Below are 57,671 nucleotides of genomic sequence, written 5' to 3'. Positions count from 1 at the left end.
AGAGATCTATCGTGACTAAAATATGGGTCGAGGTAACTTATGCGTTACCAGATAAACAGTATCTTATCCCTGTTGAATTAACAGAAGGGGATACTGTTGAAGATGCCATCATCGCATCAAATATCTTAATGATTTGTAATGATATTGATTTAAAAAAGAATAAAGTAGGCATTTATAGTCGCCCTGCTAAATTGACGGATAATGTGAAAGAGGGAGATCGAGTTGAAATCTATCGCCCATTAATAGCAGATCCTAAAGAAATGCGCCGTAAACGCGCAGAAAAAGCACGCCAAAAAGCAGAGTAATAGATTATTGTAATAATGCTTTTGTTAGTGGTGTTCTGTGTTTGAGTTTTATTGATTAAATAATTAATTATCTGCAATAAAACACACCCCATCGTTAATTAACGTATGGGGTGTAATTCATTTTGCCGATTACTATCGTTTAAATATTACTCTTTGCCTGCCTGATTTGAAAAACTTGGCATATTTCCTTGTTTTTCTATCTTCGTCAGAATGCCATTGCTATCAAAAGTCAAAGTGAGCGTTTCTTGGCGTACTTTTTCATGGCCAGGTTCTTCACGGAAAACATAATACCAAATTTGGCTTCCGAAAGGATCTTTAAGCATTGGTGTGCCAAGGGCAAATTGAACTTGCTGTTGTGTCATTCCTTGCTGAACTTTTGCAACTTCAGCTGGCGTTAAATAATTTCCCTGATTGATATCTGGGTGATAAACCAGTCTCTCAAACATAGAGCAACCTGAAGTCATTACGACTAAAGATAAAGCGGCAACTTTTAACAGTTTAAAACGCATGGTTATTACATTCCTTTTAGGGTCATAGTGACGATGATAATCGACAACGCAGCAATTGAAAACCTTTCACGCTCTGCCTATGACCTTAAATATCAATAAAAGTTTGTTAATCGTTACGCTGCCAACAAATCTTTTGCATTTGCTAAGGTGTTTTTTGTTACTTCGCTGCCTGCTAACAAACGAGCCAACTCTTGAAGACGCTCTTTTTTAGATAACAGTTTCATAGAGGTTTCTGTTTCTTCACCGTTTGTTTCTTTATTTACAAAATAGTGCTGATGACCACAGCCTGCAACTTGAGGTAAGTGGGTTACACACATAACTTGCGTTGATTCACCAAGTTCACGTAGTAATTTACCAACAATCGCTGCTGTAGGGCCGCTAATACCGACATCAACTTCATCAAAAATAAGTGCTGGTGTATCCATTTTTTTGGCAGTAATCACTTGGATTGCTAATGCGATACGCGAAAGTTCACCACCAGATGCTACTTTTGAAAGCGCTTGATGTGGTTGTCCCGGGTTGGTTGTGACATTAAATTCAACTTTGGTTGCACCATCAATTTGTAGTGATGTGTCATCAAAAAAAGTATCAACAGTCAAATAACCATGAGGCATTGATAGTTGGTGCATACTATTTGTGATTAGTTTGCTTAGTTCATTTGCGTATTGCTGGCGTACTTGATGTAGTTCTTTGGCAACTTCTAATGCAGCAATATGGTCGTGCTTTACTTGTTCAATTAATATCTCGCAATCATCGTTCTGGCGTAATAGTGCATTTTTTTCTTCAATAAGTTGCTGGTGGAGCTCATACAGCTCTTCTGGCGTGACTCTGTGTTTGCGCGACAAATTAATATATTTTGCGATACGCTTTTCAAGCTCAAAGAGACGATTAGGATCCATTTCTAATTTATCACTGTAATGGCGGAGTTCATCACTTACTTCGCTAATTTGGATAGTGGCATCTTCTAGCATATCAAGTAACGAATTAAATTGGCTCTCCATTGAGGTCAGCTCTGTTATTTCGTGTTTAACGAGGTTAAGCATACTAAGAATATTTTGTTCTTCATTTTCGCTTAAAATTTGTAAGCTATTTTGGCTTAAACTCAAAAACTGCCCACAGTTTGATAGTCGTTTATATTCTTGATCTAATTCTGGATATTCGCCTTGAATAGGTTGAAACTCATTAAGTTCTTTTAAATGGTAATCAATAAGCTGTTGCCTCGCTTCTCGTTCTAATGATTGTTGCTGAAACGCAGCTAAAGTTTGGCAGCTTTGGTGCCATGTTTGGTAAGACAACTTCATTTTTTTCAGTAATGCGGGTTCATTAGCATAAATATCAAGAAGGTGTTTTTGATAACGAGGCTCTAACAATTGCTGGTGAGCATGTTGGCCATGAATTTGAATGAGCAGCGAACCGAGTTCTCGTAATTGAGAGAGTGGTACTGAGGTACCGTTAATAAAACCACGAGAACGGCCATCGGTAGAGATAGTTCGTCTGAGTAGACATTCGTTATGATCATCAAGGTGATGTTCTTCTAACCATTTCTTCGCTGATGGTGTATCGGAGAGTGAAAAGCGCGCACATAAATCGGCTCTGGTAGCTCCAGAGCGCACCATATTAGCATCACCACGGTTTCCTAGACATAAACCTAAAGCATCTATTGCGATAGATTTACCCGCGCCTGTTTCACCTGTAATTGTGGTCATTCCACCAGAGAAATCGATTTCAAGTTCACGGACTATGGCAAAATGACTAATAGTTAATTGAGTCAGCATAGTGCCTCTCCTGTGTATAAAAACATAACTGTAATTGCATACAGTATAAACTGGTTTTTTATACAGTAAAGTAGTGAGGCTCAAAAATCAGAACATTTTTTTTGACCAGCCTAATTTTGAACTAAGAGTATTAAAATAATTATAGTCATTAGGGTGTACTAAATTTAGTTTTTGTCGGCTACGCTTAATAATGACTTCGTCACCTTCTTTAATGGGTAAAACTAATTGGCTATCGCAACTGACTTCATAATCGATATTTGTTTGAGAAAATTTCAACCGAATTTGGCTATCGCTGCTAATAACTAAAGGGCGAGCTGATAGGGTGTGTGGAAACATAGGCACTAAAGCAATTGCATCAAGGTTTGGTGTAAGAATAGGGCCACCAGCTGAAAGTGAATAGGCGGTAGAGCCTGTCGGTGTCGCAATAATTAAGCCATCAGAACGTTGTGAAAAGGCAAAACGGTCGTCAATATAGACCTCAAATTCAATCATATGAGCGACTTTTCCGGGATGAAGAACGACTTCGTTAATAGCTGTGCCTATGCGTGTTCTTTCTCCAGCAGCACAAACGCGAGCTTCAAGTAAAAAACGTTTTTCTTCACGGTAATGGCCTGCTAATACATCGGTAAGTTGTTGTAAGGCATTATCAGGATCAAGGTCAGTCAAAAAGCCTAAATTACCCCGATTAACACCAATAACTTTGATATTATAACGTGACAATACACGAGCAGCGCCTAACATATTACCATCACCACCAACAACAATAACAAGGTCTGCGGCTTTACCAACTTGGGTTAAATCGCCTATCCATGCATTTTTAAGCTTTAGCTCTTGAGCCACTTGAGTGTCAATGATGACCTCATAGCCTTTATCTTTAAGCCAATGATAAAGCATTTCATGAGTTGAAAGTGCTTCAGGATGGCGGGGATGTCCGACAATGCCAATGCATTTAAAGTGTTTTTTTTCCGTTACGGTATTATCTGGCATTTTTTTACCCTCGTTTTGCGCCAATTCCTTGAAACCCGTTTATTGATCCCCATAATAAACTAAATATGAAGATGAATACTAAAACTACGCGGAGATGTTCATGAGTAGTAAAGAACAAAATGTACATGAAGAGCAAGTCTCAAAAGAAAATGAAGGAATGGAATCTGCAATGAATGAGCCTAAAGAACAAGCAACAACAGAAGAAACTCAGGCTGACTTTGATGCTCAAGCCGAGTTAGTTGTCGCGTTAGCGCGTGTTGCTGATTTAGAAGAGCAACTGCAATTATCGCAAAAAACAGAACGTGAAGCGATGATCCGCGCTCAAGCTGAAGTAGAAAATATTCGTCGTCGTACACAACAAGACGTCGAAAAGGCGCATAAATTTGCACTTGAAAAGTTTTCTAATGAGTTATTGCCTGTGCTAGATAACTTAGAGCGTGCATTATCTGCCGCTGATCACGACAATGAACAGCTAAAACCAATGATTGAAGGTTTAGAGTTAACCTTAAAATCATTCTTAGATGCTGTTCATAAGTTTGGTATTGAAGTGGTTGACGAAAAGAATGTGGTCTTTAACCCTGAAGTACATCAAGCGATGACATTAATTGATAGCCCAGCTCATGATGCTAATCATGTTGTTGATGTCATGCAGAAAGGATATACCTTAAATGGTCGTTTATTACGCCCAGCTATGGTTATTGTTTCTAAATAATATCAATGAATAAAGCCGCACAATATCTATGATCTTAATATTGTGCGGCTGTAGCTATTAAGCGATAGGATCTAAAAACCAATTAATTGGGGTACGGCCTTGTTGCTGTAGTATGTCGTTTGTTTGTTTGAAATGGCCACAGCCTAAAAAACCTCTATGAGCCGATAATGGTGATGGGTGCGGTGCTTTTAAGACAAAATGTTTGTCTGTATCAATAAAACGACCTTTTTTCTGTGCATGAGCACCCCAAAGTAAGAAAACAACACCTTCTCTGCGTTGATTGATTTGTTCAATAACAGCATCAGTAAAAATTTCCCAGCCAAAATTAGCATGAGAATGTGCTTGGCCTTTTTCAACAGTTAATACGGTATTGAGTAGTAGAACACCTTGTTGTGCCCAACTTTCCAAATAACCATGATTGGGGCGTTTGAAATCAGGATATTCCTTTTCTAATTCTTTATACATATTTACTAATGAAGGGGGTGCTGGCACGCCTGGACGTACAGAAAAAGAGAGTCCATGAGCTTGATTAGGACCGTGGTAAGGGTCTTGTCCTAAAATAACTACATTAACGTTATTAAAAGGTGTGAAGCGAAAAGCATTAAAAATATCTTCCTGTGGTGGATAAATTATCTTCCCTGCTTCTCGTTGCTGTGAGACCTGTGCCAATATTTGCAGAAAATACGGTTTTTCTTTTTCGGTTCCTATAACATCGTGCCAGGTTAGTGGTGTAGTCATAATATAAAATCCTTATTGATATCTTATTACTAAGCTTACCGACTTCAGAAGTGGAAAGAAAACAATCCCGCATAAAAATTAAAACTTATTGCTTCTTCAACTTTTTTTTGGAAATTTACAAAAAAATTTCAAATACACAGAAAGTGATTATTGATTTAAAACAAGACTTTGCGCTTGTATTCATAAAACACTTATGAATTTTATTGATATTAATCAAAGAATGACGCTATTTATACTGGTATATAAGTATGAAGAAACATTGGTTAGACCAAATACCCAAGTTCTGATACGAGTTCGGAATTTGATTTTGTGCCCATGATGGAGGTCGAAATGATTACTGGTATCCAAATTACTAAAGCAGATAACGACGATTTATTACATTCTTTCTGGTTATTAGATGATGAGAACGGCGAAGCTCGTTGCATCTGTGCTAAAAAAGGCTTTGAAGAAGGCCAAGTGATTAACCGTAAAGAGTTAGGTGATATCGAGTACCGTGAAGTACCGGTTGAATCTAAACCTGTTGTACGTGTTGAAGGTGGTCAGCATCTTAACGTTAACGTATTAAGCCGTGAAACATTAGAAGACGCTGTAAATAATCCTGAGAAATATCCTCAGTTGACTATTCGTGTTTCTGGTTATGCAGTACGTTTTAACTCACTGACTCCAGAACAACAACGTGATGTAATTACTCGTACTTTCACAGAAAGTCTGTAATTTACTGCACAATAATAGCAAATAGCTATCAGTCTAAATAAAACCCGATATGAATAATATCGGGTTTTTTACGTTTTAATATGTCGATTAATTTTTATTGACGTAATAGTAAGTAATAAAAAAGCCGTAGCTATTGAATAGTTACGGCTTTTAATAAGAGGTAATTGAGTTACTTAGTTGTAAACTTACTCTGTTTCAGTATTTTGTTTGGTTACGACAGTAGCCTCTTTTGCTGAAACTTCGTTAGATGCTTTGCGGCGTTTACCAACATTTTTGCGATCACGAGTACGCACTTTAACTTTAGGGGCTTTTTTCTCTTCGTCTTTTTTGGCTTTGCGTTTAGCTAGCACTTTTTTAGACGGTTTAAACGAGGTCTTTTCAGCAGGCGCTTTTGTTTCAGGGCGTAGCTCTGCAACAACACGGTATTTAATGGGTTCTTGCACATAACGACCAATTTTACCCAGTAATGGATAGTCGTGAGCTTCTACCAATGAAATCGCAATACCTTTACGTCCTGCACGTGCAGTTCGACCTATGCGGTGCAAATAAACATCTGCTGTACGTGGTAAGTCAAAGTTAAATACGTGGGTGATATCGTCTAGGTCAAGTCCACGAGAAGCAACATCCGTTGCAACAAGTACATTCATCTGACCTGATTCTAAGCGTTTAATGGCATCAGTACGCTGTGTTTGTGCCATTTCACCTTCAAGGTAGCTTGATTTTATACCTTGCTTTTCTAATGCGGTGACCAGCTCTCTTACTCGCTCTCTTTTACGAACAAAAACGACGGATTTTTTGACATCTTCTTGTTTGAGTAAGTGTGCGAGTAATGCTGTTTTATGCTCAACATTATCGGCATGATAATAAAACTGTTGGATTTTTTTACGTTCACGACGAGATGGATCGGCGTTTAATTCAACAGGTTCATTCAGGATACGTTGTGCAAAATCAACAATAGCATTGCCTTCGAGGGTTGCTGAAAACAGTAGAGTCTGTTTACGCCAGCGTGTTTCTCCCGCGATAGTTTCGATATCGTTAGCAAAGCCCATATCTAACATACGGTCTGCTTCATCTAAAATGAGTATTTCAACAGCGCGGCAATCAAAGTTTTCTTCTTTGATGTATTGTAATAAGCGTCCTGTTGTTGCAACAACGATATCTTGGTTTTCGCTAAATACTTCAGCGTGATTCATATAAGCAACACCGCCAGTAATGGTTGCGATGTCTAAATGTGTGTGCGCACTTAATTCTTTTGCTTGATCAGCAACTTGCATTGCTAGTTCACGAGTTGGTGTCAAAATAAGAATGCGTGGCGGGCCTGATTTCTTACGAGGATAATCAAGCAAGTGTTGAATTGCTGGTAATAAGAATGCCGCAGTTTTACCTGTACCTGTTGGTGCAGAACCTAAAATATCACGGCCATCCATTGCTGCTGGAATGGCACTTGCCTGGATTACGGTAGGACGGTGATATCCTTTTTCTTCTAGTGCGGTCAATAAACTTTCATCAAGTTCAAGACTGGAAAATGTAGTGGCTGTCATTGTATACCTCTGTTTAGGGCGCGGATTTTGACATTATCCCCCGCTAAAAGCCAGAGGATTTACCGCTATCACATTATATAATAGAGATTGCTAATGGTATTCGATGTTTTTGGGCTTAATGTAAATAACCAGACACGTATACAAAAATATTAATGTTAAGATAGCGACAAGATAAAGCACTATCTTACCATATATCTCTTTTCCAATGACATGGAATGATAAGGATGGATAAAGAGAAAGCTATAAGAATAAACAGAGTAAATAAATGAATCATAAAAAAGTAAAAAAAGAAGGGTTACGTAAAGGTGGCTTTACCTTTAAACAATTTTTTGTTGCTCATGATAAATGTGCAATGAAAGTGGGTACTGATGGCGTTTTACTTGGAGCATGGGCACCTATCGAAGGAGTAAAAACAATACTGGATATTGGAACTGGTAGCGGGCTTATTACTTTGATGCTTGCTCAACGAGCGGTTCAAGTAGAGTTTATTGACGGTATTGAACTTGATGAACAAGCAGCTTTACAGGCAATGGAGAATGCGCAAGGATCATTGTGGGATCCTCTTATTCATATTCATCATTGTGATATTTATCATTATGCTCAGCAAACAGATAAAAGTTATGATTTAATAGTAAGTAATCCTCCTTATTTTGAGCCTGCTGTTGCGTGTCGTGATGATGTGCGAGAACAAGCACGTTATACCAAAACATTGACTCATGATGGATTGCTTGACAGCGCTCAAGCACTGATTACTGAAAATGGTGTTTTTTGTGTGGTCTTGCCTTATTTTATTGGCGAGCAATTTATTGAAATAGCACAAAAAAAAGAGTGGGTTTTAGTTAATCGAGTAAATGTTAAAGATAGTGCGGATAAACCTTATCATCGTATATTATTAGCATTTCAGCGACAAAACCGAGAAACAATAAACTGTAATATTGATGAGCTTATTATTCGTAATAGCGACGGTCATTACACAGATAAGTTTCGAACATGGGTAACAGATTTTTATTTATATTACTAAAGTATATTTATTATTACCTTGTTTAAGATTTTATATATTGTTGTAAATAAAAGTATATTTTTTAATTATATCATTGTGTTGTCGTGTTTTTATTGGCAAATTGCATTTTGGTTGGTGATTACAACAACGATTTTTTTGTGATTCATCTCTTATAATAATGATTGAATTGAACTTCATACTATTTTCATACTCCAAGTCCTGTAGCTCATAAAAACGAGAAGGAATAACGAGAGTAACATGACGGAGTCATCAATAAATAGTGCGAAGCTTGACTTCGGGAGAGTCCATCTCTAATGAGCGAGCAGTTAACGGACCAAATGTTGGTTGAACGGGTACAAAAAGGTGACCAAAATTCATTTAATTTATTGGTTATCCGCTATCAACACAAGGTAGCAAGCCTGATTTCCCGTTATGTACCTCAGGGTGATGTACCAGATGTTTCACAAGAAGCCTTTATTAAAGCTTATCGTGCTATCGGTTCTTTTCGTGGCGACAGTGCTTTTTATACATGGCTTTATCGTATTGCAGTAAATACGGCAAAAAATTATCTGGTTGCGCAAGGGCGACGTCCGCCTTCAAATGATTTAGATGCAAGTGATGTTGAAAACTTTGAAACATCAAATGCATTAAAAGAAATTTCGAACCCTGAGAACTTAATGTTGTCTGAAGAGTTACGGCGAGTAGTTTTTCACACCATAGAGTCATTACCTGAAGATTTAAGGGTTGCTATAACGCTTCGGGAACTTGACGGACTGAGCTATGAAGAGATAGCGGTCATTATGGATTGCCCAGTCGGAACAGTACGTTCACGTATTTTTAGGGCGAGAGAAGCTATTGATAATAAGGTTCAACCATTGATACAAGATTTATAATCATGGGTGAACCATCATTGACTGAAGGGTACTTTTACATGCAAAAAGAGAAACTTTCTGCATTTATGGATGGCGAAGTTCTTGATAAAGAACTTATTGGTTCGATAGCGCATGATGATTCAATGAAAGACACATGGCAACGTTACCATTTAGTTCGAGACACAATGCGAGGTGATGTTAGTGAAGTGATTCACTTTGATATCGCGAGTCGTGTTGCTTTAGCACTTGAAAATGAGCCAGTCCGCATAAGTCCTGAACAACCAAGAGAACAGCAACCTGCGCCATCACAATGGCGGCAGCACTCTTTCTTACAGACATTACGTCCTTGGGCAAGTCAGTTGACTCAAATTGGGGTTGCGGCTTGTGTATCATTGGCTGTTATTGTTGGTGTTCAGCAATATAACGGAAATAGTAGTTCTGACGATTTCCAAGTTGACTCACCTGTATTCAACACGCAACCTATCATGGGCAGTGGTGCGCCAGTAAGTTTAAATCTTCAAAATGATAACCTTGGCCGTGAGCAACAAACACGTTTACAAGAGCGTAATCAGCGTCTTGGTTTGATGTTGCAACAATATGAGTTAGACCGTCGTATTTATAATGCACCACAAAATGAAGCGACAGCAGAAATGCAGGGATCTGCTCAGCAACAGCTGCAAAAGTAACAGTGTGAAAAATCCTAACCTGTAGGAATAAAACAGTCGTAATGAAAATATCATGGTTATCTACCACATTGCTGGTGGGCAGCCTATCGATGTCAATACAAGCCTTGGCACAACCTCAAACAGGTAGTGTCGAGGCTTTGTTGCAAAAGATGGGTAATACAGCTCAGACCTCTACCTATGAATTATCTTTTATCAATATCAATTCTCAAGGTATTGTTCCCATTCGTTATCGTCATACATTGCTTGATGGAGAACCACTTGCACAGTTAATGCAAATGGATAGCACACGACGTGAAATTGTTCAGCGTGGTGATGAAATCAGCTATTTCGAACCGGGTTTAGATGCTTTTAGTTTAAGAAATGATCATATCGTCGATTATATCCCGTCAATAATTTATCAAGATTTCAATGAATTATCTGAATATTATAATTTCATTGACGGCGGTAGAACTCATATTGGAGATATTTCTAGTCGTGTTGTGCGAGTACTATCAAAAAATAATGATCGTTATGATTATGTTTTATTTATTGATGAAGTCAGGTATTTACCACTACGAGTTGATCTTTTAGATAAAAATAGTGACGTAATTGAGCAGTTTAGGGTAATTACTGCAAATCAAAATGATAAAGATATTGTCACTGCATTAAGTTCGTTACGAGCTGTGAATATGCCACCATTGCTTCTTGTACCTAAAGCAAAAGAGAACTCGTATAGCTGGTCTGTAACGGCGTTACCTGAAGGGTTTAAAGAAGTTAAACGTAGTAATCATCAAGTTTCTGAGACTGAATTTAGTGAGTCAATTTTATTTAGCGATGGATTATTTGATTTCTCTATTTATGTGAATAAAAGTGGGCACCAAGCAAATTCCCTCGAACGCGATAAATTATTAAGGTATGGTCGTAATACTATTTATACCTATGACAAAGAAGGGAAAGAGATAACCTTTATTGGTCAATTACCATTTTCTACGGCGCAAAATATAGCAAATAGCGTTGTTTTTACGAAAAAGTAACAGGTGTAAATTATGGTTAAAGAGTGGGCAACCGTCATACACTGGCATGAGGGGCGGGCTTTATTACGTTATGGTTCTTCTGCGGGATGCGGTAGTTGTCAGGCTCGTGCTGCTTGCGGCTCTTATTTACTTAATAAAATCGGTCCTGAAACTGTACATCAATTGGAGCTGCCCGTTGAGCAACCTTTAGTTGAAGGACAAAAAGTAGAAGTCGGTATTCCGGAAAATAATTTATTGCTTTCTGCGATGTTAGTTTACTTAACACCATTGCTTGGGTTATTTATTGTTGCAGGCATTTCGAGTCTTTGGTTTTCTAGCGAGTTTGCCATTTTTTGTAGTGGGCTTGTTGGTGGTGTAATGGGTTTTTTACTGGCCAAAAAAGTGGCAACGTTGTGGAGTAAAGACGAAGGTTTTGAGCCTATTATTCTACAAATAGGGCTTCCACCTAATGAGTTAAAAATCCAATATCAAGAATAATAACTATTTTCTATAAAATGGGGCTAGTGCCCCTTTTTAATTTGTTTTTTTGTTATTTATCTTCTATTTCTTATAAATCAATCATTTTTTATATCTGTAAAACATCAACAAAAAATTACAAATTAATGTAACTCTTAGCGTAAATGTTTGTGTTTGATGAACGTTTCTTTGAGTATAATGTCTCTAGTGTGTAGAATGCGTCATCAATCATAACTCATCTGCAATATAGAGTTTTCGCTTTGTGTTCATGAATGTATCCAAAGCTAGATTTATAGAGCAAGGCAACAGAGAAAAATAATTTCAGAATGAAAAACATACGTAACTTTTCCATTATCGCGCATATTGACCACGGTAAATCGACATTATCAGATCGAATTATTCAAATTTGTGGTGGCTTAACAGATCGTGAAATGGCTGCGCAGGTTCTTGATTCTATGGATCTTGAGCGTGAACGTGGTATCACTATTAAAGCGCAAAGTGTCACACTAAATTTTACAGCTGATGATGGTGAAGTTTATCAGCTTAACTTTATTGATACCCCAGGCCACGTTGACTTCTCTTATGAAGTTTCTCGTTCTCTTGCTGCTTGTGAAGGTGCTTTATTAGTTGTTGATGCGGGGCAAGGGGTTGAAGCTCAAACCTTAGCAAACTGTTATACCGCGATGGATATGGATTTAACAGTCGTACCCGTATTAAACAAAATTGACTTACCTGCTGCAGAGCCAGAACGTGTCGCTGAAGAAATTGAAGACATCGTTGGTATTGATGCAACAGATGCTGTGCGTTGTTCTGCCAAAACAGGTGTTGGTGTTAAAGAAGTTATTGAGCGTTTGGTCAAAGAGATCCCAGCACCAGAAGGTGACCCTGAAGCACCATTACAAGCACTGATTATTGACTCTTGGTTTGATAATTACCTTGGTGTTGTTTCACTTATCCGTGTTAAAAACGGTAAAGTTTCCAAGGGTGATAAAATTAAAGTAATGAGTACGGGACAAGTTTATAACATTGACCGCATTGGTATTTTTACACCAAAACAAGTAGATACTACGTCATTAAATTGTGGCGAAGTAGGCTGGGTTGTCTGTGGTATTAAAGATATTTTAGGGGCTCCGGTTGGTGATACCTTAACTTCGGCACAAAAATCGGCAGATAAACCACTACCGGGCTTTAAAAAGGTAAAACCTCAGGTTTATGCGGGATTGTTCCCAATTAGTTCTGACGACTATGAATCTTTCCGTGATGCATTAGGTAAATTAAGTCTTAACGATGCATCATTATTTTATGAGCCAGAAAGCTCTACCGCATTAGGATTTGGTTTCCGTTGTGGATTCTTAGGTCTTTTACATATGGAGATCATTCAAGAGCGTCTAGAACGCGAATATGATCTCGACCTGATTACAACCGCGCCAACAGTCGTTTATGAAGTTGAATTAACCAGTGGTGAAATTGTATTGGTAGATAGCCCATCTAAGCTGCCACCACTGAATAATATTGAAGAGATTAGAGAACCTATTGCTGAGTGTCATATGTTACTGCCGCAAGAATACTTAGGTAACGTTATTACCTTATGTATTGAAAAACGCGGTGTGCAAACAAATATGGTCTATCATGGTAATCAAGTTTCACTAACTTATGAAATACCGATGGCTGAAGTAGTGCTTGATTTCTTTGACCGCTTAAAGTCGACATCTCGTGGTTATGCTTCTTTAGACTACAACTTTATTCGTTTTCAAGGCTCAAACATGGTTCGTGTTGATGTCTTGATTAATGGTGACCGAGTCGATGCTTTAGCTCTTATCACCCATAGTGATAACGCGCCTTACCGTGGTCGTGACTTAGTGGAAAAAATGAAAGAATTTATTCCACGCCAACAGTTTGATATCGCTATTCAAGCTGCTATTGGTAACCATATTATTGCTCGTTCAACGGTTAAGCAGCTACGTAAAAACGTATTAGCTAAATGCTATGGTGGTGACGTTAGCCGTAAGAAAAAACTATTACAGAAACAGAAAGATGGTAAAAAACGCATGAAACAAATAGGTAACGTAGAGTTACCACAGGAAGCGTTCTTAGCCATTCTTCATGTTGGTAAAGATAAATAATTTAAGGAGAAAACATGGCTAACACGTTTGCCTTGATCCTAACACTGGCAACGCTAATTACGGGCATTCTTTGGGGAATTGAGCGCTTTAAGCTTAGACCTGCTCGTATGGCAAAATTAAAGCGCTTTCAAGAGATGGCGAAAGGCAGTGGGGATCAGCAAGAATTAGCAAAATCAATCAATAAGCCAAGTTGGATTGAGACTCTTGCATCTCTGTTCCCTGTATTGATTATTGTTTTGATTCTGCGTTCATTTGTGTATGAGCCGTTTCAGATACCTTCTCGTTCAATGATGCCAACCTTATTGGTTGGTGATTTCATCTTGGTTGAAAAATTTGCCTATGGGCTAAAAGATCCCATTACACAAACAACCTTAATAAATACAGGGAAGCCAAAACGTGGTGATATTGCTGTTTTCAAATATCCACGAGATCCTTCTACTGATTTTATTAAGCGTGTTATTGGTCTACCAGGTGATAAAATTGTTTATGACATGATGGCTAAAAAAGTACATATTTACCCTAATTGTGATAAAGCAATGTGTAACGATGAGATTTCAGTGACTTATGGAACTGCTTATCCGAGCGAGTGGACTCTGCTTTTACAAAATGTGCCGGGTGGTCAACGTATTAATGGTATGAAATCTATTCCAATTGAAGATCCTATTTCTACTGCGACGCAATTCCGCCAAGAAGAGCGAGTAGAAACAATTGGTAAAGTATCACACCGTATTATGACTATTCCTGGTGATATGACGATGCCTGAATTTATCCAACCGGGCTTGCCTGTAGGCACATGGATAGTACCAGATGGTCATTATTTTATGATGGGTGACAATCGAGATGGTAGTTCTGATAGCCGTTTCTGGGGATTTGTTCCTGAGCAAAATTTAGTTGGTAAGGCAACAACTATCTGGATGAGCTTTGAAAAACAAGAGAATGAATGGCCAACGGGTATTCGTTTTAGCCGTATTGGCGGCATAAAGTAATTATTAACAAAATAGCTACAGCATTCCGATTTATCTCAGTGTAGAATATGTCGCTTCTTTAAACATGATTGGCTCCTGTAATAAACAGGAGCCAGTGCAAACGCAACAGTTCTGTTATCCAACCCGATAATTTTTCCCGTTGATTTAAACAGATTTGTTGCGTGTGCTTCAAATTAAGTAATGGAAATTGATCGCACATGAATACTTTACTAGTAAACCAGTTACAAAAAAAACTGGGTTATACTTTTACGCAAAATGAATTATTACTACAGGCATTAACGCATCGTAGTGCTAGCAGTAAACATAATGAACGCTTAGAGTTTTTAGGTGATTCAATTCTAAGTTATGTTATTGCAAATGCGCTTTATCATCGTTTCCCTCGTGTTGATGAGGGTGATATGAGCCGCATGAGAGCAACCCTTGTTCGTGGAAATACACTTGCTGAGTTAGCTCGTGAATTTGAATTAGGTGAATGTTTACGCTTAGGTCCGGGTGAATTAAAAAGTGGTGGTTACCGCCGTGAATCTATTCTTGCTGATACTGTTGAAGCATTAATTGGTGCAATTTTCCTCGATAGTGATATTCAAAACATCGAAAATATCATTTTAAAATGGTATGAGAATCGCTTGGCTGAAATCAGCCCTGGCGATAAGCAAAAAGATCCTAAAACTCGTTTGCAGGAATATCTGCAAGGGCGTCATTTACCATTACCTGCTTATGTTGTGGTACAGGTTCGTGGTGAAGCCCATGATCAAGAGTTTACGATCCATTGTCAGATAAGCGGTATCGAGCAACCTGTAAAGGGGATGGGTACAAGCCGTCGTAAAGCTGAACAAGCCGCTGCTGAACAGGCATTAATACAACTGGAGCTTGAATGAGCGAAGAACAAACCTATTGCGGATTTATTGCGATAGTTGGTCGCCCAAATGTGGGAAAATCAACACTACTGAACCAATTACTGGGGCAGAAAGTTTCTATTACGTCACGTAAACCTCAAACTACGCGTCACCGTATCATGGGTATTGATACTGATGGTGCATATCAGGCTATTTACGTTGATACACCGGGATTGCACATTGAAGAAAAGCGTGCAATTAACCGTTTAATGAATCGTGCAGCAAGTAGTTCTATCGGTGATGTAGAACTCGTTATCTTTGTGGTTGAAGGAACTAACTGGACTGCAGACGATGAAATGGTCGTAAATAAGCTGAAATCATTACGTTGTCCTGTTTTATTGGCGATCAATAAAGTAGATAACGTGGTTGATAAAACCAAGCTACTGCCTCACATTGGCTTTTTAAGCCAACAAATGGATTTTCTTGATGTTGTTCCAATCAGTGCAGAAAAAGATATGAACGTTGATACTATTGCGAAAATAGTGCGTAAATGTCTTCCTGAAGCAACACATCATTTTCCTGAAGACTATATTACTGACCGTTCTCAACGCTTTATGGCGTCAGAAATTATTCGTGAAAAACTGATGCGTTTTTTAGGTGAAGAATTACCTTATTCTGTCACTGTTGAGATTGAACAATTTGTTACTAATGCTCGTGGTGGCTATGATATTCATGGATTAATTCTGGTTGAACGTGAAGGCCAGAAAAAAATGGTTATCGGTAATCAAGGCGTTAAAATCAAGAAAATCGGTACGGAAGCCCGTATGGATATGGAAAATTTATTTGAAAACAAAGTGCATTTAGAACTTTGGGTGAAAGTAAAAGCGGGTTGGGCTGATGATGAACGTGCGTTACGTAGCCTTGGCTATGTGGACGATTTAAAATAGGTAACTGAAGTGGATGGCTGGCAACGTGCATTTGTTATCCATGCTCGTCCTTACAGTGAAACGAGTCTATTACTGGATTTTTTCACTGAAAATGAAGGACGCGTTCGCATTTTGTCTAAAGGTGCACGCGGTAAACGCTCACCTTTAAAAGGCGCACTTCAACCTTTTACTCCTTTGCTCATTCGTTGGAGTGGGCGAGGAGAAGTAAAAACACTACGTGATGCAGAGCCAATCTCTTTAGCATTACCTCTTTCAGGCACTGTGCTTTACAGTGGCCTGTATCTTAATGAGTTACTCTCTCGCGTATTAGAAAATGGCACTGCTTATAGTGTCCTTTTTTTTGAATACCTTTCTTGTTTACAAATTCTTGCTGCAAGTGAAACCACTCCTGAAGCGGCATTAAGACGCTTTGAGCTGGCATTACTTGCGCAACTTGGTTATGGCTTAGATTTTCTGCATTGCGCAGGAAGTGGCGAGCCAGTTGCTGATACAATGACTTATCGTTATCGTGAAGAAAAAGGTTTTATTGCGAGTTTAGTCGTTGATCATAATAGTTTTACTGGATTTGAATTAAAATCCTTGGCAAGTCGCGAATTTCCCACTTTAGACACATTAAAAGCGGCTAAACGATTTACACGTATGGCATTAAAACCTTATTTAGGTGGAAAACCATTAAAGAGTAGAGAACTTTTTAGGCAATTTGCCATTAAAAGGGCACCGAAAAAAAAGGTGTTAATCGCGGATCAATAATATTGTCTTTTTCTTCTCTATAGAATGTGTAAACTATGGTAATGCAACGTTATTTTTCAGGAGAAGAGCATGTCTGATATTCTACTTGGCGTTAATATAGACCATATCGCCACCCTTCGTAATGCCCGTGGCACAACGTACCCCGATCCTGTTCAAGCCGCTTTTATCGCGGAACAAGCGGGTGCAGATGGTATCACTATTCACTTACGTGAAGACAGACGTCACATCACGGATCGTGACTTAATGTTGATAAGCCAAACTGTCCAAACAAGATTAAATCTGGAAATGGCAGTAACAGAAGAGATGATTGAGATTGCTTGCCAAACTCAACCTGATTTTTGCTGTTTAGTGCCTGAAAAACGCCAAGAAGTAACTACTGAAGGTGGTTTAGATGTTGCTGGCAATGAAGCTAAAATAGCTGATGCGATTAAACGTTTATCACTTGCTGGTATTAAAGTTTCTCTTTTTATCGATCCTGATCATGAGCAAATTAACGCAGCAGATCGTGTCGGCGCTCCTTTTATTGAAATTCATACGGGTGCTTATGCAGATGCTGAAGATGAAATGGAACAAGATAAAGAGTTTATGCGTATTCGTGACGCTGTGACTTATGCTGCATCTAAAGGCCTGAAAGTGAATGCTGGGCATGGTTTGCATTATCATAACGTACAGCGTATTGCTGCATTACCGGAGCTTTATGAATTGAATATTGGCCATGCCATTATTGGTAGGGCGGTATTTAGCGGATTAGCGCCGGCCGTTGAAGAAATGAAACGCTTAATGCGAGAAGCGCGTCGTTAATGGCTATTGTTGGTATTGGTATGGATATCGTTGAGATATCTCGTATCGAAGAAATAATAGGGCGTTCTGGTGAACGCCTTGCTCGGCGTATTCTCACTGAAAGTGAGTGGGAAATCTACCAATCACATAAGCAACCGATTCGCTTTCTTGCTAAACGTTTTGCAGTAAAAGAAGCCGCAGCAAAAGCATTGGGAACTGGAATTCGTTTAGGTTTAGCGTTTAATCATTTCGAAGTACGCAATGATGAACTAGGAAAACCTACATTACATTTTTTAGCGGTGGCTAAAGAGATGGCAGATAAAGCGGGGATAAATTCTATTCATGTCACACTGGCAGATGAACAACGTTATGCCTGTGCAACGGTTATTTTAGAAAAGTAACGCTTAGTAGTAACCATCAACTGTCACCATCAAATAATAACCATCTTAAATTTATCGCCCGTAATTTATCATTTTTATATATGACGGGTTAGATCTTGTCTGAGTGGTAAATTAAAACAAATTTTTCCCATAGCGCATCTTGAGTTTCAGTATGAGTTGGGTCAGTAATGATCGTATTGGTAATAGGACAAACCGACTGGCAAGTTGGCTTATCGTAATGGCCTACGCATTCAGTGCAAAGATCAGGATTAATTTCATATATCTCGTCACCCATTGAAATAGCATCATTAGGGCACTCTGGTTCGCACATATCACAGTTGATACATTTCTTCGTAATTAGTAGAGCCATATCAGTCACTTAGTATATAAATTATTAAATTTCAGTAACTTATATCTTGCACTTATATGTTACATGTAGAATTATTGCTAATACAAATTAGTTATTGTATTTATTTCTTTATCTTAAATTTCTGCATTGTTAGTGATTCTTATTTATCTATTTAATAGATGTATATTTTGCAGAGTAAAAAACCCCGCAAGAGTAACATTTATCCTGCTTGCCGTAAAATAGCAGATCAGCTGTAAAAAAATATTTTTTATTATGGGCATATTTTGTGGTAGTAAACACACATATCACTTTGTTATTGATGTTAAATAATGGCAATAACAATAAGGGGATATCTATGCCAACACTGTTTAATATGTGGACATTTGCGCTTTTGTCATTGGGGTTGGTATTAACACCAGGGCCTAATATGATTTACCTTATCTCTCGCTCAATATCACAAGGTAAAAAAGCGGGGTTTATTTCGCTAATTGGTGTCGCTGTTGGTTATGTATTTTATATGTTATTAGCGGCATTTGGTATTACTGCTATTTTTATGGCAGTGCCTTATGCATACGATACCTTAAAAATTTGTGGTGCTATTTATCTGATTTACATCGCTTGGCAATCAATTAAGCCCGGTGGACATTCTATTTTTCATCCCAAGAGGCTTCTGTCAGGTAATACCACAAAACTCTTTGTTATGGGATTTGTTACCAATTTGCTGAATCCCAAAATCGCACTTATGTATTTATCACTGCTGCCTCAATTTATTACCATTGGTAATGGTAGCGTTTTAAATCAATCATTAGTGTTAGGTAGTATTCAAATTATTATTAGTATTACAGTAAATGCTTTGATTGTTGTGGCTGGAGGATCTATTGCGAGCTTCTTTATTAAAAGGCCTCGCTGGGCACTTATACAACGTTGGTTTATGGCAACTATTTTAGGTGCATTGGCGATTAAATTAGCAACAGAATCTCGGGCGGGCTAAGGTTAAACGGTCATATTGTCATAATAAAGAAATCAATGTGATATCTTTAGTTATCAATAGAAAACAGGGTACAATACGCTGCTATACGATAATAAAGAGATATCCTTGTGAAAGAAATTAAAGATGATATTTATTGGATGAACAAAGCGATTGAGCAAGCCAAAAAAGCCCAAGAGATAGGTGAAATTCCGGTTGGTGCTGTATTAGTCGTTGATAATAAAATCATTGCTAAAGGATGGAATCGCTCGATTATTGATAACGACCCTACTGCACATGCCGAAATAATGGCATTGCGCAAAGGGGGAAAGCATTTGGAAAATTATCGTTTACTCGATGCAACACTCTACATTACGTTGGAACCTTGTGTGATGTGTGCGGGAGCAATTATACACAGTCGAGTAAAAAGAGTCGTTTATGGTGCGTCTGATTTAAAAACTGGAGCCGCGGGTTCATTTATTGATATTTTGCAGCATCCGGGAATGAACCATAAAGTTGAGATAACATCTGGCGTGTTAGCAGAACAATGCTCCCAACAATTAAGTCAATTTTTCAAGATGAGAAGAGCACAACAAAAGCAGTTGAAATCACAAAAAATGGCGTTACCAATTATTAATATAAAAAAAATAGCTCAACAAGGTAAGTAACCTGATTAAGGACTTATTATTGGTAATTTAAAGTATAAGTTGCTTGAGCTTGAAAAGGTCCCGTTAGTACTGTTTGGTTTTTAATCGCGCTAGATGATGCTTCAACATAGGTCATAAAATTAAATTGAATACGTTGATTATTAAGAAGTCGGGTGGCGCTCGGCTTTTTTAATTGAATAATATTACGATTAAAATCAGTAAATACGATACCAATACTTTTAGGATCTTCTGAACCCGTTCCAACAACCGCTAAATGATTTGGCATTGTCGGATGTTCTTTTCCATCGAGTGTAATCGTGACACTTTTATAAATATCTTGGCTGCAATTTTCTAAGCTAATACTAAAAGATATAGGTTCAGTTTTTTGAAAAGTATAAAGATCTTTAGATGATATCTGTTTGAAATCGATTACTTTATTTTCATCACCAGCAACAATAGTGCATCCATGTGCAACGACAACACCTTTAAATTCCATATCACCACCAATTAATTCCGTTCCCGCAAATACGGATGGTGATAACAGTAATAGAAATGATGATATTATTTTATTTACTGATATTTTTATTATTTTTTTCATTACATAAATTCCGCAACGAGTGTGGCATGAGCAGAAAACTCACCTTCAGTAATTTTACTGCCAGTTTTTGCTATTGGTGCCGCAGTAACTTCCCAATTACCTGTAAAGTTGTTTAATTTCCCTACAGAAAAATATTTATTAGGGGCAACAATAGTGCCAGATTTATCTCTTAAAACAATGCCTAAATTTGTTCTATCAACAGGGCCTGTGGTACCTAAATAATCAGAATTAAAACTGGCTACCCCAGAACTGCCAGTCTGAACTTTAAACATAATTCGACTGTTTGGATTGGTAAAACTGCCACCTTCACATTTTATTGGAATATTTCGCGTAATTTTGTAATTTTGACCATTTAAATACTCAGAAGTATTCCCTACGTTGCCAAAATCAAAAGTAATAGGTGAGCCATTATTAAATGTGCATTTATCTTCAGTAGTTAATATTCCTGAGCTAATAACCAATCTTGAAATAGGCTCTGGGCCATATTCTTGATATAAACCATTACCTACACGGGCATACATTTGTGCAACGGCTTGGCCCGTTAAAGAAACACCATTAATAATTGGTTTTTTTAAGCGAAAAACTAATACACCACTACTTCCAGAAGACATATTGGGTTTTGGTGATTCAGGAACTCGACATCCTTGTTGGCCATTTTTATTATTCGGTTTTTCAATAAAAGGAACCGTAGGTAAAGTATCTGGGCCCCAAATTGAAAATTTTATTTGTACATCAACATATTCGTTGAGTTCATAGTAATTACCAGTTGAAGGGCGAAGATCTGAATTCGCCATATAATAGGTTCGGGAATTAGCTACTAATGGATCTTTGGGACAATAAACAGTTGCCAAGTAACGATCAGGTAAAGAGAAATTAACGGTAGCTGTTTCACCTGGTTTATTACGTGGGAATGTGGTGTTATCTAAAGTAACTCTAAATACATTTGGCCCACCAACAGTTCGAACCTCGCCATGGATATAAGCAGATGCAATAAGAGGGGTACACAACAGCGCGCCAGTAAAAAATATTTTTAGCGTATTGAAATAAAAATTACAGTTATTTGATTTCATTTTATTCCTACTGGCGTCGAGTTAATTAATATTTAGGTTGTTGTTCTTTTGGCGCTACTTTGCAGCTGTCTTGTTGGCAGACAAATTTTAATTCAGGGTGCCCACCATAATCGTTCACATACATCATATAAAATTGATTCACGTTAGTGGTTTTAACCGGAATATCTAATGAAGATTTAGGTGCAACCATTAAACCTGGAAAGGTTGTTAATTTATCGCTATCTTCACCATTTAACTTATTCGATAATCCAATAATAGTGATGTAATAAGGTGTTGGATTTTCAGCAATAAATTTATTGCCTTGTTTTTTAAATATTAATTGGTCTTGCCAAACCATACCTGGTTTTTCAGGTGTAATGGCAGCAGGGCGATAAAAGAGCTTTATACGCGATTGCATCGCCATTTGTAATACGTTGGCTTGTTTTGGTGCTGGTGGAATTTCACGAACATTAAGATAAAACAACGATTCTCTATCCTGTGGTAACAGGCCAATTTCTGCCGTTTTGGTGATCCTAACGACACCTTTTTGGTCGCCATCAAGACGTTGTAAAGGAGGGAGTGCAACTAAAGGTGATGAAATTTTTTGTCCATTTTCATTTTCAACCCATGATTGAGCTAAAAAAGGAATATCTGGACTGGTATTTTTCAGGTTCACGCTAGCAGAGTTTTCATTACCAGTTAAAACGATGCGAGTCCTATCCAATGACACACCCGCTTGCGCGGTGCTGACTACACTTAACGCGAGTAATGATCCACAAAATAAAGTTTTCAGTATGTTGAATGAGTTCATACAATTATCTCTGTTATTCATTTTATTCATTAATGCCCCTGACATAAAAGCGATTCACGTTTTAGCGGGTCTGTAATTTGAGTTGGCATAGTAATTGAGCATTGTGCTTTACCATCCCAAACCACATTTAATGATTCATTTAAGCTGACACCTGCAATATAAACGAGGCCATCTTCCATCACCATTCCCATATTTTCACCCTCTTTGTTGGTGACTTCAGCACCAAATGGGGGATATTTATGGTCGCTGGTTTGTAGAATCGCCATTAAACGTTCACCTTTACGAACAGGGAAAACATAGTAACCAATAGCGCCTTCGGTTAAGGTTGCGGATGTGATTGCTTTGCGTGTTTCAATATCTGAATCCATTTTATCAACATCAATTCGGGCATCAACATTGTTATAGCTTGTTAAGTCAGTTAACACACCAATACCAAATAAGTTAGTGGTAGTACTGCGATTATTAAATGGCACACCAGCTACACCATCAGTATCAACCATCATACGAGCGGTACTCGATGTCATACTGCTACTGTGTAATGCTGCACCATAACGCGTTGCTGTAAAGCCACCCTTAATTGTTGCACCAACAGCAGTATAGTTATCTTGTTGATAGCTAGCATTAGCATTTATTTCGGCATATTGAGAACGATGCTGATAATAGCCATCTGTACTGGCTTTGTTATCAGAACTTAATCCAGCACGTACACGCCATAAATTATTATAATTGCTATTATCAGAATAAGACGCCATTTGGCTCACTTTTCCATTACTATCTTGTAAGCTATACCCAACGCTTTTCCCGCTACCTAATGGCAGAGAAATATTAAAGGAAATACTGTCATCAGTGTTGCCTTTATGTTGAGTACGAAAGGCTGATAAACTCGTATTTATTTGGTCAATACCCATAATAGAAAAATTACGGCTAACCGTAGCACCAAATTGCTCTTGTGTATTTTTATCCCAATAGTTTTGATGACGATAAGAGAGATAAAGGGTTGTCGATTTTTCAATATCATCAGCCCAAAAAGTTTTGTTACCCGTTATGGTATACATCTCTTTTTCATAACCATTGTTATTAATATCGTTATAACGTTCATCAATATACTGAGAGAAAGAACGAAATGTCTTTTCGGAGAAGCGATATCCCGCAAAGGTAATGGTACTGTGATACTCATCAAATGTTTTTGCGTAGTTGAGCTTAAAGGACATACCGTTAATGTTTTCATCATTAAGCGTCTTGCTATAAGACTGTGTTATATCACCAGATAAAGTACCGAATCGGCCCATATCATGGCCTAACCCCATAGACCAAGCGTTATAATCTTTTGCTGTCAATAACACACCACCATAAAGTGACCATGTATTATTCATACCCCAGGAAAAATCGCCTTGATAAAAAAGAGGCCCTTCCATTTTATGGTTATGTAACGATGATTGACCAATAGATGTATTGTAACGTATTGCTCCTGGGCGCGTCATATAAGGTAAATTTGCAGTTTGTACTTGGAACTCATTGATTTTTCCATTCTGCTCTTCAACTCTGACATTTAATTGGCCTTGCACGGTATCTTGTAGGTGTTTGATAGTAAAAGGGCCTGCTGGCACTGTCGTTTCATAAATTAAACGGCCATTTTGGGTAACAGTGACTTTGGCGTTAGTATTAGCAATACCATGAATTTCGGGGGCATAACCCTGTAATGAAGGCGGTAACATGCGTTCATCACTTTGTAAGTTAATGCCCGTAAAGCGAAAACTATCAAAAATCTGAGAGTTCAGATAAGTTTCCCCTAAGGTAAGTTTTGCTGCGTAATCAGGCAGTGGTTTATAAGCGTAGATTTGATTCCATTCAAAATTATTATTTGATGAATATTCTGAAGAGTAATTCCCTTGATATTCTGCTCGTAAACGCCAATTACCAAGATTGATACCGGTTTGACCATAACCTGTCAGCGAGTTATTGTTATTGCCCTTATTAGGATGTGTTGAAGTACCCGTGATGGTGTAATCAATCAGTAATCCTGAAATCCCCGCATCCCAAAGCTCTGGGGGTGTCCAGTCAGTATCTTCGTATTTCATTAAAGAACGAGGAAGTGTTATATCTAAAACACCACCATCATTCTTCACAGAGACGCCGGGTAATTGACTTATATCGAAACAATCGGGTGTTATTTCTTTGATATATTTTTGATTTTCTTCTGAAATTGTTAACTTTTTTAATAATGCGGGGTCAATACAGACCATTGAAAGGTTTTTACCGACTTCAATATAATTGATGTTTTGTCTAGGGAAGTCTCTACCATTTAGACGAATATCTAAATAGTACATACCAGGAATAACGTAATTAGAGGTAGCAAAACGAGAGAGATCGACATTATCTCTATCTTCTGCATCTAGCATATGAATGTTAAATTCCACAGAATCATCAAGCTCTGCTTGAGCGGAAAACGCTAAGCAAAATAGCAAAATGGCACAACTGTATTTCCATATTGTGCTGTGTGAAAAAGGAATTAACATGAATAAACGCCTAATCTATTTTATTAAATAAAAAGTAATTAAATAATAAATATTTATTTAATTACTTTTTCATTTTTTATATTTAATTAAGTTAAGAGTTATATTAAATTTAACGCAGAGGGATCCCTCTGCGTTATTGCAGTAATTAATCTTTATTAATTAATTAATTAATTAAATAAAAGAATTACTGATAATCAACTTGGAAGTTAATTACGGCTTGGAATTCACCAGGTGTTACTGCTGAATTAGCCGCTTCTGCTTGTACATAAGCAACGAATGGAATTTTAGAAACGCCATTGACTAATTGTACAGGCGTTGTTGCTGTGTTCCATTTCACTGCTTTGCTTGATGCGTCCATTAAGCCGATACCCGCACCTGAAGCAGAACCCGATACGAAAGAAGCTAAGTCTTTATTAGTAGGGTTTACAACGCTTGGGGTGTAGCTAACAGTAGCTGTTTTTGCCACGGTAGTATCACAGTCTTGTAATTCGATATCTTTTTTGATGTTACCCGCTTTTTGCATATTAGCTAATGCAGAAGTTGGGATTTCACTGAAATCGACAATAACTGGGCTTGATGATGCAGCTAATCCACAAGCTGAATTAACAATTTCGCCTTTTAATTGGATTTCGCCTTTAGTAGCACCAATTTTAGGTGCAGAAGTTTCAGCCGTTGCAACAGAATTAATACCAAAAACTAAAGCCGCAGCTAAAGCAATTTTACTCAGATTCATTATAGATAATCCCTTGAAGGTCGTACGTGTTTATTATTAATAAGCAATAATATTTTTTACTGAATACAAAAATTGATTTGCATTACATTTCGAATTGTTTCGAATAATGACTGGTTTATATGATATCAATAAATCCACCTAACTTGATATAACGTTTTGTTGGTTTCCTCAATTTTCATATTTAATTTTGCCTATTCCATATTAATAGTGTTTTCTACAGGTTTATTCTTTTTATTACTCAATTTACGGGTGAAAAAGTTTATCGGGCAGATAAACTTAATAGATGTAATAATTAACATTATATTAACTTTATAAAGAGTAATGTTATTAACATAACGTTAATTAAATTAATAAAACAAATAATAGAATATCATAAAGTATATATTTCAATAATTTAGATGTTAACACTATCTTGATTAGGTTAATTTTTATGTGAAAATAAGTTTTTCATAAAAATTAATCATAAAAGGAACAATCACGGATGAGATAATTCCTACGTATTTAAGTTAATTTTTTCTTATATATTACTTATTCTGATGCTCCTAAAAGGAATATTTAGGTGATTTTTAGTGCATTTCACTCACTGGGTGAGTGATTGATAGTGATGGTGTTACATTTTTTAACATGTCTTTTTTCGACTAAAAAATAAAATAAAAGAAAAAATGTAACAATTTTTTATCTTAAAATAGTGTAATAAACGATGTTTAACGCGTATTTTTATAATAAAAAAAGAAGGGATGTTTTGATGGGTAAATAGCCTCTATAAAAGAGGCTGCGGTATTAAGGGTGACTCGCTACAGTTTCTTGTATTAACTTAGGCGGCGCTTCACCTTGTTCTTCATCTTTATGGTTATCTTTAGATAAAATTTTATTTTTACTCTCTTTAGCTTGTAAATAACCCACAAGACTAAGTTGATAGCGTCGAATATTTTCTACATAACGGTAAGCTTCATGTCCTCTTGCGTAACCGTAAGGGAGATCAACATAGTATTTCTTTTGACTAAGTAAAGGTAATCGAGATTTAACATCTAACCAGCTATTAGGATCAGCCCCTTGCTGTTCAGTGAGTCTTCTTGCATCCAACATATGGCCAAAACCGATATTATATGCGGCGAGTGCAAACCAAATTTTTTCATCTTCAGGAATGGTTTCAGGTAAGCGTGATAAAAGATGTTTCAGGTATTGCGCACCACCTTTCACACTTTCTTCAGGGTCTAGTCTATCGGTGACTCCCATACTGGATGCGGTTGGGCGTGTGAGCATCATTAAACCTCTAACACCCGTAGGCGAGGTTGCATGGGGATCCCAATGTGATTCTTGCCAAGCAATGGCCGCTAACAATCGCCAATCAAAGGTGTCAGCATACTTTTCAAATAATGGTTGATAATTGGGTAATACCGAATCGATAGCAGTAATAAAAGAAATGGTATCAAAGTAGTCAAATGATCCGACATGACCAAAATACTTTTCTTCAAGTCTTGCTAATACATCTTCTTGAGATAGCTGATTGAAGTAATCTAACATTGCTGCATATAGACTGTTGTCATCGCTATCAGGAAGATACCAAGTTAAAGGTTGGCTTTCGGTTACTTCAAATCCAACCGCCACATTGGGATGGATCCGTTGTTGGACTGCAACACTGATAGAGTCTGCTAATACATAGGTAATTTTACCTTCAGATAGCTCTTCTAATAGTTGAGATGTCGTTTGTGTTTGTGATTCTTCCCATTCAAGATCAGGATATTGTGTCTCTTTTAATATGCGTAATAAGCTGGCATGAGCAGATCCTGCACTGACAACTAATCGACCATTTAACGTATCAAAACTTCGTGGTCTTAGTGTGCCTTTACGGTAAATTAGCTGTTGAGAGACAGAAAAGTAAGCAGGCCCACTTCGCGTCGTCTCTAATCTTTCTTTATTATAAAGTAATCCTGCTGCAATAAAATCGGCTTTGTTATTCTCCAAATCATCAAACATTTGGTTGATATTTGTCCGCATATTAACGACAAGCTTCACGCCTAAGTAGTCAGCAAAGCGTTTCACTAATTCATAATCGAAACCTACGGGGTCCTTTTTATCATTCATCGTTATCAGTGGTGAAGGCATTGTACTTATTCGCAGCTCACCACGAGATAAAATCTTATTTATCTGCGCTTTTTGCCTATCAGGCCATGTTATATTCAGGGCGATAATGGCCGCTGAAAATAGCGCGATGATAACGATAACGAAATAGTTAATCCTTATATTATTCAATAGGTTATTTCTCGTTAACGTTGTTTATTATTGTGTGTAAAGTCGTCATTTTAACATGGATAAATTTCCAGTAATCGAGCATTCTGCTTAACATCTTGCTAAGACGCAACTTGATTAAACCAATTAATGATGAAAACACCCTAAGTCAAATGCCGTTATTTTGTTCGCGCAAACGGTTTCGTCTGAGTCGTTATTCTATTATACTAGCCGCGTTTCCCCTGAATCACCGTTCAGATTAGCTGCTAAAAGAGAGAACTCAATACTATGGAAATTCTGCGTGGCTCCCCAGCTTTATCCGCATTTCGTATTAATAAATTATTAACGCAATGTCAGGAAAATCATCTTCCTGTTCGAGGTATTTATGCGGAGTTTGTTCATTTCGCCAAAGTGGAAGGGCAGTTATCTGAAGACGACCAAATTAAATTAAGTCAATTATTGCATTATGGCCCTTCATTAACAGAACATGAACTTGTCGGGGAAATGCGAGTGGTGACGCCTCGCCCTGGCACTATTTCACCGTGGTCTTCTAAAGCGACTGATATCGCACATAATTGTGGATTAGCCAGTATTGTTAGAATTGAACGAGGCATTGCTTACTTTGTTGATTGTGATGCAATGAGTGATGCACAGTGGCAGTTTTTTTATGGTTTGATTCATGACCGTATGATGGAGACCATCTTCTTAAATTATCAAGATGCACAAGCTCTTTTTTCAGAACAAACACCCGCGCCATTTAAAACAATAGATGTTTTAGCCAAAGGCAAAAACGCGCTGGTGAATGCAAATATCGAAATGGGACTCGCACTTGCTGATGATGAAGTCGATTATTTAGTTGAGGCTTTTAAGCGATTAGAACGTAATCCAACGGATGTTGAGCTTTATATGTTTGCACAAGCCAACTCTGAGCACTGCCGCCATAAAATATTCAATGCAGATTGGATTATCGATGGTAAATCTCAAGAAAAATCATTATTTAAAATGATTAAAAATACCTTCGAGCAAACACCTGATTATGTTATGTCGGCATATAAAGATAATGCTGCGGTAATGGAAGGCTCTGTTGCAGGGCGCTTCTATCCTGATGCAGAAAAGGGGCATTATCATTATCATCAAGAGCCTGTTCATATTTTGATGAAAGTCGAAACCCATAACCATCCAACAGCAATTTCTCCTTGGCCGGGAGCCGCGACAGGTTCTGGTGGTGAAATTCGTGATGAAGGCGCAACAGGGCGGGGCGCAAAACCAAAAGCAGGTTTAGTAGGCTTTTCAGTTTCTAATCTACGTATTCCGGGATTTGAACAACCTTGGGAAGAAGATTTCGGTAAACCCGAACGTATTGTTAATGCACTAGATATTATGACTGAAGGGCCTTTAGGCGGCGCTGCATTTAACAATGAATTTGGTCGTCCTGCATTACTTGGTTATTTCAGAACTTATGAAGAACAAGTGAATAGCCATAATGGTATTGAAATTCGTGGCTACCATAAGCCCATTATGCTTGCTGGTGGTATTGGTAATATTCGCGAAGATCACGTACAAAAAGGTGAAATTACCGTTGGTGCTAAGCTCATTGTACTTGGTGGCCCATCTATGAACATTGGTCTTGGTGGCGGTGCTGCATCTTCAATGACATCGGGTCAATCTGATGCTGATTTAGATTTTGCTTCCGTTCAGCGCGATAACCCTGAAATGGAACGCCGTTGCCAAGAAGTGATTGATCGTTGTTGGCAGTTAGGTAGCGATAACCCAATTTTATTTATTCATGATGTTGGTGCTGGTGGCCTTTCAAATGCGATGCCTGAATTAGTGAATGATGGTGGGCGTGGTGGTTGTTTTCAGCTACGTGATGTATTAAACGATGAACCAGGTATGAGTCCACTAGAGATTTGGTGTAATGAGTCTCAAGAACGCTATGTATTAGCGGTATCACCAGAAAAAATGCCACTATTCGATGCACTATGCCAACGAGAAAGAGCACCTTATGCTGTTATTGGCGAAGCAACACAAGCGCGTGAACTTGTCTTAAATGATGCACATTTTGATAATCAACCTATTGATATGCCTTTAGATATTCTATTAGGTAAAGCACCAAAAATGCTGCGAGATGTGAAAACGCTTAAAACAGCGGGTGATTATCTAGATCGCAAAGAAATTAATTTAAAAGATGCGGTATATCGTGTTCTGCACCTTCCTGCTGTTGCTGAGAAAGCTTTTTTAATTACCATTGGTGATCGCTCTGTTACTGGGATGGTAGCACGAGATCAAATGGTTGGCCCTTGGCAAATTCCTGTTGCTAACTGCGCGGTTACTACTGCAACACTAGATAGCTATTATGGCGAAGCAATGTCGATAGGTGAAAGAGCACCAATAGCACTATTAGATTTTGCTGCTTCAGCACGAATGGCTGTGGGTGAAGCGTTAACAAATATGGCATGTGCGGATGTTCAGGCATTAAAACGGATTAAATTGTCAGCTAATTGGATGTCTGCAGCAGGGCACCCCGGTGAAGATGCTGGGTTATATGATGCAGTAAAAGCGGTGGGAGAAGAGCTTTGTCCTGAATTGGAAATAACGATCCCAGTGGGTAAAGATTCGATGTCGATGAAAACACGCTGGCAAGATGAAAAAGGTGAGACTAAAGAAGTTACTTCTCCCCTTTCTTTAGTGATCACCGCATTTTCTCGAGTTGAAGATGTTCGTAAAACGGTGACGCCTGAGTTATCGACTCAAGCCGGAAACCGATTATATCTTATCGATTTAGGTAATGGGCATAACGCATTAGGTGCAACCGCCTTAGCGCAGGTTTATCGCCAATTAGGTCAAAAAGCCGCAGATATTCGTGATGTTGAACAATTAAAACAGTTCTTTAATGTGATGCAGCGATTAGTGAATGAAAATAAGTTACTTGCTTATCATGACCGTTCTGATGGTGGATTACTGGTGACATTAGCTGAAATGGCATTTGCAGGTCATTGTGGTCTAAGTGTCGATATCAGTGCTTATGATGAAGATATTTTAGCTGGATTATTTAACGAAGAACTTGGTGCGGTGATACAAATTAGTCAGCAACATCAAGATGATGTAGAAGCGCTATTTACAGAATGTGGTTTGGCGGATAGCTTACATTATTTAGGTCAAGCAACATCGAGTGATGACATTATTATTAGTAGTCGCGAAACCGAAGTGTATCATGAAAAACGCAGCACATTACGCATGTGGTGGGCAGAAACAACATGGCAAATGCAGCGTCTGCGTGATAATCCTGAATGTGCTGATGAAGAACATAATGCGAAGCAAGATCTTAATGATCCAGGGTTAAATGTTCATCTTACTTTTGATCCAACTGAAGATATTGCAGCTCCTTATATAGCAACAGGCAGCCGTCCTCGTATTGCTGTATTAAGAGAACAAGGCGTGAACTCCCATGTAGAAATGGCCGCGGCTTTTGATCGTGCTGGTTTTGATGCCATCGATGTGCATATGAGTGATTTACATTCAGCACAGCGCTCACTCGCTGATTTCGATGTGTTAGTCGCCTGTGGTGGTTTCTCTTATGGTGATGTTTTAGGTGCAGGTGAAGGTTGGGCTAAGTCTATTTTATTCAACTCACGTTTACGCGATGAGTTTGCTCAATTTTTTGAGCGCCAAGATACTCTCTCTCTTGGGGTATGTAATGGGTGTCAGATGCTGTCTACATTATCTGAACTTATTCCGGGTGCTGATTTATGGCCTCGTTTTGTTCGGAACCGTTCAGAGCGTTTTGAAGCCCGCTTTAGCTTAGTTAAAGTGACTGAAAGTCCATCTTTACTGTTACAAGGTATGGCGGGTTCACATATGCCTATCGCTGTTTCTCATGGTGAAGGTTTTGCTGAGTTTCGTTCTCTTGAGCAAGTTGCGCAATTAGAAGCACAGAACTTAGTCGGCTTACGTTTTGTTGACCACTATGGTAAGCCAACAGAACAATATCCATTAAACCCTAATGGTTCAGTGAAAGGGATCACTGCAGTAACTACCCCTGATGGCCGTTCAACTATTATGATGCCGCACCCTGAACGAGTATTTAGAACGGTAAGTAATTCATGGCACCCTGATAATTGGGGAGAAGATAGCCCTTGGATGCGCTTATTCCGTAATGCAAGAAAACAGTTTGATTAATTAGCTTATAATCAGTAGTCATAAATACGAAAGCCTCTACATTAGATAGAGGCTTTATTTTATTGATAAATAAGCATTATTTTTATATCGTATAAAAATGGCGACATTCAATAATTTTACTGTCTCTATTTGGCGACATTTAACTTATTGAATTATAATGATTAAATAAATTAATCATAACTCTGTCTGCATATAGAGACAGCTTGCTGGTTTTTTTAACTAAATAAAAAAGGATACTAAGTAATAAATTAGGTGGGTATTTTTATTTTAACTTTAAAAACAGTATGTTAATTATTTTTTTGAAAAGTTGGCACGCGTTGTGCATTATATTAATCAGTTGCTCATTCAACTTTTTATGTCGGTCCACAATATGGGTGGGAACATACCACATAAGCCAGGAATGACGCCAGAGTAAGGTGCCTACCGTCCAACATCATGATACTCGTCTTCGGACCTTATCAAACACAGGGCGACACGTGGAGTGAGGCACCACCTTCATCCTCTTTTAAAGAAAAAAGAGATGAAATATTGACGAGCGGGATATCTTGATAAGATATTCCGCTCTCCCTCTTAAAGAGCCTGTCAAATTTCCCATCTTATGTTCGTTTCTCTTACCTAATTTTCAAAGTCGGACTTTTTTCTTGTTTTCAAGTCATGTAGCATCGCATTACTCCAATAGGTGTTGAGATGATTTCATTGAAAAAGTGGCGTATTTTCCCCCGATCTTTAAGACAGCTTGTTATTATGGCATTTTGGATGGTGTTATTACCGCTGTTGGTACTGGCTTATCAGGCTTATCAAAGTCTTGATCAACTGAGTAACCAAGCGGCAATCACTAATAAAAATGCACTCGCAGATACTGAACGTAGTGAAGTAATGCGAAATTTAGCGATTGAAATGGAAGGTAACTACCGAAGGTATTGTGTATTACGCGATAAGACTGATGAAAATATGTATCAGCAACGCTATCAGCAATACGCTAAAATGTTTTCTACACTCCAACAAACAATTATTCCCCTTTCTGCCTCTAAAGAGGCTGAAGTTCTTAATTCTTCTCTTGCCAAATTAAAGCTTATTCAATGTGAAAGCAGCGAGCCTACCCAAGAGATGCAACAAGCATTAGAACAGTTCTCTTATGCCAATAATCGCATCGTTGTATTAACAAAAGAGATTATTTTTAATCGTGGTGAACAACTACAGATGGCAATAGCAGAGAAAGGGCGCTACTTTGGTTGGCAAAGCCTTATTGTATTTGCTTTTAGTCTTATTTTAATTGCGTTATTTACTCGAATGATTATTGGTCCCGTAAAACGTATCGAAAAAATGATTAATCGATTAGGTGAAGGACGTACGTTAAGTAATAATCTGGATGCTTTTCAAGGGCCTCGTGAGTTACGTTCTCTTGCTCAGCGGATTATTTGGTTAAGTGAACGTTTAGCTTGGTTAGAGTCGCAGCGTCATGAATTTTTGCGTCATATCTCACATGAATTAAAAACACCTTTAGCAAGTATGCGAGAAGGCACCGAATTATTAGCTGATGAAGTAGCGGGCCCTTTGACGCTTGATCAAAAAGAAGTAGTATCAATCCTTGATAACAGCAGCAAACAACTTCAATTATTAATTGAACAATTATTAGACTATAACCGTAAACTTTCTGAAGTTCCTCAACAAATTGAAGAGATCAATCTTACCGATTTGATTAATGATGTAGTATTAGCACACAGTTTGCCTGCCAGAGCGAAAGATATTAAGACGATAATTTCGTTAAATCTGACAAAATGTCGTGCAGAAGCCACATTATTATCTAGAGTTATCGACAATCTCTACTCGAATGCGGTGCACTATGGCGCTGAATCGGGTAATATCTGGATCTCTAGTTATCAAGTTGAACAGAAAATAGTTATTGATATAGCCAATAAAGGAACGCCTATTCCTGAATCAGAGCAAAAAATGATTTTTGAACCTTTTTTCCAAGGTACGTTATTACGGAAAGGGGCGGTAAAAGGAAGTGGTTTAGGGTTAAGTATTGCTCATGATTGTATCAAAAGAATGGATGGCGAATTAAATGTCGTTCCTTCAGACTATGCTGATGTCTGTTTTCGTATTGAACTACCGCTACTTTCTGAGAATAAATAATGCAAATCAGGTCACAATTACAAGTGTCTGCTCGTCATGAGCATATAAAAATAAACAAAAAGACGCTTAGTGCTGAAAAGTTAAGTATGGCCCCTGCATCGATTAGAAAAATTGTATCAAATTGGCGTGTCTATTTACTGCCAATCCTCTTTCCTGTTGTTCTTTCAGGATGTGTTGCTAAGTCACTGTCTGAAACGCTAAATCCAGAACCAGAGCCTCCTGTTGTTAAACAAAAAACTATCGATTATCGCTGGGCTGAATGTAAAACTTTGAGCGCATTTTATGACGAAGGGCTTAATAATGCGCTGTATTGGTTACGTACTATTGAGTGTACAAATCGTATCATGACAACTGAGGCACAGCGCCAAGCCACTAGTGTGGTAGTAACAGGTTGGGATGATGCTTTTTATAAAAGCATTTTATTAGAACGGGCTGGAATGACGATAGCTGAACGAAGAACCCAATTGATTCTACTCGAAAGTTATAAATTGCAATTTCCTAGCTCAATGCGTGCTCTTTTATCTATTTGGATTGAAAATCAGACATTGATTTTATCTTTAGCTGAAGAGAAAAATCGCTATCGTCGTTTTTCAACAGAAACTGAAAATAGAATAGAGCTGCTAAAAAAAGAGAATGCCGCATTAGAGCACGAATTAAAAATCACGTTGAAGAAGCTAGAAAATCTGACGCAAATTGAGCGCCAATTATCAAGCCGAAAGCAAGGAACATCTGTTGATACATTATCATCAGATAGTGCGCTTTCTGAAGCTGCTTCAACGCCAGCCGAAAGCGCTAATACAGAAAAAACAACTGAACAGGCAAATGCTACGCAATCGATAACAACAAGCGTTCCAGCAAATAAGCCTCAAGCAGATAAATCTGAGCCAGTGAAAACTGCGGAAAAACCTGAACAAGTTAAAACAGAATCGACAAAATCAGAACCAGCGAAAGTAGGTACTGATAAATCGGAAGCAGAAAAACCAACTGAAGCAGGATCTAAATAAGGAGAATGTGCATGGCTGGCCATAAATCAGCAAATCTTTTACTTGTGGATGATGATCCTGGATTACTAAAATTACTGGGTATGCGATTAACAAGTGAAGGTTTTCATATCTTTACTGCTGAAAGTGGGCAAGAAGCATTAAAACTTCTCTTAAAAGAAAAAATAGACCTTGTTATCAGCGATTTACGTATGGATGAGATGGACGGTATGGCGTTATTTGCTGAAATTCAGCGCCAACAACCCGGAATGCCTGTGATTATCCTAACAGCGCATGGTTCTATTCCTGATGCAGTTGCTGCAACACAACAAGGTGTATTTAGCTTTTTAACTAAACCCGTTGACCGAGATGCACTATATAAAGCAATCGATGAAGCTTTAGAGCTCGTTACTACTGTTTCTGATGAAGAGTGGTCGAAAGACATTGTCACTCGTAGTCCGCAAATGCTGCGTTTACTAGAACAAGCAAAACTAGTCGCTCAATCAGATGTTAGTGTACTGATTAATGGACAAAGTGGGACGGGGAAAGAGGTGCTTGCTCAAGCAATTCATCGAGCAAGCCCAAGAGCGAAAAAACCTTTTATTGCAATAAACTGTGGTGCTTTACCTGAGCAGTTGCTTGAATCTGAGCTTTTTGGCCATGCAAAAGGGGCTTTTACTGGGGCTGTAAGTAGTCGTGAAGGGTTATTTCAAGCTGCAGAAGGTGGTACGCTTTTTCTAGATGAAATTGGTGATATGCCAATGCCATTACAAGTTAAACTACTACGGGTATTGCAAGAGCGTAAAGTCCGACCTTTAGGAAGTAATCGCGATATTGATATTGATGTTCGCATTCTTTCTGCTACTCACCGCGATTTGCCTAAGGCAATGGAACGTAATGAGTTTCGCGAAGATTTATTTTATCGCTTAAATGTAGTGAGCTTACGTATACCTACATTAAGTGAAAGAGCAGAAGACATACCTGTTTTAGCTAATCATCTATTACGAGAGTCAGCTAAACGGCATAAGCCTTTTGTTCGAAGCTTCTCAACGGATGCGATGAAATGTTTAATGGCAGCGAGTTGGCCTGGTAATGTACGCCAATTAGTGAACGTTATTGAACAGTGTGTAGCATTGACCACCGCACCAGTGATTAGTGAAGCGCTTGTTACTCAAGCATTGCAGGGGGAAAATACAGCGTTGCCAACTTTTGCTGAAGCAAGAGGGCACTTTGAAATGACATATCTAAGAAAGTTATTACAAATGACAAAAGGCAACGTAACCCAAGCTGCGCGTATGGCAGGACGTAATCGAACTGAATTTTATAAGTTGTTATCTCGTCATGAGCTAGATCCTAATGATTTTAAAGAATAAGCTTTTCAGATAACCAATATATTTTTAAACTAACTTTCTTTTAATCAGAAAGATAGCCGGAGAGACTAATTTCTATGAGTCGTAAATTAAAGCTCGCGCTTGCACAGCTTAACTGGGTTGTCGGCGATATTGAAGGCAACTGTGAACGCATGTTATCCACAGTGAAAGAGCAAGAAAATGCCGATTTAGTGCTGTTTTCTGAACTCGCATTATGTGGTTACTCTCCTGAAGATCTTCTCTTTCGTCCTGATTTCCAACAACGTTGCGAAAAACAACTCACTCGTTTAGAACAAGCAAGTAAAAAAATAGCAATAGTGGTTGGGCATCCTTGGTGGCAAAATGGCAAGATTTATAATGCACTGTCATTTTTCTATAAAGGTGAATTACAGGCTCGCTATTTTAAACAACAATTACCGAATTACGGCGTATTCGACGAAAAAAGATATTTTCAACCGGGTAATGAACGTTGTGTTGTTCCTTTCAAAGGCTATCATTTAGGTTTATTGATTTGTGAGGATATTTGGATTAATGAACCGATAGATGCATTAAAACAAGCAGGTGCCGATTTAGTCTTATCTATTAATGCTTCACCTTACAGCCGAGAAAAACCTCATATTCGTACTCAATTGATCAAAGATCATTGTCAAAGAACACATCTTCCAGTGGTTTATCTTAACCAAATTGGAGGACAAGATGAGTTGGTATTTGATGGTTGTTCTAAAGTATTTGATGAACGAGGCTGCATTACACATAGGCTTGCAGCATTTGATGAGCAAATAGCAATGGTTGAATTGGATGAGTTACAAATCATACCAATGGCACAACCAGCACCAGAACTTTCTCCATTAGCGCAGGTTTATCAAGCATTAGTGTTGGCGACACGAGATTACGTGACTAAAAATGGATTTAATGGTGCAATTTTAGGCTTATCTGGTGGTATTGATTCTGGTTTAACCGTCGCAATAGCAGCAGATGCCCTTGGTAAAGAACATGTGCACGCAGTAATGATGCCATTTCGTTATACTTCAGAAATGAGCATTCATGATGCTAAAGAACAAGCGGATTTATTAGGCGTAGAATTTGATACGGTTTCTATTGAACCAATGTTCGATGCTTTTATGGCGCAATTAGGACCGATGTTTAAAGATACTGCGGCTGATACCACAGAAGAAAATCTACAAGCCCGCTGTCGAGCTGTTATTTTAATGGCGATGTCGAATAAGCGTCGCCGTTTAGTGCTAACTACCAGTAATAAAAGTGAATCAGCTGTTGGCTATTCAACACTTTATGGTGATATGGCTGGTGGTTTTGATGTATTAAAAGATGTGCCTAAAACCTTAGTTTTTGCACTTTCTCAGTATCGTAATACAATTTCTCCAGCTATTCCTCAACGTGTAATTGATAGACCACCTTCAGCAGAACTTGCGCCGGGGCAAACCGACCAAGATAATTTGCCACCTTATGATATTTTGGATGCTATTCTTGAAGGTTATGTTGAGCAGGATAAGTCTGTATCTGATTTAGTATCAGCAGGGTTTGATGAAGATACCGTCCGAAAAGTGATAAAGTTAGTCGATATCAATGAATATAAACGACGCCAAGCACCCGTAGGACCGCGTATTACAAGCCGTAATTTCGGTAAAGATCGCCGATACCCCATTACATGCGGTTTTGGTCGCAACAACTGGTAAAATAGCAGGATAATACGATGAAAAAGATTGAAGCGATAATTAAACCGTTTAAGTTAGATGATGTTAGAGAAGCGCTAGCAGAAGTCGGTATTACAGGAATGACAGTCACCGAGGTAAAAGGTTTTGGTCGCCAAAAAGGGCACACGGAGCTTTATCGTGGTGCTGAGTATATGGTCGATTTTTTACCTAAAGTGAAAATTGAAATTGTGGTTTCCGATGAAATCGTGGAAAGCTGTGTTGATACTATTATGACGACAGCTCAAACTGGTAAAATTGGCGATGGTAAAATTTTCGTTTTTGATGTAAGTCGTGTTATTCGTATTCGTACTGGCGAACAAGATGAAGAAGCAATTTAATAATTAAAACGCTTAAGTTAAATAATAGCATTACTTTTTTATAAAAGTCTAATATTGTTAATTCTAATATTAGACTTTTTCTTTGTTGTTCATAAAATAAAAATTAATGTTTTGCCTATAATGCTTTTTCTGTCTTTTATAAATTCATATTAAGATAATGAACAATTTAGTTTACTATTCTTTATAAAATTTAAAGCACGAAATGTTATTCAATAATTTCTAAGGGAAGTTATTATCATCAATATTAAAAAGTCATTAAGGTTTGGGCAAAATAATGTTTAATTATTTATTAAAGCGTATGGCTTTATTTTTATGTGCGGCGATGCTTGTCGCATTAACGACGGGATTTATTTTTATTGACATTTTGCTGCTAAATAATGGCATTTCAGAAACTTCTGTTACTGAGATTGGACAAGAGATAATCGTTGCTATTATTTGTCTTTTCTTTTTTATTAAAGCATACCAAGATAGTGAAATGCGTGGCAGCTTCACGCTTATCATGGGTTTTTTCTTATGTGTTTTAATCCGAGAGTTAGATGGGGTTTTTGACCAGCTAGCGCATGGCTCATGGGTTTGGTTTGCATTAACAGTAACCTTTATTTGTATTGCTATTGCAATAAGAGAAGGAAAGAAAACGCTAAAAGGATTAATCTACTTTATTACTCACCCAAGTCATGGTGTTTTGGTATCGGGCTTACTCTGTGTACTCCTCTTTTCTCGCTTATTTGGTATGGGAGAATTGTGGCGAAAACTATTAGGTGAAGATTATAATCGCGCAGTTAAAAATATGGTTGAAGAGGGCAGTGAATTATTTGGTTATACTTTGTGCTTAATTAGTATTATTTGGTACGGCTTTTCGGCTAAATATCATAATATTCCGACCGCAGTTGAGAAAAAGATTATTAAGTATTAATAGCTAAATAATAAAATAATTTAAAAAGCACTGAACAACTTCAGTGCTTTTTTATTCGTTGAAAATTATTATTTATTATTCTGCAATAACAGCATGAGGACCAAAACATTCATAATGAAACTTATCACTAGAAACTCCGAGTGAAATAAGTTGGTTAGCGATAGATTGCATAAATGGTAAAGGTCCACAAAAATAAAAATGCATATCTGGAATAATTAGCCAATCTTCAACTTGTTTTAATTCCATTAAGCCTTCAAATTGATAATCTGTATTTAATATATCTTGTGAGCGCGGTGTACGATACCAAACAGCTTGGTGATACTGTAAAATTTGATTGCCCACTTTGTTTATTTCGTCTTTAAATGCATGAACACCACCATGCTCTGCAGCATGTAGCCAATTCACATTAGTTTGATGTGTTGAAAGTGTATGTAACATTGATAGCATGGGGGTTAACCCAACACCCGCTGAGATTAATGTGACAGGTGTTGTTGGTGAGATATCTAAATAGAAATCACCACCAGGTGCCGCAACGTGTAAAATCTCATTTTGGTGAACATGGTCATGTAAAAAATTCGATAAAATACCTTTATCTTCACGCTTTACTGCAATCCGATAGGTTTTATTGTCCGCAGGTTTAGTTAACGAATATTGGCGTATTTCTTGGTTAGCGAGTTTTGCATCACGAATATAAAGACTTAAATATTGGCCCGGTTGATAAGTGGTGACTTCTAGACCATCTTCAGGTTCTAATTCAAAACTGGTTATCACATCACTTTGCTGGATTTTATGTTTCACTCTAAATGCACGTAATCCTCTCCATCCCCCGCGAGTTTGTTCTTTTTGTTGATAAATTTGTTCTTCACGGTTAATAAATACATCGGCTAATACCTGATAAGCCGCTCCCCAAGCATCAAGTACTTCTGTACCAGGGTGAAATAATTCATCGATAGTGGCTAATAAGTTTTCACCAACAATAGGATAATGTTCTGGAAGAATATTAAGACTGACATGTTTTTGTGCGATTTTTTCAACCGCGGGTAATATTGTGGCTAGGTTTTCAATATTAGTGGCATAAGCACATATCGCATTAAATAAGGCCTCACGTTGTGCGCCGCTACTTTGATGGCTCATGGTAAAGATATCTTTGAGCTCAGGGTGGCGAGAAAACATGCGATCATAAAAATGTGCAGTTAATGCTGGCCCTGTTTTGGCAATCAGTGGAATAGTGGATTTAATTGTCGCGATAGTTTGTGCATCTAACATAATTGCTCCTGAATTATTTTCAGTTTATTGTGAACTTTTAAACATGTATTTTATATGCAAGTTATCTTTTTTTGATTTGGTTGTAAATACTTGCTTTTATTTTTTTAACAAAAAAACACAAATCTTAGAGAATGATGTGGAGTGTTTACATAATTTGGCGAGTTCTCTCTCAAAAACTAGAATAGACACAGGATAAAATGAGGTTGTTAAAAAGTAATAAAGGTCTGTTATTGCTGATTGGCAAACGATTGCGTATTTTTTCTTTAGGGGCTATCTCAATGAGGAAAAAGAGTTTACACTGTATGTCATTCTTTCTCCCGTAAGGGAGTTTGTCTTTAGTGAAGTTAGCTGAGTCAGGAGATCTGAATGTTAAAACGTGAAATGAATATTGCTGATTACGATCCAGAATTATGGAACGCAATGGAAGGTGAAGTTGTTCGTCAAGAAGAACATATCGAATTAATTGCTTCCGAAAACTATACTAGCCCCCGTGTTATGCAGGCGCAGGGATCTCAGCTGACAAATAAATATGCAGAAGGCTATCCGGGTAAACGTTACTACGGTGGTTGTGAATATGTTGATGTTGTAGAGCAACTGGCTATAGATCGTGCCAAAGAGTTATTCGGTGCTGATTATGCGAACGTTCAACCACATTCTGGCTCTCAAGCTAATGCGGCAGTTTATATGGCACTGCTACAACCGGGTGATACAGTATTAGGTATGAACTTGGCTCAAGGCGGCCACTTGACTCATGGTTCGCCAGTTAACTTCTCGGGCAAACTGTATAATATCGTACCTTATGGTATTGATGAAGCTGGTAAAATTGATTACGAAGATATCGCTATTCAAGCTAAAAAACATCAGCCAAAAATGATCATTGGTGGTTTCTCTGCTTATTCTGGCTTGGTTGATTGGGCTAAAATGCGTGAAATAGCAGACAGCATTGGCGCTTTCTTGTTTGTCGATATGGCTCACGTTGCAGGTATGATTGCGGCGGGTGTTTATCCTAACCCTGTTCCTCATGCTCACGTTGTGACAACAACAACCCATAAAACTTTAGCGGGCCCTCGTGGTGGTCTTATCCTCGCTAAAGGTGGTAGTGAAGAGTTTTATAAAAAACTTAATTCTGCTGTATTCCCTGGCTCACAAGGTGGCCCTTTAATGCACGTTATCGCAGGTAAAGCGGTAGCATTAAAAGAAGCAATGGAACCAGAATTTAAAGTTTATCAGCAACAAGTTGCTAAAAACGCTAAAGCAATGGTAGAAGTTTTCTTAGATCGCGGTTATAAAGTAGTGTCTGGCGGAACTGAAAACCATTTGTTCTTATTAGACTTGGTTGATAAAGACATTACAGGTAAAGATGCAGATGCAGCTTTAGGTCGTGCAAATATCACTGTTAACAAGAACAGCGTACCAAATGATCCTCGTAGTCCATTTGTTACTTCTGGTGTTCGTATCGGTTCTCCAGCGATTACACGTCGTGGTTTTAAAGAGGCGGAAGCTCGTGAATTAGCTGGTTGGATGTGTGATGTCCTCGATAATATCAATGATGAAGCGAACATTGAAAAAGTTAAGCAAAAAGTCTTGGATATCTGCGCTAAATTCCCTGTTTACGCATAAGTTTGTAACGATATAATTAAAACCCGTTGTACAAACCCGCTTCGAGAACATTTTCTTGGCGGGTTTTTTGCATTTTAAATATGGGGGATTGGATGGTAATTCCATCAACATTGTGGCTTGCCTTAGATTATTTTACGTATTTTTTTTCGTATGGCATTTTTTTACCTTTTTGGTCTATTTGGTTAAAAGGAGAAGGTGTCGATCCAGCAATGATAGGCTTATTGTTAGGGGTAGGTTTAACCGCGCGTTTTGTTGGTAGCCTGATCTTAACCCCTGCGGTAAAGGATCCGTCTAAGCTTATTACTGCACTGCGATTATTTGCATTTCTTTCGTTATTATTTACCGTTGCATTTATGTTGGGTACCCATTGGGCATGGCTCTTTTTTGTTATGACAGGATTCAACGTATTCTTTTCACCAATGGTACCATTAGGCGATTCCTTAGCTGGTGCGTGGCAAAAACAGTTTCCATTTGATTATGGCAAAATCCGTGTTTGGGGCTCGGTAGCTTTTATTATTAGTTCATCATTGCTGGGAATATTAATTGATGCTTATGGGCATCCCATTATCCTTTATGGGCTAATTGCGAGTACATTAGCACTATTTTTAACTTCAATGTTACGCCCTAAAATTATGCCTCAAGGTAAGGTGAAAAAAGCAGAACACAGCAATATCACCTTTATGCAGCTAGTTTCTGATGCACCAGTTTGGCGTTTTTTATTATGCGTTTCTTTATTACAAGGGGCACATGCCGCTTATTACGGTTTTAGCGCTCTTTATTGGGAACAAGCGGGTTATGATACTGCAACAATAGGTTATTTGTGGTCATTGGGTGTTGTTGCCGAAGTGGTTGTCTTTATGTTGAGCCATCGATTATTTCGTCGTTGGAGTGCGAGAAATTTATTATTACTTTCTGCATTTTGTGGCCTTTTACGTTGGGGATTAATGGGTAGTTTTACCGTATTGCCAGCACTTATTATTGTTCAAATCTTACATAGTGGTACGTTCACCGTTTGTCATTTAGCAGCAATGCGCTTTATTAGTGCACGTCAAGAGCATGAAATTATTCGCTTACAAGCGGTTTATTCTGCATTAGCTATGGGCGGAAGTATCGCTGTGATGACTATTATTTCCGGTTGGTTATATGAAAAATTACCGGGACAAGAAGGTGCTATTTTCTGGCTAATGGCAGCATTAACTATTCCAGCTATGTTTATTCGACCTCAGATTAGACCACAGATACAAAAAAACTAGCATTGGCTCTAAATAATAAAGATCTGTCATATTGAATAATATGGCGGATTTTTTTATATCGTTATAAAAATAAATTTAAATAGTTCATAATTTCAATAGATTGTCTTTCTTTTTATTTTTTATCAGTCGTTCTAGAATTCGTTCAAAATAAGAACCGCATTTTATGATCATTCTTATGATTGACGGAGATTAATTTTAAGATTAGATTTAATTCATTCAAATGAATTAATACTACGAGAGATAATATAATGAAAGAGAAATTAATGATCCCAGCAAGTTTTTCTTTACAAGAAAGAGACAGACGTTGGCAGCTTGCTAGAGATATAATGAATGATAATCAATTAGATACATTAATTGTTTATGGAGATAGAGAATCAGCTGCACCAGCACCATTTTGTATTGATCACTATTTTACTAATGACCGGTTAGGTTCTGTGGTTATTTTTCACGAAAATCAAAAACCTCTTATTGTGACTTTTGCTCCAATGATGATAGCAGATCATATGCAAGCAAAATTACGAGGTGATTTACAGTGGATTGATGAAGATAATTTGGTTGTAGGAAAAACAGGGCGCAACATTGCTCAATTACTAAAAGAAATGGGTATACAACAAAATGCCCACATAGGTGTGATTGGTTTAGAGCCTTATCCTCCTTTTTATTTTGATGGAGCAATGCCATTTAATACACTTAATGGCATTAAAGAGGTTTTTCCTCATGCTAGATTTAGTTGTGTTTATCGTGATTTTTTTAAACGAGCTTCAGTAAAAAGTGAAGAAGAGTTACAGCATGTAAGATATGCTGCAACGATTGGTGAAGCGATGAGCGAAGCTATGAGAGTAACCACTAAACCTGGTGCAACAGAAGCTGATTTAGCTGCGGCAATTACCGCAACATGCTTATCTCGAGGTGGATTTACAGCTGAAATACTATTGGGTTCAGGTTCTGAATATATTGGTTGGGGCCCTCCTGCTTGGCAATATCGTTCTCAAGCACCGCGTGAAATTCAAATGGGTGATATTGTTTTATCAGAGATTTTCGCGTTATATGGTATGTATGAAACACAGCACCAAGCAGCTGTTGCAGTCGGTAAAGTTCACGAAAATTTAGAAAAAGCAGCATTAGTGGCTCGTGAATGTTATGAGATTGGTGTGGATTACTTAAAAGAAGGGGTTACTTTTGGTGAAGTGGTTGATTTAATGGAGAAACCGCTTTTAAAATCAGGTGGTTGGCATGTTCATCCTTTGATCCATAGCATTAATCCTTATGGGCCAATTGGCTTTGGTACGGCTCCGGGTATTGAGTCGCTTCCTTTGGCAAGTCGTTACAAACAAATTGAGCGATTACCTAACCCAGGTCGAGAATTAGTGCTGCAAGAGGGAATGACATTTGCATTTGAACCCAATTGTGGCTTTGGCTATCATCTTTGTAATTTAGGCGGCACGGTGGTTGTGGGTAAAAATAGAGGAATTGAATTAAATTCAAACTCAACACAATTAATGCGTGCTGATTTATAATCTGATAATAAGTAATTATAAATAATGGAAAACACCAGCAAAACCTCCGTAAGTGCAGAACAGACACAACAGCGATTAGTGGAAGAAGGAATAAAACTTTTTGCACTCTATGGTATTAGTGGATTAAGAACAAGACAACTTGCGCAGGATGCTGGTGTTAACCAATCGGCGATACCTTATCATTTTGGCGGAAAGCTTGGTGTTTATACCGCAGTTATTCAGCATATTGCTATGGAATTAGCTGCTGAAATTCATTTTGAACAATTTGATATTCAGCTTCAGCCACTGTTAAAAGAACAAAATCCGAATAAAGAGCATATTGCACAACTTATTACTTTATTAACGACAGGGCTTTGCCGTGCATTATTAGCACCAGAGCGAAAATATTATAGCCAACTTATTTTGCGTGAGCAGTTAGAGCCAACAGATAATTATGAATTAATTTACAGCAATCTTATTGAGCCTTTTCATTGTCGTCTTGCAAAGATTGTTACGTTAATAGATAAAAATATGCCGACAGCGACTACAGTAATTCGAGCTCATGCAGTAATAGGACAAATTCTAGGATTTGTGATTGCACGAAAAGCATTTTTATTACGAATTGATAAACCTGAAATATCAAATAAATTATTAGCTAATATCGCTCAAGAGATAAGCCTGCTTTCGGTAAGTGCTTTATTAAATGAAGCCTAATCGATAGTTAAGTTTGATATAAATACAATTATTTGAGTGGGAAAAAAAGACCATAATGAGATTAACGTTATGGTCTTTTTAATTGATTCTTTAGTGGTTCGCTATTAACGTTTTAACGCGTCTGTTAACTCACTACGAATTTCTGCTAATAATGCTCTTACAACACGAGGATTACCTGCAACGATGTTACCTGTTTGAAGATAACCGTGGTTGCCAGTAAAGTCAGAAACAATCGCACCTGCTTCACGAGCAATTAATTCACCTGCTAAGAAATCCCATGGTTTTAAGCCAATTTCAAAATAACCATCAACACGACCTGCTGCAACATAAGCTAAATCTAATGCAGCTGAGCCAGTGCGACGGAAATCGGCACAAGGAACAAATAATTTACTTATCATATTAATATAAGCGGCTGAGTGCTGTTTACATTTGAAAGGAAAACCAGTTGCTAGTACAGCACCTTCTAAATCACGTGCATTTGAGCCACGCAGACGATAACCATTTAGCTGTGCGCCTTGACCACGGACGGATGAGAAAAGCTCATTACGCATAGGATCGTAGACAACAGCCACTTCAGTACGGCCTTTAATGCGTACAGCAATAGAAACTGAGAAGTGTGGAAGACGTTTGATAAAGTTGGTAGTGCCATCTAGCGGATCAATAACCCATTGTATGTCGTGATCTTCACCGAGTAACTCGCCACTTTCTTCTGTAACAATGGTGTGTTTTGGATAAGATTTACGAATAATTTCAATGATTGCTTGTTCTGCGTCACGGTCAACGTTAGTGACAAAATCATTGCTACCTTTCTGACTTGTTTCTACAGATTCAGGATTTTCGTAACTTTTGGCGATTAAATTACCAGCCTTACGCGCAGCGCGTATGGCAATATTCAGCATCGGATGCATGGTTATCTTCCACAAGATGTTAAAGAACGGGGATAAAAAACGTGCGAGAGTATAACAGGCATTCGTGTTTCTGGCTACATTTGTGATAAAATAGATGGATCATCAAGCAAATAATTAGATATCAATGTTAGAAAATATTCGCATTATCCTTGTAGAAACCTCACATACAGGCAATATGGGGTCTACCGCTCGCGCTATGAAAACGATGGGATTGACTAATCTTTATTTTGTTAACCCAAAAGAAAAGCCTGATTCGCACTCTATTGCACTTTCCGCTGGTGCAAGTGATGTTATTGGCAATGCTCATATTGTTGATTCTATCGATGAAGCAATTGAAGGTTGTGGATTAGTGATAGGGACGAGTGCACGTAGCCGAACACTCTCTTGGCCAATGCTTGCACCTCGAGAATGTGGTGAGCGTTGTGTTGTAGAAGCTGCAAATAAGCCTGTTGCAGTTATTTTTGGTCGTGAACGCACGGGTTTAACAAACGAAGAATTACAAAAATGTGATTTCCATCTGTACGTTCCAACAAATCCAGAATATGGCTCTTTAAATTTAGCAATGGCTGTTCAGCTTGTTTGTTATGAAATTCGAATGGCCGCACTTGCTCAAGAAGAAAAACAAGAGGAAAATAGTCCATCAGAGACCGAGTATCCGCCCGCAGAAGATATTGAACGCTTTTATATTCACTTAGAGCAGGTACTTAATGAGTCAGGATTTATCCGTCCTAAACATCCAGGACAAATTATGAGCCGTTTGCGCCGTCTATTTACGCGTGCTCGCCCAGAAACACAAGAGCTTCATATCTTACGTGGCATTCTGACTTCTGTAGAGAAATGGGCTAAGAAATAGAGGGCCAAGTTGACTAACAAAGTCGACAATTTTACTGAGCAGAATACTTGACTAAAACACTCAGATAAATAGTTGACTAAAATACTCAGGAATGACACAATTTGGTTATTGTTCACCACGGAGTATTTGTTATGAGACTGACATCAAAAGGGCGTTATGCCGTTACTGCAATGCTTGATGTTGCGTTGCATTCACAGCAAGGCCCTGTTCCCCTCGCTGATATTTCTGAGCGTCAAGGGATTTCCCTTTCTTATCTTGAGCAGCTTTTCTCACGTTTGCGTAAAAACGAGCTAGTCGCAAGTGTTCGTGGCCCTGGTGGCGGATACTTATTAGGTCGTGAAGCAGGGCAAATTTTTATTGCTCAAGTTATTTCTGCGGTTGATGAATCTGTCGATGCTACTCGTTGTCAGGGTAACAAAGAAGGTTGTCAAGGTGGCGACCGTTGCCTAACTCATACTTTGTGGCGTGACTTAAGTGATCGCATTACCAGTTTCCTTAGTAGTATCAGCCTTGAAGAGTTAGTAAATAACGAAGAGGTTATGGATGTTGCCGACCGTCAAGACAATGAAAAACGTCGGACGCTCAATGGCCGTGTACAAGAAACCATTATTAATATGCGTGTGTAACGGCGATTTTTGAGTAGGCAAAAAAACAAAATTATTAAAGAAGATTCGTCGTCTTTGGAGTTAGTGAGCAATGAAATTACCCATTTATTTAGATTATTCAGCAACCACTCCTGTTGATCCACGAGTTGCTGAAAAAATGATGCAATGTCTGACAATGGACGGTATTTTTGGTAACCCAGCCTCGCGTTCACATCGTTTTGGTTGGCAAGCTGAAGAAGCGGTAGATATTGCCCGTAATCAGATAGCTGATTTAATCGGTGCAGATCCTCGTGAAATCGTTTTCACATCAGGCGCAACTGAAGCTGATAACCTTGCCTTAAAAGGTGTTGCTAACTTTTATCAAAAGAAAGGTAAGCACATCATCACTTCTAAAACTGAACATAAAGCTATTTTAGATACTTGCCGTCAGTTAGAACGTGAAGGTTTTGAAGTGACTTATTTAGCACCAAAACGTGATGGTCTTATTGATCTGAAAGAGCTTGAAGAAGCTATGCGTGAAGATACTATTCTAGTTTCTATTATGCATGTAAATAACGAAATTGGTGTGGTTCAAGATATTGCTGCTATTGGTGAATTATGCCGTAGCAAAGGTGTTATTTACCATGTAGATGCGACACAAAGCGTCGGTAAATTACCTATCGATCTTTCTAAATTAAAAGTCGATTTACTCTCTCTTTCTGCACATAAAGTATACGGGCCTATGGGGGTTGGTGCGCTTTATGTTCGCCGTAAACCACGTATTCGCCTAGAAGCACAAATGCATGGTGGTGGACACGAGCGTGGTATGCGTTCAGGGACATTAGCCGTTCACCAAATTGTGGGTATGGGCGAAGCTTACCGTATTTTGAAAGAAGAAATGGCTGATGAAACTAAACGTTTAAACGAGCTACGTTTACGTTTATGGAATGGCATTAAAGATATTGAAGAAGTTTATATCAATGGTTCTTTGGAACATACGGCGCCAAACATTCTTAATGTAAGCTTCAACTATGTTGAAGGTGAATCATTAATGATGGCACTGAAAGATCTTGCTGTTTCTTCAGGTTCTGCCTGTACTTCAGCAAGTTTAGAACCTTCTTATGTACTGCGTGCTTTAGGTCTTACAGATGAATTGGCACACAGTTCTATTCGCTTCTCTTTAGGTCGTTTTACTACAGAAGAAGAAATAGATTATGCAATTGAACAAATTCATAGTGCGATAGGTCGTTTACGTGATCTTTCTCCACTTTGGGATATGCATAAACAAGGCGTTGATATCAACAGTATCGAATGGTCTCACCATTAATCAGACGTTTTCAGGAGTTAAATCATGGCTTATAGCGATAAAGTAATTGATCATTATGAAAATCCTCGTAACGTGGGATCATTCGATAATAACGATCCTACAGTAGGTAGTGGTATGGTTGGTGCACCCGCTTGTGGTGACGTAATGAAGTTACAAATCAAAGTTGATGATAATGGCGTAATTGAAGATGCGCGTTTTAAAACTTATGGTTGTGGTTCAGCAATTGCTTCAAGTTCATTAGTGACTGAATGGATGAAAGGCAAAACATTAGACGAAGCTGAATCTATTAAAAATACCGCTATTGCAGAAGAGCTAGAATTACCACCGGTGAAGATCCACTGTTCAATTCTTGCAGAAGATGCAATAAAAGCAGCGATTGCAGACTATAAAAGCAAACGCCAAGGCAAGTAATTGTCTTTTATAATAAAAAAATAAAATATTGGCGGATGCTGAAGATAATTTTTCAGTATCCGCTTTCGTTCTTTATGAGTGAGGTGTGCCATGTCAATTTCCCTTACAGAATCCGCTGCGGATCGTGTTCGCTCTTTTCTCTCTAACCGTGGAAAAGGTGAAGGTTTGCGTTTAGGTGTTAGAACATCTGGTTGTTCTGGAATGGCTTATGTTCTTGAGTTTGCTGATGTCATCAATGACGAAGATACTGTTTTTGAAGACAAAGGTGTGAAGGTTATCGTTGATGGTAAAAGCATTGTTTATTTAGATGGAACAGAGCTTGATTTCGTCAAGGAAGGATTAAACGAAGGCTTTAAGTTTAACAACCCTAATGTTTCAAATGAGTGTGGTTGTGGTGAAAGCTTTACTGTGTAATTTGTGTTAAAACACGGTATTAACGTTAATTAATCCAAGAGTAGATGTATGGACTATTTCACACTGTTAGGCATTCCTAATTGTTTTGATATTGATAAACAGCAACTTGCGTCGCATTATCAGGATATGCAACGTCAATATCATCCTGATCGCTTTGCTGGAAAATCAGAAAAAGAACAGACTCAAGCTATTTCCCTTGCTTCAACAATCAATCAGGCTTATCAAACCTTAAAAAATCCTCTCTCTAGAGCAGAGTATATGCTTTCGTTGCAAGGCATTGATATTGCAAATGAGCAGCAAACGATGCATGACACCGCATTTCTAATGGAGCAACTCACGCTTCGTGAAGAGCTGGATAATATCGAAAACAGCACTGATGCTGAAAGCTTGCTGGCTGATTTTACCTCTCGTCTAGAAAAAATGTACACAGTACGTCATGACGAAATGGTGGAAACACTGGATAACCAAAATTGGGATGTTGCTGCTGATAATGTTAGAAAACTACGTTTTCTGGCTAAATTGAAAGAGCAAGTTGCACATTTAGAAGAACGCTTGTTTGATGGTTTTTAAGGGAAATTGTTATGTCATTATTACAAATTAGCGAACCAGGTCAAACACCTGCGCCACATCAGCGTAGACTTGCTGCGGGTATTGATTTAGGGACTACACACTCATTAGTTGCCACTGTACGTAGTGGGCAAGCCGAAGCGCTTTCTGATAACGAAGGTCGCTATTTATTGCCATCTGTTGTGCAGTATCAGGTTGATAATATCAATGTGGGTTGGAAGGCAAAAAAAGAAGCTGAAAAAGACCCTGCGAATACTATTAGCTCGATAAAACGAATGTTAGGTCGCTCATTAAGTGATGTGACGAGTCGTTATCCTAATTTACCTTATCACTTTCATGATAATGAAAATGGGTTACCGTTGATTAAAACTTCAGTGGGTATTGTTGATCCTATTCAAGTGTCTTCTGAAATTCTTAAAGCGCTTGCTGATCGCGCAGTTCAATCATTAGGTGGTGAACTGGATGGTGTTGTCGTGACTGTGCCAGCTTATTTTGATGATGCACAGCGTCAAGGTACTAAAGAAGCAGCGCGCCGCGCAGGATTACATGTTTTGCGTCTACTCAATGAGCCTACTGCTGCGGCAATAGCTTATGGTTTAGATTCCGGAAAAGAAGGTACCATCGTGGTTTATGACTTAGGTGGTGGTACTTTTGATATTTCGGTTTTACGTTTAACGAAAGGTGTTTTTGAAGTTTTAGCCACTGGTGGTGATACGGCTTTAGGTGGTGATGATTTTGATATGATGCTAGCGGATTGGATAAGAGATCGCGCAGGCTTTGGTCATCAAAAAGATGCTATATTACAGCGCCAATTGATTGATATTGCATCAGAAACAAAAATTGCATTGAGTGATAACGATGTCGTTGATATCAGTATTAATGGCTGGAAAGGAGAAATCACTCGCGCTGAATTTGAATCATTAATTCAACCTTTAGTTAAACGTACTCTATTATCTGTTCGTCGTGCATTGAAAGATGCTGATATCGAAATTGACGATGTTTTAGAAGTTGTTATGGTGGGTGGTTCAACTCGAGTCCCATTAGTTCGCCAAATGGTTGGTGACTATTTTAAACGTGAACCGCTAACTTCAATTGATCCCGATAAAGTGGTTGCAATTGGTGCTTCAATTCAAGCTGATATTTTAGTGGGAAATAAACCTGATAGCGACATGTTACTGCTTGATGTCATTCCTCTTTCACTTGGCTTAGAAACTATGGGGGGATTAGTCGAGAAAGTTATTCCTCGTAATACCACTATTCCTGTTGCAAGAGCACAAGAATTTACCACTTTTAAAGATGGTCAAACGGCCATGAGCGTTCATGTGGTTCAGGGTGAGCGCGAAATGGTGAGTGATTGCCGTTCATTGGCTCGCTTCACATTACGAGGGATCCCTCCAATGGCTGCGGGTGGTGCGCATATTCGAGTGACTTTCCAAGTTGATGCTGATGGTTTGTTGAGTGTCAGTGCAATGGAAAAATCGACGGGTGTTGAAGCCTCAGTACAAGTTAAACCGTCTTATGGTCTTAGTGATACAGAAATCGCTAAGATGATCCAATCTTCGATGGAAAATGCCCAAGAAGATTTACAAGCTCGTCGCCTTGCTGAGCAAAAAGTTGAAGCAGCTCGCGTGTTAGAAAGCTTAACCGCAGCATTAGAAGAAGATGCTCATCTCTTAAGTGAGGATGAGAAAACTGCTATCGACAAAATTGTAGATACCTTAATAGAAAGCGTTGAAGGGACAGATCCTGTCGCGATAGAAAACGCAATTAAACAACTGGATAAGCAAACTCAGGATTTTGCGGCGCGCCGTATGGATAGCTCCATTCGTCAAGCGTTGGCAGGTCATTCTGTGGATGAGATATAACTATGCCTAAAATTGTATTTTTACCCCATAGCACACTTTGCCCTGAAGGTGCCGTTGTTGAAGCCACTGAAGGTGAATCTATTCTTGATGTCGCATTACGAAACGGCATTGAGATTGAACATGCTTGTGAAATGTCATGTGCATGTACTACATGCCACTGTGTTGTTCGCGAAGGTTTTGATTCTCTTGAAGAAAGTACAGAACTTGAAGATGACATGTTAGATAAAGCCTGGGGATTAGAACCGGAAAGTCGCCTAAGTTGCCAAGCAAAAGTGACTGATGAAGATTTAGTCGTTGAGATACCTAAATATTCTATTAACCATGCTAGAGAGCACTGATTTTAGGAGATAAATATGAAATGGAGTGATACCAGAGAAATAGGCGAAGCCTTATTTGATCTCTATCCTGATACGGATCCTAAAACAGTTCGTTTTACTGATATGCACCAATGGATTTGTGAACTAGAAGGTTTTGATGATGATCCACAAAAATCAAATGAAAAAGTTCTCGAAGCGATCCTTTTAGTGTGGTTGGACGAATTTGAATAATTGATGCAAATAACACTGCGTTTTAAAGACTGGCTAATGCCAGTCTTTTTGTTTATGAGCATGACGATAAATAGCTATTTTCATAGAATAAATAACTAGAACTAGGGAAATAATTATATGTCGCAATGCGATATTGTTCGTAGAACGTAGTGTAAGTATACGAGACGACCTTATAGATATGGTGACCTCTCTATTTTTGCCGTAAATTAATAACTCTGAAAGGTAAATATCTGTTAGTCTGAATAGGTTAACTGCCACCAGTAATAATAAGTGAGACAATAAATGAATAAACAAATTATGCCTATCATGCTGTCTAATGAACCTGCATCAGCATGTTGGGGTGAAAAAGCACTAATTAGCACTAACGAAACTGGCATGACGATCCATTTAACGGAAGAAAATCGATTAGGCGCAATTCAGCGTGGTGGACGTAAAATCGATAGTCAAGGTATTCGTAATGTTGCTCTTGTTGGTGATGGTTGGGATTTAGAGCGCAGCTGGGCATTCTGGTTAGGATTCAGAGCACCTAAAGGTGCACGCTCTATCGAATGGCCACAATTAAATGATGCGGATAAACACGAATTAGAAGCACGCATCCGCATTGTCGATTGGGTTCGCGATACAATTAACACACCAGCCGAAGAATTGGGGCCTGAACAGCTAGCACAGCGCACCGTTGATCTATTTTGTGGCCTTGATAAAGACGATATTAATTATAAAATCACGAAAGGCGCAGATCTTCGAGAGCAAAATTATGCAGGTATCTACACAGTAGGCCGCGGATCTTCTCGTGATCCGGTTTATTTATCACTCGACTTTAATCCAACAGAAGATCCTTCTGCTCCTGTATTTGCTTGCCTTGTCGGTAAAGGTATCACTTTTGATTCAGGTGGTTATAGCATTAAACCTTCATCATCTATGAACTCAATGAAAGCTGATATGGGGGGGGCTGCAACTTTAGCCGGAGCATTGGCATTAGCGATAACTCGTGGCTTAAATAAACGCGTAAAACTGCTTCTTTGTATTGCTGATAATATGGTTAGCGGTAATGCGTTTAAATTGGGCGATATTATTCGTTACCGTAATGGTAAATCTGTTGAAATTATGAATACAGATGCTGAAGGCCGCTTAGTATTGGCTGACGGACTTATCGATGCAAGCAATATGGCACCAGAACTAATTATTGATGCAGCAACTTTAACGGGTGCAGCGAAGGTTGCTGTAGGTAATGACTATCACTCTGTTTTAAGCTTTGATGACCAGCTTGCAGCTGAATTATTAAACAGTGCTGATCAAGAAAATGAGCTGTTCTGGCGTTTACCATTAGCGGATTTCCATCGTAGCCAACTGCCTTCAAGTTTTGCCGATCTGAATAATATTGCAGCGCCATCTCATACTGCTGGTGCTAGTACTGCGGCAGCATTCTTATCGCACTTTGTTACCGATTATAAAAAAGGTTGGGTGCATATCGATTGCTCAGCGACTTACAGAAAATCCTCTGTAGAGCAATGGGCGGCCGGTGCAACAGGCTATGGTGTTCGCTCTATTGCGAACCTGTTATTAGCAAAAGCAAAATAAAAATAAACGTTATTTGATTTGGAGTTTGTTATGGCTGTATCTGAGCAATTTGAGACACAAGAAATTGTTGCTGTTGAAGGTTCTTCTTTAAAATTAAGTGTTCTAGATCCACAACCTGAAAAACTGACTAATGCATTAAGTGAATTTTTTATTCAGCATAAGCCTATTCGTAGAGCTTTTATTGTTAATGCGCAGGAAGTTGGAGACGATGAAACATTTTATCTCATTGGGCTAGAGATCACTGGAGAAGAAGAGGCTATTGCTGAGTTACTCCCACAAGCTGCGGAATCTGTTTTTGAGCACTTAGAAGAAGGACAATCTATCGATTTTTGCTTTGTAAACAAAGATGAAAAGGGTGTGAGTCACTTTATGATCCACCATGTATCACCTTTCTATCAACGTAAACTCGGTGGTTTTCTACGTAAAGGTATTCCAATAGTTAATCTATAACGATTAATACAGTAAATTTAGGCGATATCTCATCAGATATCGCTTTTTTTTACCCTATAATAAGGAAATGATTAAATTGACGAATTATGTGCATTTTTATGTAACACTTTGTTTTTATAGCGTCTTGGTTAAAAAATGGAGATAACTCCATATTGAATTCTTAGCCTACGTGCATCATTCGATAAAATATAATAGATATTGTCACTTTTTATCTTATTAGAATCGTCATTTTTATATATTATCTCAGCCTGCATAAACATCGCATTATTCAGGTTTTGAATTAAAGGAAAAGGGTATGAATCAAAGTCAATTTAGACAATACACGGAAAAAAGAGGCTATCGTTGGTGCTCTCTTGCCGTTGTATTGGCGTCTGCACTCGCTTTGGCAGGATGTGACGACAAAGAAGCTGAATCATCTACATCAGATAAAGTAGCAAACTCGCAAGCTTCAGAACAAAAAAACACTGAACAGCAGACGGCAAATAGTGTAACTCAAAATGGTGAAAATGCGTCAGTAACAACCAAAACTAAGAATGAAACTGCGCTAACAAGCCAAGAAGTACGTAATGAATTAGCAACACGTTTTGCGGGTAAGGATGTCACGGTATTAGATGCATCTGAACTCCAACGTGATGGTGCAAGTACTATGGTGGTCACTTTCTCAGTACCACTCGATCCTGATCAGAAATTTGATGATGTTGTGCATCTTGTTGATACCAAGAAAGGTAAGCTCGAAGGCGCGTGGGAGTTATCAGATAACTTAATGGAGTTACGTTTCCGTCATTTACCTCCATCAACTGAATTGAATTTAACCATTGATGATAAAATCAAAGGTATTAATGAACGTGCTTTAATTGCCGCATTTAGCCAAAAATTTACCACAGAAGAAATTTTTCCTTCCGTTGGTTTTACAAGTAAAGGCTCATTATTACCGTTAGAGGCAGCTGAAGGTTTGCCTATTATTGCATTAAATGTGGGGCAAGTTGATGTTAACTTTTTCCGTGTTAAAGACGACAAATTAGCACAATTTCTAACACAGTGGGAAAGTCGTTCTAATATTAACTATTGGGAATCAGATGAGTTTCTAGCTCAGGCCGATTTAGTTTATACCGGGCGTTTCGAGTTAAATACAGAAACAAATACGCGTGAAAATGTCTTGTTACCATTGAGATCTATCGATGCATTGAAAAAAGAGGGTGCCTATATTGCTGTGATGCAGCAAGCAGGGAAATACTCTTATACCGTGCCTGCAACAGTATTCACTTTTAGTGATATTGGTCTGTCTATGCACAGTTATCTCAATAGTATCGATATTTTTACTCAATCACTAAAAAATGGCTCAGCATTAAGTAAAGTTGAAATCCGTTTATTAGATGAAAAAGGGAATTTAATTTCTAAAGCCCAAACGGATAGCCAAGGACATGCAACACTAGAAAAAAGTGATGAAGCCCGTTTATTAATGGCTGTTCGTGATGGGCAAACCAGTATGATTGATTTGCGCAAACCCGCGCTTGATCTATCAGAATTTGATATTGGTGGGCCTCAAGGTTATAACAAACAGTTTTTTGCATTTGGCCCTCGTGATTTATATCGCCCTGGTGAAACCTTAATCGTTAATGCATTATTGCGCGATGGTGATGGTAATCCGATTAAAGAACAACCCGTTAAAGTTGATTTACTCAAAACAGATGGTCAAATTTCACGTAGCTTTGTTTGGCAACCTGAAAATGGTTTATATCAATTAAAACTGGTTATTCCTGAAGATGAAAGTACCGGTACACGCACACTTCGTTTTGATGTGGGTGATGGTACACCACGTTTTTATGAGTTTCAGGTCGAAGATTTTATGCCAGAGCGTATGGCATTAGAAATAACCGGTAAAAAAGGTATCTTGTTAAGCGGTAATGATGCTTATTTTGATTTTAAAGGCCGCTATCTTTATGGCGCTCCAGCTGCGGATAATCGACTACAAGGCCAAGTGTTCTTAAAATCATCGCGCGAAGCCGTAAGCAAATTACCAGGCTATGAGTTTGGTGCAGTAAAAGATGAAAACTTTAGTCGTCTTTTAGATGAATTTGAGCTTAATCTTGATAGTGATGGTGTAAGCGAATTAAGCGTTGATAGTGAACGTTATGCAGAACTAAAATCACCAATTAACATTATATTACAAGCAAGTTTAC

General features: G+C 38.3%; 55 protein-coding genes (2 of these 55 only partly in view). 41 read left to right on the top strand and 14 right to left on the bottom strand.

Features of this window, described 5'->3' with window-relative positions:
• Together PH4a_RS01745 and PH4a_RS01740 are read left to right on the top strand one after the other, a co-directional pair.
• On the top strand, positions 1-19 hold the 3' end of the coding sequence (locus PH4a_RS01745) for an SRPBCC family protein (protein WP_064720627.1). It extends 416 nt beyond the left edge of the window; the window shows 19 of its 435 coding nt (coding positions 417-435); its start codon lies off the left edge, out of view; its stop codon occupies positions 17-19.
• Entirely contained in the window at positions 12-305 is a 294-nt protein-coding gene (locus tag PH4a_RS01740; RefSeq protein WP_129037283.1) for an RnfH family protein, read from the top strand. The genes PH4a_RS01745 and PH4a_RS01740 overlap by 8 nt, the downstream gene beginning before the upstream one ends.
• Before the next feature lie 146 nt (positions 306-451).
• Here PH4a_RS01740 and bamE read toward each other — a convergent pair whose 3' ends face one another.
• From bamE to nadK, 3 genes are all read right to left on the bottom strand, one after another.
• Positions 452-814, bottom strand: coding sequence for an outer membrane protein assembly factor BamE (gene bamE / locus PH4a_RS01735; protein WP_064720625.1), 363 nt, complete (start codon positions 812-814; stop codon positions 452-454).
• Positions 815-927: 113 nt separating this feature from the next.
• A complete protein-coding gene (gene recN / locus PH4a_RS01730) occupies positions 928-2,589 on the bottom strand; it encodes a DNA repair protein RecN (RefSeq protein WP_129037280.1) in 1,662 nt (553 codons plus the stop codon).
• 87 nt (positions 2,590-2,676) lie between these two features.
• Entirely contained in the window at positions 2,677-3,576 is a 900-nt protein-coding gene (gene nadK, locus PH4a_RS01725; RefSeq protein WP_129037278.1) for an NAD(+) kinase, read from the bottom strand.
• A gap of 100 nt (positions 3,577-3,676) precedes the next feature.
• Between nadK and grpE the strand changes: the two genes are divergently transcribed.
• Positions 3,677-4,288: a nucleotide exchange factor GrpE gene (grpE, locus tag PH4a_RS01720; RefSeq protein WP_064720622.1), complete on the top strand. Its 612-nt coding sequence runs from the start codon at positions 3,677-3,679 to the stop codon at positions 4,286-4,288.
• Positions 4,289-4,345: 57 nt separating this feature from the next.
• On the opposite strand, the gene ung is transcribed toward grpE, so the two are convergent.
• Positions 4,346-5,026 carry a uracil-DNA glycosylase gene (gene ung / locus PH4a_RS01715; protein ID WP_129037277.1) on the bottom strand — a complete coding sequence of 227 codons (681 nt, stop codon included), beginning with the start codon at positions 5,024-5,026 and terminating at the stop codon, positions 4,346-4,348.
• Between the two features lie 330 nt (positions 5,027-5,356).
• Here ung and grcA point away from each other — a divergent pair, with 330 nt between their 5' ends.
• Positions 5,357-5,740: an autonomous glycyl radical cofactor GrcA gene (gene grcA / locus PH4a_RS01705; RefSeq protein ID WP_064720620.1), complete on the top strand. Its 384-nt coding sequence runs from the start codon at positions 5,357-5,359 to the stop codon at positions 5,738-5,740.
• Between the two features lie 185 nt (positions 5,741-5,925).
• Here grcA and srmB read toward each other — a convergent pair whose 3' ends face one another.
• Entirely contained in the window at positions 5,926-7,281 is a 1,356-nt protein-coding gene (srmB, locus tag PH4a_RS01700) for an ATP-dependent RNA helicase SrmB (protein WP_064720619.1), read from the bottom strand.
• Between the two features lie 265 nt (positions 7,282-7,546).
• On the opposite strand from srmB, the gene trmN reads away from it, so the two are divergent.
• The 12 genes from trmN (at position 7,547) to acpS (ending at position 18,131) form a co-directional block, all read left to right on the top strand.
• On the top strand, positions 7,547-8,302 hold the full coding sequence (gene trmN, locus PH4a_RS01695; protein ID WP_129037275.1) for a tRNA(1)(Val) (adenine(37)-N(6))-methyltransferase TrmN: 756 nt from the start codon (positions 7,547-7,549) through the stop codon (positions 8,300-8,302).
• A gap of 293 nt (positions 8,303-8,595) precedes the next feature.
• Entirely contained in the window at positions 8,596-9,174 is a 579-nt protein-coding gene (gene rpoE, locus PH4a_RS01690; RefSeq protein WP_064720617.1) for an RNA polymerase sigma factor RpoE, read from the top strand.
• A 38-nt stretch (positions 9,175-9,212) separates the two neighbouring features.
• Positions 9,213-9,839, top strand: a complete 627-nt coding sequence (gene rseA, locus PH4a_RS01685; RefSeq protein ID WP_244212922.1) for an anti-sigma-E factor RseA — start codon at positions 9,213-9,215, stop codon at positions 9,837-9,839.
• 41 nt (positions 9,840-9,880) lie between these two features.
• Positions 9,881-10,852 (top strand): sigma-E factor regulatory protein RseB, encoded by a 972-nt coding sequence (gene rseB / locus PH4a_RS01680; RefSeq protein WP_129037273.1) that lies wholly within the window; start codon positions 9,881-9,883, stop codon positions 10,850-10,852.
• A gap of 12 nt (positions 10,853-10,864) precedes the next feature.
• On the top strand, positions 10,865-11,329 hold the full coding sequence (gene rseC, locus PH4a_RS01675; RefSeq protein WP_129037271.1) for a SoxR-reducing system protein RseC: 465 nt from the start codon (positions 10,865-10,867) through the stop codon (positions 11,327-11,329).
• 305 nt (positions 11,330-11,634) lie between these two features.
• Entirely contained in the window at positions 11,635-13,431 is a 1,797-nt protein-coding gene (gene lepA / locus PH4a_RS01670) for a translation elongation factor 4 (protein WP_064720613.1), read from the top strand.
• Positions 13,432-13,445: 14 nt separating this feature from the next.
• Positions 13,446-14,417 carry a signal peptidase I gene (gene lepB / locus PH4a_RS01665; RefSeq protein WP_129037269.1) on the top strand — a complete coding sequence of 324 codons (972 nt, stop codon included), beginning with the start codon at positions 13,446-13,448 and terminating at the stop codon, positions 14,415-14,417.
• 197 nt (positions 14,418-14,614) lie between these two features.
• Positions 14,615-15,295 carry a ribonuclease III gene (rnc, locus tag PH4a_RS01660; RefSeq protein WP_064720611.1) on the top strand — a complete coding sequence of 227 codons (681 nt, stop codon included), beginning with the start codon at positions 14,615-14,617 and terminating at the stop codon, positions 15,293-15,295.
• Entirely contained in the window at positions 15,292-16,200 is a 909-nt protein-coding gene (gene era, locus PH4a_RS01655; protein WP_064720610.1) for a GTPase Era, read from the top strand. Before rnc ends, era begins: the two co-directional genes overlap by 4 nt.
• A 9-nt stretch (positions 16,201-16,209) precedes the next feature.
• Positions 16,210-16,950 carry a DNA repair protein RecO gene (gene recO / locus PH4a_RS01650; protein WP_129037267.1) on the top strand — a complete coding sequence of 247 codons (741 nt, stop codon included), beginning with the start codon at positions 16,210-16,212 and terminating at the stop codon, positions 16,948-16,950.
• Between the two features lie 69 nt (positions 16,951-17,019).
• A complete protein-coding gene (pdxJ, locus tag PH4a_RS01645; protein WP_129037265.1) occupies positions 17,020-17,751 on the top strand; it encodes a pyridoxine 5'-phosphate synthase in 732 nt (243 codons plus the stop codon).
• A complete protein-coding gene (gene acpS / locus PH4a_RS01640) occupies positions 17,751-18,131 on the top strand; it encodes a holo-ACP synthase (RefSeq protein WP_129037263.1) in 381 nt (126 codons plus the stop codon). Before pdxJ ends, acpS begins: the two co-directional genes overlap by 1 nt.
• Before the next feature lie 88 nt (positions 18,132-18,219).
• Here acpS and PH4a_RS01635 read toward each other — a convergent pair whose 3' ends face one another.
• Positions 18,220-18,480 (bottom strand): YfhL family 4Fe-4S dicluster ferredoxin, encoded by a 261-nt coding sequence (locus PH4a_RS01635; protein ID WP_064720606.1) that lies wholly within the window; start codon positions 18,478-18,480, stop codon positions 18,220-18,222.
• A 334-nt stretch (positions 18,481-18,814) separates the two neighbouring features.
• On the opposite strand from PH4a_RS01635, the gene PH4a_RS01630 reads away from it, so the two are divergent.
• Both PH4a_RS01630 and tadA read left to right on the top strand, forming a co-directional pair.
• Positions 18,815-19,450 carry a LysE family translocator gene (locus tag PH4a_RS01630; protein ID WP_129037262.1) on the top strand — a complete coding sequence of 212 codons (636 nt, stop codon included), beginning with the start codon at positions 18,815-18,817 and terminating at the stop codon, positions 19,448-19,450.
• Positions 19,451-19,557: 107 nt separating this feature from the next.
• On the top strand, positions 19,558-20,094 hold the full coding sequence (gene tadA, locus PH4a_RS01625) for a tRNA adenosine(34) deaminase TadA (RefSeq protein ID WP_129037260.1): 537 nt from the start codon (positions 19,558-19,560) through the stop codon (positions 20,092-20,094).
• A 16-nt stretch (positions 20,095-20,110) separates the two neighbouring features.
• On the opposite strand, the gene PH4a_RS01620 is transcribed toward tadA, so the two are convergent.
• The 6 genes from PH4a_RS01620 to mltF form a co-directional block, all read right to left on the bottom strand.
• Positions 20,111-20,671, bottom strand: a complete 561-nt coding sequence (locus PH4a_RS01620; RefSeq protein WP_244212921.1) for a fimbrial protein — start codon at positions 20,669-20,671, stop codon at positions 20,111-20,113.
• Positions 20,671-21,741 carry a fimbrial protein gene (locus tag PH4a_RS01615; RefSeq protein ID WP_129037258.1) on the bottom strand — a complete coding sequence of 357 codons (1,071 nt, stop codon included), beginning with the start codon at positions 21,739-21,741 and terminating at the stop codon, positions 20,671-20,673. Before PH4a_RS01615 ends, PH4a_RS01620 begins: the two co-directional genes overlap by 1 nt.
• A gap of 25 nt (positions 21,742-21,766) precedes the next feature.
• On the bottom strand, positions 21,767-22,531 hold the full coding sequence (locus tag PH4a_RS01610; protein ID WP_129037256.1) for a fimbrial biogenesis chaperone: 765 nt from the start codon (positions 22,529-22,531) through the stop codon (positions 21,767-21,769).
• A 29-nt stretch (positions 22,532-22,560) separates the two neighbouring features.
• Entirely contained in the window at positions 22,561-25,047 is a 2,487-nt protein-coding gene (locus PH4a_RS01605) for a fimbria/pilus outer membrane usher protein (protein ID WP_129037254.1), read from the bottom strand.
• 184 nt (positions 25,048-25,231) lie between these two features.
• Complete coding sequence (locus PH4a_RS01600) at positions 25,232-25,780, bottom strand: fimbrial protein (protein WP_129037252.1); 549 nt, start codon at positions 25,778-25,780, stop codon at positions 25,232-25,234.
• A gap of 780 nt (positions 25,781-26,560) precedes the next feature.
• Positions 26,561-28,033 (bottom strand): membrane-bound lytic murein transglycosylase MltF, encoded by a 1,473-nt coding sequence (mltF, locus tag PH4a_RS01595; protein WP_129037250.1) that lies wholly within the window; start codon positions 28,031-28,033, stop codon positions 26,561-26,563.
• A gap of 264 nt (positions 28,034-28,297) precedes the next feature.
• Between mltF and purL the strand changes: the two genes are divergently transcribed.
• The 7 genes from purL to PH4a_RS01560 all read left to right on the top strand — a co-directional run bounded on the left by purL (position 28,298) and on the right by PH4a_RS01560 (position 39,637).
• Positions 28,298-32,188, top strand: coding sequence for a phosphoribosylformylglycinamidine synthase (gene purL / locus PH4a_RS01590; RefSeq protein WP_129037248.1), 3,891 nt, complete (start codon positions 28,298-28,300; stop codon positions 32,186-32,188).
• Between the two features lie 687 nt (positions 32,189-32,875).
• Positions 32,876-34,324, top strand: coding sequence for a sensor histidine kinase (locus tag PH4a_RS01585; RefSeq protein WP_129037246.1), 1,449 nt, complete (start codon positions 32,876-32,878; stop codon positions 34,322-34,324).
• Positions 34,324-35,328 (top strand): two-component system QseEF-associated lipoprotein QseG, encoded by a 1,005-nt coding sequence (qseG, locus tag PH4a_RS01580; protein ID WP_244212920.1) that lies wholly within the window; start codon positions 34,324-34,326, stop codon positions 35,326-35,328. Before PH4a_RS01585 ends, qseG begins: the two co-directional genes overlap by 1 nt.
• 11 nt (positions 35,329-35,339) lie before the next feature.
• Entirely contained in the window at positions 35,340-36,677 is a 1,338-nt protein-coding gene (gene glrR / locus PH4a_RS01575) for a two-component system response regulator GlrR (RefSeq protein WP_064720588.1), read from the top strand.
• A gap of 74 nt (positions 36,678-36,751) precedes the next feature.
• Positions 36,752-38,368, top strand: coding sequence for an NAD+ synthase (locus tag PH4a_RS01570; protein ID WP_129037244.1), 1,617 nt, complete (start codon positions 36,752-36,754; stop codon positions 38,366-38,368).
• 17 nt (positions 38,369-38,385) lie between these two features.
• Positions 38,386-38,724: a nitrogen regulatory protein P-II gene (gene glnB, locus PH4a_RS01565; protein WP_129037242.1), complete on the top strand. Its 339-nt coding sequence runs from the start codon at positions 38,386-38,388 to the stop codon at positions 38,722-38,724.
• Between the two features lie 274 nt (positions 38,725-38,998).
• On the top strand, positions 38,999-39,637 hold the full coding sequence (locus tag PH4a_RS01560; RefSeq protein WP_425273733.1) for a hypothetical protein: 639 nt from the start codon (positions 38,999-39,001) through the stop codon (positions 39,635-39,637).
• Positions 39,638-39,712: 75 nt separating this feature from the next.
• On the opposite strand, the gene hmpA is transcribed toward PH4a_RS01560, so the two are convergent.
• Positions 39,713-40,903 carry an NO-inducible flavohemoprotein gene (gene hmpA, locus PH4a_RS01555; protein WP_129037238.1) on the bottom strand — a complete coding sequence of 397 codons (1,191 nt, stop codon included), beginning with the start codon at positions 40,901-40,903 and terminating at the stop codon, positions 39,713-39,715.
• 366 nt (positions 40,904-41,269) lie between these two features.
• Between hmpA and glyA the strand changes: the two genes are divergently transcribed.
• The 4 genes from glyA (at position 41,270) to PH4a_RS01535 (ending at position 45,986) form a co-directional block, all read left to right on the top strand.
• Positions 41,270-42,523: a serine hydroxymethyltransferase gene (gene glyA / locus PH4a_RS01550; protein ID WP_064720583.1), complete on the top strand. Its 1,254-nt coding sequence runs from the start codon at positions 41,270-41,272 to the stop codon at positions 42,521-42,523.
• Between the two features lie 92 nt (positions 42,524-42,615).
• The gene (locus PH4a_RS01545; RefSeq protein WP_129037236.1) at positions 42,616-43,776 is read left to right on the top strand and encodes a 3-phenylpropionate MFS transporter; all 1,161 of its coding nucleotides are present in this window, start codon (positions 42,616-42,618) and stop codon (positions 43,774-43,776) included.
• Positions 43,777-44,024: 248 nt separating this feature from the next.
• On the top strand, positions 44,025-45,293 hold the full coding sequence (locus PH4a_RS01540; protein ID WP_129037234.1) for a M24 family metallopeptidase: 1,269 nt from the start codon (positions 44,025-44,027) through the stop codon (positions 45,291-45,293).
• A 24-nt stretch (positions 45,294-45,317) separates the two neighbouring features.
• Positions 45,318-45,986: a CerR family C-terminal domain-containing protein gene (locus PH4a_RS01535; RefSeq protein ID WP_129037232.1), complete on the top strand. Its 669-nt coding sequence runs from the start codon at positions 45,318-45,320 to the stop codon at positions 45,984-45,986.
• A 104-nt stretch (positions 45,987-46,090) separates the two neighbouring features.
• On the opposite strand, the gene suhB is transcribed toward PH4a_RS01535, so the two are convergent.
• Entirely contained in the window at positions 46,091-46,894 is an 804-nt protein-coding gene (gene suhB / locus PH4a_RS01530) for an inositol-1-monophosphatase (RefSeq protein WP_129037230.1), read from the bottom strand.
• Between the two features lie 124 nt (positions 46,895-47,018).
• Here suhB and trmJ point away from each other — a divergent pair, with 124 nt between their 5' ends.
• From trmJ to PH4a_RS01470, 12 genes are all read left to right on the top strand, one after another.
• Positions 47,019-47,747 (top strand): tRNA (cytosine(32)/uridine(32)-2'-O)-methyltransferase TrmJ, encoded by a 729-nt coding sequence (gene trmJ, locus PH4a_RS01525; RefSeq protein ID WP_064720578.1) that lies wholly within the window; start codon positions 47,019-47,021, stop codon positions 47,745-47,747.
• 131 nt (positions 47,748-47,878) lie between these two features.
• Positions 47,879-48,373: a Fe-S cluster assembly transcriptional regulator IscR gene (iscR, locus tag PH4a_RS01520; RefSeq protein WP_064720577.1), complete on the top strand. Its 495-nt coding sequence runs from the start codon at positions 47,879-47,881 to the stop codon at positions 48,371-48,373.
• Between the two features lie 70 nt (positions 48,374-48,443).
• Positions 48,444-49,658 (top strand): IscS subfamily cysteine desulfurase, encoded by a 1,215-nt coding sequence (locus PH4a_RS01515; RefSeq protein ID WP_129037228.1) that lies wholly within the window; start codon positions 48,444-48,446, stop codon positions 49,656-49,658.
• A gap of 24 nt (positions 49,659-49,682) precedes the next feature.
• Positions 49,683-50,069 (top strand): Fe-S cluster assembly scaffold IscU, encoded by a 387-nt coding sequence (iscU, locus tag PH4a_RS01510; protein ID WP_023581622.1) that lies wholly within the window; start codon positions 49,683-49,685, stop codon positions 50,067-50,069.
• Between the two features lie 90 nt (positions 50,070-50,159).
• Positions 50,160-50,483, top strand: a complete 324-nt coding sequence (gene iscA / locus PH4a_RS01505; RefSeq protein ID WP_064720575.1) for an iron-sulfur cluster assembly protein IscA — start codon at positions 50,160-50,162, stop codon at positions 50,481-50,483.
• Positions 50,484-50,531: 48 nt separating this feature from the next.
• Positions 50,532-51,053 carry a co-chaperone HscB gene (gene hscB, locus PH4a_RS01500; protein WP_129037226.1) on the top strand — a complete coding sequence of 174 codons (522 nt, stop codon included), beginning with the start codon at positions 50,532-50,534 and terminating at the stop codon, positions 51,051-51,053.
• A gap of 11 nt (positions 51,054-51,064) precedes the next feature.
• The gene (hscA, locus tag PH4a_RS01495) at positions 51,065-52,915 is read left to right on the top strand and encodes a Fe-S protein assembly chaperone HscA (protein WP_129037224.1); all 1,851 of its coding nucleotides are present in this window, start codon (positions 51,065-51,067) and stop codon (positions 52,913-52,915) included.
• Between the two features lie 2 nt (positions 52,916-52,917).
• On the top strand, positions 52,918-53,253 hold the full coding sequence (gene fdx, locus PH4a_RS01490; RefSeq protein ID WP_129037222.1) for an ISC system 2Fe-2S type ferredoxin: 336 nt from the start codon (positions 52,918-52,920) through the stop codon (positions 53,251-53,253).
• A gap of 15 nt (positions 53,254-53,268) precedes the next feature.
• Complete coding sequence (gene iscX, locus PH4a_RS01485) at positions 53,269-53,463, top strand: Fe-S cluster assembly protein IscX (protein ID WP_420874843.1); 195 nt, start codon at positions 53,269-53,271, stop codon at positions 53,461-53,463.
• Positions 53,464-53,745: 282 nt separating this feature from the next.
• Positions 53,746-55,041 carry an aminopeptidase PepB gene (pepB, locus tag PH4a_RS01480; RefSeq protein WP_129037220.1) on the top strand — a complete coding sequence of 432 codons (1,296 nt, stop codon included), beginning with the start codon at positions 53,746-53,748 and terminating at the stop codon, positions 55,039-55,041.
• Positions 55,042-55,071: 30 nt separating this feature from the next.
• Positions 55,072-55,491 (top strand): enhanced serine sensitivity protein SseB C-terminal domain-containing protein, encoded by a 420-nt coding sequence (locus PH4a_RS01475; protein WP_129037218.1) that lies wholly within the window; start codon positions 55,072-55,074, stop codon positions 55,489-55,491.
• Between the two features lie 295 nt (positions 55,492-55,786).
• Positions 55,787-57,671, top strand: the 5' end (the start) of a protein-coding gene (locus PH4a_RS01470; RefSeq protein WP_129037216.1) for an alpha-2-macroglobulin family protein. It continues 3,200 nt past the right edge of the window; the window shows 1,885 of its 5,085 coding nt (coding positions 1-1,885); its start codon is at positions 55,787-55,789; its stop codon lies beyond the right edge, outside the window.

It is taken from the genome of Proteus hauseri, from assembly GCF_004116975.1.
GTDB classification, from domain to species: Bacteria; Pseudomonadota; Gammaproteobacteria; order Enterobacterales; family Enterobacteriaceae; genus Proteus; species Proteus hauseri.
Note: the sequence above shows the minus strand (reverse complement) of the source record. Positions and strands in the feature narration are given on the sequence as shown.

What these genes read in the sequence shown, in the direction of transcription:
- pepB (WP_129037220.1), top strand. Translation starts at nt 53,746, where the DNA reads ATGAATAAACAAATTATGCCTATCATGCTGTCTAATGAACCTGCATCA.
- hscA (WP_129037224.1), top strand. Translation starts at nt 51,065, where the DNA reads ATGTCATTATTACAAATTAGCGAACCAGGTCAAACACCTGCGCCACAT.
- glnB (WP_129037242.1), top strand. Translation starts at nt 38,386, where the DNA reads ATGAAAAAGATTGAAGCGATAATTAAACCGTTTAAGTTAGATGATGTT.
- PH4a_RS01475 (WP_129037218.1), top strand. Translation starts at nt 55,072, where the DNA reads ATGGCTGTATCTGAGCAATTTGAGACACAAGAAATTGTTGCTGTTGAA.
- rseA (WP_244212922.1), top strand. Translation starts at nt 9,213, where the DNA reads ATGCAAAAAGAGAAACTTTCTGCATTTATGGATGGCGAAGTTCTTGAT.
- PH4a_RS01535 (WP_129037232.1), top strand. Translation starts at nt 45,318, where the DNA reads ATGGAAAACACCAGCAAAACCTCCGTAAGTGCAGAACAGACACAACAG.
- PH4a_RS01560 (WP_425273733.1), top strand. Translation starts at nt 38,999, where the DNA reads ATGTTTAATTATTTATTAAAGCGTATGGCTTTATTTTTATGTGCGGCG.
- PH4a_RS01620 (WP_244212921.1), bottom strand. Translation starts at nt 20,671, where the DNA reads ATGAAAAAAATAATAAAAATATCAGTAAATAAAATAATATCATCATTT.
- iscX (WP_420874843.1), top strand. Translation starts at nt 53,269, where the DNA reads ATGAAATGGAGTGATACCAGAGAAATAGGCGAAGCCTTATTTGATCTC.
- srmB (WP_064720619.1), bottom strand. Translation starts at nt 7,281, where the DNA reads ATGACAGCCACTACATTTTCCAGTCTTGAACTTGATGAAAGTTTATTG.
- lepA (WP_064720613.1), top strand. Translation starts at nt 11,635, where the DNA reads ATGAAAAACATACGTAACTTTTCCATTATCGCGCATATTGACCACGGT.
- PH4a_RS01515 (WP_129037228.1), top strand. Translation starts at nt 48,444, where the DNA reads ATGAAATTACCCATTTATTTAGATTATTCAGCAACCACTCCTGTTGAT.
- rseB (WP_129037273.1), top strand. Translation starts at nt 9,881, where the DNA reads ATGAAAATATCATGGTTATCTACCACATTGCTGGTGGGCAGCCTATCG.
- trmN (WP_129037275.1), top strand. Translation starts at nt 7,547, where the DNA reads ATGAATCATAAAAAAGTAAAAAAAGAAGGGTTACGTAAAGGTGGCTTT.
- iscR (WP_064720577.1), top strand. Translation starts at nt 47,879, where the DNA reads ATGAGACTGACATCAAAAGGGCGTTATGCCGTTACTGCAATGCTTGAT.
- grcA (WP_064720620.1), top strand. Translation starts at nt 5,357, where the DNA reads ATGATTACTGGTATCCAAATTACTAAAGCAGATAACGACGATTTATTA.
- glyA (WP_064720583.1), top strand. Translation starts at nt 41,270, where the DNA reads ATGTTAAAACGTGAAATGAATATTGCTGATTACGATCCAGAATTATGG.
- pdxJ (WP_129037265.1), top strand. Translation starts at nt 17,020, where the DNA reads ATGTCTGATATTCTACTTGGCGTTAATATAGACCATATCGCCACCCTT.
- fdx (WP_129037222.1), top strand. Translation starts at nt 52,918, where the DNA reads ATGCCTAAAATTGTATTTTTACCCCATAGCACACTTTGCCCTGAAGGT.
- purL (WP_129037248.1), top strand. Translation starts at nt 28,298, where the DNA reads ATGGAAATTCTGCGTGGCTCCCCAGCTTTATCCGCATTTCGTATTAAT.
- PH4a_RS01635 (WP_064720606.1), bottom strand. Translation starts at nt 18,480, where the DNA reads ATGGCTCTACTAATTACGAAGAAATGTATCAACTGTGATATGTGCGAA.
- suhB (WP_129037230.1), bottom strand. Translation starts at nt 46,894, where the DNA reads ATGCATCCGATGCTGAATATTGCCATACGCGCTGCGCGTAAGGCTGGT.
- recN (WP_129037280.1), bottom strand. Translation starts at nt 2,589, where the DNA reads ATGCTGACTCAATTAACTATTAGTCATTTTGCCATAGTCCGTGAACTT.
- trmJ (WP_064720578.1), top strand. Translation starts at nt 47,019, where the DNA reads ATGTTAGAAAATATTCGCATTATCCTTGTAGAAACCTCACATACAGGC.
- PH4a_RS01600 (WP_129037252.1), bottom strand. Translation starts at nt 25,780, where the DNA reads ATGAATCTGAGTAAAATTGCTTTAGCTGCGGCTTTAGTTTTTGGTATT.
- hmpA (WP_129037238.1), bottom strand. Translation starts at nt 40,903, where the DNA reads ATGTTAGATGCACAAACTATCGCGACAATTAAATCCACTATTCCACTG.
- iscA (WP_064720575.1), top strand. Translation starts at nt 50,160, where the DNA reads ATGTCAATTTCCCTTACAGAATCCGCTGCGGATCGTGTTCGCTCTTTT.
- era (WP_064720610.1), top strand. Translation starts at nt 15,292, where the DNA reads ATGAGCGAAGAACAAACCTATTGCGGATTTATTGCGATAGTTGGTCGC.
- glrR (WP_064720588.1), top strand. Translation starts at nt 35,340, where the DNA reads ATGGCTGGCCATAAATCAGCAAATCTTTTACTTGTGGATGATGATCCT.
- PH4a_RS01615 (WP_129037258.1), bottom strand. Translation starts at nt 21,741, where the DNA reads ATGAAATCAAATAACTGTAATTTTTATTTCAATACGCTAAAAATATTT.
- PH4a_RS01585 (WP_129037246.1), top strand. Translation starts at nt 32,876, where the DNA reads ATGATTTCATTGAAAAAGTGGCGTATTTTCCCCCGATCTTTAAGACAG.
- PH4a_RS01540 (WP_129037234.1), top strand. Translation starts at nt 44,025, where the DNA reads ATGAAAGAGAAATTAATGATCCCAGCAAGTTTTTCTTTACAAGAAAGA.
- qseG (WP_244212920.1), top strand. Translation starts at nt 34,324, where the DNA reads ATGCAAATCAGGTCACAATTACAAGTGTCTGCTCGTCATGAGCATATA.
- hscB (WP_129037226.1), top strand. Translation starts at nt 50,532, where the DNA reads ATGGACTATTTCACACTGTTAGGCATTCCTAATTGTTTTGATATTGAT.
- PH4a_RS01610 (WP_129037256.1), bottom strand. Translation starts at nt 22,531, where the DNA reads ATGAACTCATTCAACATACTGAAAACTTTATTTTGTGGATCATTACTC.
- PH4a_RS01630 (WP_129037262.1), top strand. Translation starts at nt 18,815, where the DNA reads ATGCCAACACTGTTTAATATGTGGACATTTGCGCTTTTGTCATTGGGG.
- PH4a_RS01570 (WP_129037244.1), top strand. Translation starts at nt 36,752, where the DNA reads ATGAGTCGTAAATTAAAGCTCGCGCTTGCACAGCTTAACTGGGTTGTC.
- PH4a_RS01605 (WP_129037254.1), bottom strand. Translation starts at nt 25,047, where the DNA reads ATGTTAATTCCTTTTTCACACAGCACAATATGGAAATACAGTTGTGCC.
- rseC (WP_129037271.1), top strand. Translation starts at nt 10,865, where the DNA reads ATGGTTAAAGAGTGGGCAACCGTCATACACTGGCATGAGGGGCGGGCT.
- grpE (WP_064720622.1), top strand. Translation starts at nt 3,677, where the DNA reads ATGAGTAGTAAAGAACAAAATGTACATGAAGAGCAAGTCTCAAAAGAA.
- iscU (WP_023581622.1), top strand. Translation starts at nt 49,683, where the DNA reads ATGGCTTATAGCGATAAAGTAATTGATCATTATGAAAATCCTCGTAAC.
- PH4a_RS01545 (WP_129037236.1), top strand. Translation starts at nt 42,616, where the DNA reads ATGGTAATTCCATCAACATTGTGGCTTGCCTTAGATTATTTTACGTAT.
- acpS (WP_129037263.1), top strand. Translation starts at nt 17,751, where the DNA reads ATGGCTATTGTTGGTATTGGTATGGATATCGTTGAGATATCTCGTATC.
- ung (WP_129037277.1), bottom strand. Translation starts at nt 5,026, where the DNA reads ATGACTACACCACTAACCTGGCACGATGTTATAGGAACCGAAAAAGAA.
- nadK (WP_129037278.1), bottom strand. Translation starts at nt 3,576, where the DNA reads ATGCCAGATAATACCGTAACGGAAAAAAAACACTTTAAATGCATTGGC.
- lepB (WP_129037269.1), top strand. Translation starts at nt 13,446, where the DNA reads ATGGCTAACACGTTTGCCTTGATCCTAACACTGGCAACGCTAATTACG.
- rpoE (WP_064720617.1), top strand. Translation starts at nt 8,596, where the DNA reads ATGAGCGAGCAGTTAACGGACCAAATGTTGGTTGAACGGGTACAAAAA.
- bamE (WP_064720625.1), bottom strand. Translation starts at nt 814, where the DNA reads ATGCGTTTTAAACTGTTAAAAGTTGCCGCTTTATCTTTAGTCGTAATG.
- rnc (WP_064720611.1), top strand. Translation starts at nt 14,615, where the DNA reads ATGAATACTTTACTAGTAAACCAGTTACAAAAAAAACTGGGTTATACT.